The organism is Streptomyces sp. NRRL S-350, from assembly GCF_000719705.1.
Classification (GTDB): domain Bacteria; phylum Actinomycetota; class Actinomycetes; order Streptomycetales; family Streptomycetaceae; genus Kitasatospora.
Window position 1 is genome coordinate 1 of the sequence record NZ_JOHO01000055.1, and the last position, 46,845, is coordinate 46,845.

Below are 46,845 nucleotides of genomic sequence, written 5' to 3' on the forward strand. Positions count from 1 at the left end.
GATGACCGTCACGGGCCACCCCCGTCCGGCGCCCGCCGAAAGGCGATCCAGCTCACATCGCGGTGACTTTCCGTAACGATCGATGGCGCCGACGACGGGCCCGGCCCTGACGCTCGGACTCCCTGATCGAGGCCACGCCCTCCGGGCCCCGGGCGCCGGCGTCCGCACACCGTCGCTGCTGCGCCCCGACCGGATCGGCAGGCGCCCAGGGGTGCGGCCGGGTGCGGAGCCGAGCGCTCCGCGCGGTCGCCGAAAGGAACCCCGGGGCGGCGGGTGGGGCGCCGCGTGGGCGCGGGGGCGCCGGGCGGAGCCCTCGGCTCAGACGACCAGGACCCGGCGCCCCCGGGTGTGGCCGGCCCGGCTGTCGGCGTGCGCCGCCGCGGCCTCGGTGAGCGGGTACGACTTCTCGACGGGGATGTGGAGCCCGCCGCGGGAGATGAGGTCGACGGCCTCGGCGAGCGCGTCCGGCACGCTCCCGGCCACGCCGGAGAACCGGACGCCCAGCTGCGGTGCGGTGAGGTCGGCGATGGAGACGACCTTGCGCGGATCCCCGGTCAGCTCGACGAGCTCGCGGATCACGCCCGAGCCGGCCAGGTCGAGGGCCGCGTCGGCCCGGCCGAGTCGCCGCACCCGCCCGGCCCAGCCCGGGCCGTAGGTCGTGGCGAGGGCGCCCAGGCTGCGCAGGTAGTCCTGGTTCGCGGCCCCGGCCGTGCCGATCACCGTGATGCCGCGGTCGCGGGCGATCTGCAGCACCGCCGACCCGACTCCGCCGGACGCGCCGCTGACCAGCAGCGTCTGCCCCGGCTGCACGCCGACCTCGCGGATGATGCGCAGCGCGGTCTCCACCACGGAGGGGTATCCGGCCGCCTCCTCGAAGGTCAGGCCCTCGGGCATGCGGGCCCAGGCCGACAGCACGGCGAGTTCGGCGTACGTGTCGGTGCCTTCGCCGAACACGCGGTCGCCGACCTCGACCCCCTCGACGCCCTCGCCGACCTCGTCCACCACCCCGGCGGCGTCCAGCCCCACTCCGGAGGGCAGCTCGACCGGATGGGCTCCCAGGACCTGGCCCTCCCGGAGCCGCCAGTCGACGGGGTTCACGCCCGCCGCCCGTACGGCGATGCGTATCCGGCCGGGGCCCGCGTGGGGCTCCTCGGCTTCCACCAGGTGCAGGACCTCGGGACCGCCGAACTCGGCGAAGCTCACTTTCCTCATGCGGCCGAAGATAACAACAACCGTTAGTGTTTCACAACGGTTATGGATCCGTACCTGATAGTGTCCGGGCATGACCGAGCCGCCCGGACGCCGGGAACGCAAGAAGGCCGCGACCCGTCAGAAGATCGCCGACACCGCGCTGCGGCTCTTCCTGGAGCGCGGATACGACGCCGTGGGCATCCGGGACGTGGCGGCCGAGGCCGACGTCGCCGTCACCACGGTCTTCTCCCACTTCGCCTCGAAAGAAGCCCTGGTGTTCGAGCGCGACCACGACTTCGAGCAGCGCCTCACGCGGGCGGTCACCGACCGGCAACCGCACGAGCCGCTCATCCCGGCGCTGCGCCGTCAGGTCCAGGCCCTGGTGCGGCACTGCACGGCGGAGGGCAGCGCCCCCGTCCGGCGCATGATCGAGGGATCGCCCGCCCTGCGGGAGTACGAGGAGTCGATGAGCCTGCGTCACGCGCAGGCGCTGGCAGCGGCGCTGGCCGCCGACCCCCACCTGTCCCGAAGCGCGACGGCCTGCCGGGCGACCGCCCGGTTCGCCATCGACGCCTACGCGCTGGCCTGCAAGGCGGACGATCCCGACGCCACGGTGGACGAGGTCTTCCGGATGATCGAGGCGGCCTGGGAAGCCACCGCGCCCTGAGGGCTGGTGCGCGGCGGGTGGACGGCACGACCGCCGCGACCGACGGCTCACGGACCCGCACCGGCCGGCGCTGCCGGACGCCCCGGTGCCTCCGGGAGGCGGCGCACCGCGGCCGACGGGCACCCCGCACCCCGGTCGGCGGGCACCCCGCACCCCGGTCGACGGGCGTCCACGCCTCGGTCGGACCGGCCGGAGGGCTTGATCACGAAGGGCGGTCCGGGCCAGGATCTCCTCCGGTTGGATCACAACGGGGGGAGCCGTGATGTCCGAGGACCGGTCGGTCAGTCGTGGGCTGAGACAGCGACACATCGCCATGATCGCGCTGGGCGGTGCGATCGGAGCCGGGCTGTTCGTCGGCTCCGGCGTCGGCATCGCCGCGGCGGGGCCCGGGATCGTGGTGTCGTACGTGGTGGCCGGGGTGCTCACGGTGCTGGTCATGCGGATGCTCGGCGAGATGTCCGCCGCCCGCCCCGGCTCCGGGTCGTTCGCCGCGCACGCCACCCGCGCTTGGGGGCCGTGGGCCGGGCTGCTGGCCGGCTGGATGTACTGGGCGCTGCTGGTGGTGAGCGTGGCCGCGGAGGCGATCGGGGCGTCCCGGATCGTGGCGGGCTGGCTGCCCCAGGTGCCGGCCTGGGTGTGGGTGGCGGCGTTCATGGCGCTGTTCACCGCGACGAACCTGGCGGGCGTGCGGCACTTCGGCGAGCTGGAGTTCTGGTTCGCCGGGGTGAAGGCGGCCTCGATCTGCGCGTTCATCCTGCTCGGCGCCGCCGCCGTGCTCACCGGCCGGACACCGGCCGCGGAGAATCTGACCACGCACGGCGGGCTGCTCCCGCACGGCTGGCACGGGGTCGCGGTGGGCACCATCGCGGCGGTGTTCGCGTACGGCGGGCTGGAGACGGTGACCATCGCCGCCGCCGAGTGCGAGGACCCGGTGGCCGCGGTGCGCCGGGCGGTGCGCACGGTGCTGTGGCGGGTGGCGCTGTTCTACGTCGGCTCGATGGCGGTGATCGTCGCCGTGGTGCCGTGGGACGACCCCGCGGTCGCCGGCGGCCCGTACGCGGCGGCGATCGGCCGGATCGGGGTGCCGGGCGCGGCGCAGCTGATGAACGCCGTCGTGCTGGTGGCCCTGCTGTCCGCGATGAACGCCAACATCTACGGCTCCTCGCGGATGCTGCACGCCCTCGCCGCCCGCGGCGACGCCCCGCGCCTGCTGACCCGCCGCGGCCGGCCGACCGACCGCGGCCACGGCGGCCCGAACGGTGTGGACGGCGCGAACGGCGCGAACGGCGCCAACGGTGTGGACGGCGCCTCCGCTGCCCCGACCGGCACCGGCCGTGCCGTGCTCGCCTCGGCCGCGTTCGGCTTCGCGTCGGTGGTGCTCAGCCTGGTGTGGCCGCGGACCGTCTTCCCGTTCCTGCTGAACTCGATCGGGACGGCGATCCTGGTGGTCTGGATCCTGATCGCCGCCTCCCACCTGCGGCTGCACGGCCGGCGGCAGCGCGCGCACGGGCCGGAGCGGCAGCCCGGGCCGCAGCGGGAGCGCGGGCCGCAGCAGGCGCCCCCGATGTGGGGCTTCCCGTACCTGGGCTACCTGGCGCTGGCGGCGATGGCCGGGGTGCTGGTGTTCATGCTGGCGGACCCGGGCAGCCGCAGCCAGGTGCTCTGCACCGGCGCGTGGACGGCGGCGCTGCTGCTGGTGGCGGGGCTGCGGCGGCGCCGTCGCGGGCCGGACGCCGATCCGGCCGCGGCACCGACCGCTCCGACGGCCGCGACGCCGACCGCTCCGACGGCCGCGACGGCGTCGGCGGCTGCTGCTGCGGCCGTGACGGCTGCGCCGGACGCCGGGTTCGCCGCCGCCGCGGTCACTGCTGCCGCGCGTACCGCGCCAGGAACAGGTCGACCCCGGAGCTGATCATCCGGCGCATTCCGGCCTCGTCCAGTTCGGCCTCCGGGCGGAACGTCCGCACCAGCTGCGGTACGCCCACCGTGCAGGCGACCAGCTGCTGCACGGCCAGCGCCGGGTCCTCCACGGCGAGCACGCCGCGGCGGTCCAGTTCGGCGAAGGCCTCGATCAGCGGGCCGTTGTTCATGTCGTAGCTGACCCGGTACCAGAGCTGGCCGAGCTGCGGGAAGCGGTCGATCTCGCCGATCACCAGCCGGCGCAGCGACATGATGTCGGGTCGCAGCAGGATGCGGGTCCAGTCGAGGGTGAGCGTGATCAGCGCGGAGCGCAGGTCGTCGGCCTCGGCGATGGTGGAGTTCCACGGCTTGAGGTCCTCGTAGGTGGTGGGCAGGACGCCTCCGATCACCGCGAGGAAGAGCCGTTCCTTGTTCCCGAAGTGCTTGTAGATGGTGGCCTTGGAGACGCCGGAGCGCGCCGTGATGGCGTCCATCGAGGCGGCGGAGTAGCCCTCCTTCAGGAACTCGACCAGGGCCGCGTCGATGATCGCCTGCCGCTTGCGCTGGGCGGCGTCGACCGGGCTCGGGATGATCGGGATGCCGAACTCGTCGATCGGCCCGGGGTTGTCGGCGGCCATCGGGGTTCTCCTCGGAGTGTTCGGGGGGAGACGGTACGGGCCAGTATAGGGAACTGAACGGTTCGGTCAGCGCCGCCTGGCGCCGGGCACGCGAGCGTGCCGGACACCCCGGCGACGCTCTGCGATGCGCCCGGTCGGTGCGCCGGGGGGCGGTGCGCCGGCGGGGCGGTGCGCCGGCGGGTCAGCGCGCCAGCGAGGCGAGATGCGGGCCCAGCCCGGCGATCCGCGCGCCGGACGTCGCCAGGAGCGGGGCGAGCGCCGCCAGCTGGGGGCCGAGCGCCGCGCCGAGCAGGAACACCAGGTTGAACAGCCCGATCGCCTCCGGCCGCCGCGGCGGCGCCACGGCCTCGGCGGCGGCGCCGGTCAGGACGCCCTGGCCGCCCGCGTTGACGCAGGCGCTGGCCCCGGCGCCCAGCAGCACCAGCGGGGCCCAGGGGGCGAACGCGGCGAGCGCGAGCGCGGCGAAGGAGACGCCGAGCAGCAGGCCGGCGGTCCGCCGCAGGCCCAGCCGGGGCGCGGCGCGCACCAGCGACCAGGAGAGCAGCGCCCCGGTCAGGGTGGCGAGCGAGCCGACGGCGCCGGTCTGGACGGTGCTCCAGCCGGTCAGCGCGACGGCCCGCCGCGGCGCGCCGTACACCAGGCCGAAGTTGACGGTCGCCAGGACCAGCATCACCGCCGCGACGGCCCGGAAGCGCGGCACTGCCAGGGCGTCCAGGCCGAGGAACGAGCGGCGTGCCGCCTCCCCGTCCGCGCCGGCCTCCCCGTCCGCGCCGGCCTCAGCATCCGCATTCGCGCCCGGCGCCGGCTCCGGTCCGGCGCATCCGCGCAGTGCGACCGGCAGCACCGCCAGGGTCAGCACCGGCAGCACCAGGCAGGCACGCCAGCCCAGGCCGGCCGCCACCGCCGCGCCGATGAACAGCCCGGCGGTGCCGCCCGCCGCGCTGCCGATCGCGACGACCCCGGAGGCGCGTCCGTCCGGTTGGCGCGCGGCCAGCTGGAAGGCGGCCACGTTGAACCCGGCCGCACCGACGGCCAGCAGGGCGCGCCCGGCGACCAGCGGGCCGAGGGCCGTCCCGGCGGCGAGCGTGACCAGCACGCCGAGCAGCAGCGCCCCCGCGGAGGCGAGCAGCAGCGCCCGCGGGCCGCGCCGCCCGGCGGTGCCGGTGAGCAGCGGGGTGCCGAGCATCATGCCGAGCCCGTAGCCGCTCATCAGCCAGGCGGCGGAGTCGAGGCCGGTGTGCAGCTCCCGCGCGATGGCGGGCAGGACGAGGCTCGGACTGGAGAGCCCGGCCGCCCCGGGTGCGGCGACCGCCGCGAGCAGCAGGCCGGTGCGGAGCGACCCCCGTACGCCCCGGCCGGCGCTGTCGGCCGACGGCTCCGCCGGGTGCGCGCCCGCCCCGGCCGCCGGGTTCAGCACTCCCGGGCTCATTCCGGGATCCTCCCGAACTTTCCGTTCGAGAAGTCGAGTTGGGCCTGCCGGAGTTCGGCCGCGGTGTTCATCACGAACGGGCCGCCGCGGGCCACCGGCTCGCCGATCGGCTCGCCGGCCAGGACCAGCACCTCGGCCGGGCCGTCCGGCGCGGCGACGGCGATCCGCTCGCCGTCGTGCGCCAGCACCGCGAGCCGGCCGTCCGCCAGCGCCGCGTCGGGCAGTTCGACGGCGCCGGAGAGCACGTAGACGGCGGCGTTGTGGCCGACCGGCACGGTGAACTCGGCCCGCCCGCCGGCGGCCAGCACGGCGTGGGCGAGCAGGACCGGCACGTGCGTCTCGAAGGGTCCGGCCACGCCGTGGCTGCGGCCCGCGATCACCTTGATCCGGCTGCCGTCCTCGGTGTGCACCACCGGGATGGTGTCGGGCCCCTGGTTCTGGCTGCGGGCCGGGAGGTCCTTCAGCCGGGCGGGCAGGTTCACCCAGATCTGGAGCATGTGCTGGCGGCCGCCGTGGGCGAGCAGTTCGGCGGTCGGCTCGTTGGAGTGGACGATGCCGGCGCCGGCGGTGAGCCACTCGACCTCGCCGGCGACGCTGGTGCCGCGCCGGCCGGTGGAGTCGGCCCAGTCCATCGAGCCCTCGATGAGGTAGGAGACGGCCTCGAAGCCGCGGTGCGGGTGGGCGGGGGCGCCCTTGGCCTCGCCGGGGGCGAGCAGCAGCGGACCGGTCTGGTCGACCATCAGGAACGGGTCGAGCATCGGGAGTTCGGCCACCGGGAACGGGCGGCGGACGGGGAAGCCGGCGCCCTCGAAGGTGTGCACGGGATCGATGACGGTGGTGGTCGAGCGGAGGGCGGCGGCCTGGGCCGCGGCGAGCTGGGTCGTCGTCATGCCGAGAACTGAACTACACGATTCAGTTCAGAGTCAAGACTGAACCGTCTCGTTGACGCATTGAACTGAACCGTTTAGGTTCTTGGGGGTACTCCCGAGGCCGAGGTCACGGACGGCGAGCCCCGCGGGCCTGCCGGGGGAGGAGGCAGGGCCGCGGGGCTCGTGCGGACGGTCACGGGCTCACCGGGCGCTCGCCGGCAACTGCTCGGCTTCCTCGGGCAGCACGCTCGGGCCCGTCCGCAGGGCCCAGCTCGTGGTCGGTACGGCCGCGAGGCCGGCGGCGAGGATCAGGGCGCCGAGCAGGACCCATCCGGCGAAGCCGACGTCGAGGCAGAGCAGCGTCGCCAAGGACTGCGAGACCACCCGCCCCACTCCCGATCCCATCGAGAACACGCCCTGGTAGCGGCCCTGCGACTCGGCCGGGGCCAGGGCGAAGCTCAGCTCGAAGCTCGCCGCGGAGTACCGGATCTCGCCGAAGGTGTGGACCACCATGGCGAGCAGGACCGTGCCGTGGCGTGCGGCTGGCTGGCTGACCGACCGCACGTCGAGAGCGCCTGGTCAACGCCAATGGCCGAGAAAGTAATGGTTCTTGATGGCATATCGGGCCGAAATCGGGGGAGGAAGCCGGCACCGGTCCGCCGCCGGTGCCGGAATGCGCCCCGTGTGCGGGACTACATTCGGCCGGTCGAATTCGCGAGAATCCACTCGGCGCGGGCGAGGCTCGCGGCGCGCACCCGGGGGGCGGCGTCGCTGACCGCCAGGCCCCATGCGGCCACCGCGAGGGTGCGTGCCGTGACGAGCAGGTCCAGCAGCGGATCCCGGGGGTCGGCTCCGTAGGCGCGCACCGCCGCGTCGGCCCAGTCGGCGCCGTAGCCGCGTTCGCCGGTGCCGAGCGCGCGGGCCCGGGCGGCGAGGCAGGCGAGGTCCCACAGCGGCGGGCCGGACGCCACGTCCTCGAAGTCCGTCCAGACCAGCCCGCGCGGAGTCGACATGATGTTGGCCGCGTGGGCGTCGCCGTGCAGCGGTTGGGAGGCGAAGGAGGCGTCGGTGATGGCCGCGCGGACCTCGTCGTAGCGGTCGGAGAGCCGTCGGAGCTGACCGTCCGTCAGGCCGCACCCGGCGGTCAGCCCGCGCAGCCAGCCGCGTCCCTCCTCGACCAGGCCGAGCACCGGCAGCGGCACCGGCAGGTCGCGGAGGTTGGCGTGCAGCCGGCGCAGGGACCGGCCCACCTCGCCGGGGTCGAGCGTCGCCGCCGGATCCGGGTGCTCGAGTGCCGCGAAGGTGAGGACGAGTCCGTCCCGGTGGTGCGGTCCGGGCGGCAGCGGCGGGGGGCAGGGACGCGTCGCATCGCGGCCGTCCAGGTGCGCGAGGACGGCGACGTCGCGTGCGAGCCACTGCCCGGTCCCGTCGCGCAGGGCGGCCATCAGCCCGCCGACACGGGCGACGACGGGCAGCGGGTCGAGCCGCACGAGGACGTTGCTGGCGTCACGCAGCACGACGGGCCGCGTGACGCCGAGGCCGTGCTCGGCCGCGACGGCCACTGCCGCGCGGGTGGCCCGGTCGGCCTGGTTCTCGGTCACCGGTTGATCCTCTCGTTCGGCGCGGGGCCGTTGGGACGCGTGTCGGGGCGGTCCGCCCCGACCCTCCACCCTGTCACGGCAGCCGGGGCGGACGGCCCCGGGCCGGGCCGGGGGACGGGCACCTGCCGTCGCAGCGGTCTCACACCCAAATGGAAACGCGTCCCAATACGCAGGTCAGCGCCGTGGGACGCACCCCGGAGGCCGATGTGACGTCTGGGCACCTCCCGGACGGACGGCGCAGTGAGGCACAGTTCTGCCACCACTCAGTGATCACCAGCCGACACCCGAGACCGCTCCCTGGGAGGGACACTCCGTGAGCCTCAACTCCCGTACCGCCAAAGCCGCCACCGCCACCGACGTCGCCGGCGCCGCCCTCCTCACCCTGGTCGGGCCCGCCGCCGCCGGCCCCGGCGCCCCGGCCCTCGGCGACGGCTACGACGCCTACTGCCGGCAGTACATCGCCACCACCTACGGCCCCTGATCACCCCTCACCCCGGGAGCGGGACATGACCACGAAGACCCTCGGCCGCGCCATGGTGGCCATGGCCGTGTGCGGCGCCGCGCTGCTGGGCCCGGCGGGCTCCGCCGGCGCGTCCGACACCGCCGGCTACATCGGCGACAACCAGCCCGACAACCCCCACGGCGTCTGGTGCGTCCAGCACCTGATCAACGACGTCGCCCGGCAGAACAACCGGGCGACCGTCGACGAGGACAGCACCTGGGGCCCGCGGACCAAGGACCAGGTCCTGTGGTTCCAGAACTTCGTCCACGTGCAGCCGGACGGCATCGTCGGCCCCTTCACCGGCGACAACATCCTCTACCGCGGTGACAAGACCTACGGCGGGACGACCGGCTACTGCTTCGCCTACGTGCCCAGCGACTCGGGACTGTTCGAGTAGCACCCGCACGTCGAGCGCATCGAGCACGTCGAGCACACGCCGAGCGCATCGAGCACGTCGAGCACGTCGAGCACACGCCGAGCGCATCGAGCGCGCATCGAGCACGTCGAGCGCCAGGGGCAGGGCGAAGCACCGTCCTCTCCCGTCCCCCTGGCGAATCATCACGGATCCGGAGACCCTCCTGTGAACACCCTCTTCCCCGCCCGACGCCGGTTGTCGCTGGGCCTGGCCCTGGCCGCCGTGCTGACCGGCGTCGGCGCGTACACCGCCGCGGCCGCGGCCGCCGCGACCGCGCCGACCCCGGTACCCCTCACCTCCGCGGCCTGCCCGGCCGTCCTCCAGCAGGGCGAGGCCGACGGCTGCGTCACCCAGCTCCAACTGGAGCTCAACCGCACCGGCGCGACCCTCACCGTGGACGGGCAGTTCGGGCCCGCCACCGGCACCGCCGTGCGCACCTTCCAGGCCTCGCACGCGCTGAGCGTCGACGGCATCGTCGGCCCGGCCACCAAGTCGGCGCTCGACGCGGCCGCGGCCTCCGGCACCGGCACCGGCACCGGCACCGTGGACCTGCGCACCCAGTGCGGCACCCTGCAGACCGGCGCGAGCGGCCCGTGCGTCACGACCCTGCAGACCATGCTGAACACCTTCAACGCCGGGCGCCTCACCGTGGACGGGCAGTTCGGGCCCGCCACCGGCACCGCCGTGCGCAACTTCCAGGCCGCCCACGCCCTGACCATCGACGGCATCGTCGGCACCGCCGTCAAGAACGCCCTCTACGCCGACACCCCCACCCCGCTGCCCAGCGGCCCGGTCGACCCCGCCAAGGTCCTGAACGCGGCGAAGTCCTACCTGGGCGTCCCGTACGTGTGGGGCGGCGGCCACTCGCTGCGCGGCGAGGGCGCCGGCCCGTCGCTGGGCACCTGCGACGGCTACACCGGCTCCATCCAGCCCTGCCCCGCCGACACCACCGCCGGCCTGGACTGCTCCGGCCTGGTGCGGGCGGCCTTCTGGTTCGGCGCCGGCATCGACCTCGCCAACGGCGGCGACACCACCGACCAGACCCTCGACAAGCACCTCACCCCGATCACCGAGGCCCAGCGCCGGCCCGGCGACGTCGAGTACTTCGGCACGGACGCACACACCACCGTCCACGTCGTGCTCTACGCCGGCACCGACCCCGCCACCGGCACGGACATGATGTACGAGGCCAAGGAGACCGGCACCGACGTCCACTACGTTGGCCTGCGGACCGGCGGTTACTGGTACCACGTCACGGCCTGACCACCCCACGCCCGGTCGCGGGCCGGATCCGGGTCGGAACCAGGTGGGAGTTCCCGGTCGCACCCGGAACCCACCAGGTGCGCGTCTCCTGGTGGGCCGGGATCGGCAGCGCCCCGCTGGTCCTCGACGTGGAGCCCGGCATCTGCCACCTGCTGCTGGTCCGGAGCGCCGGCCTCCGGGAGGCGCGCTGGCGGTTGGGCCGTTCGATCAGTCTCACCGAGCTCTCCTCGTTCGAGGCCTGACGGACGACGCAGCCGGTCCGCGAGACCTCCTGACCACCCCGGGTGCGGACCGGACGGCCCCCCGGACAGCCCGGGCCCGGGTTCCGGCAAGGGCTGGATCCGGCCAACCTGCCTGACCAGGGCGTGTGTTGTCCGGCCGGGGGCCGCATACTGATCGGTACTGGCAGCAGCGGCCTTCGACCCGCAGACGCAGAAGGCGCCGACGCAGAAGGTGCGGAAGGCGCGCCGGCGCGAGGAATCCGCCGGTGCGGACCGTGGGCCGCTCCTCAACGATGGAGTGAGCGCGCGTGCGTGAGGAAAAGAAAGCCGACCGCGGCGGTGCCGTCGCCGAGCGGCAGCAGGCCCGCAGGCCGTCCCCGGCCGCGGCCGGAGCCGCGGCCGGCCTGCTCGGCCTCCAGGCCTCGGTGGGCAACGCGGCGGTGGTCCAGATGCTCCGCCGCGAGGGCGCGCACACCGGGCACGCGCACCGGGACGAGGAGCCCGCCGTCCAGCGCTCCGCCGTGCACCAGGTGCTGCGCGGCACCGGACGGCCCCTGGACCAGGCGTCCCGCGCGGACATGGAGGCCCGGCTGGGCGCCGACTTCAGCGACGTCCGGGTGCACACCGGCCCCGCCGCGCGGGCGTCCGCCGCCGAGATCGGCGCCCGCGCCTACACCAGCGGCAACCACGTGGTGCTCGGCGAGGGCGGCCTCGACCGGCACACCCTCGCCCATGAACTCACCCACGTCGTCCAGCAGCGCCGGGGCCCCGTCGCGGGCACGGACAACGGCAGCGGCCTGCGGGTCTCCGACCCGTCGGACCGGTTCGAACGCGAGGCGGAGGCCAACGCCACCCGGGTGCTGCGCGGCCCCGCCCCCGCCCCGCAGACGCACGAGGCCGAGGACACCGGGGCCGCGTCCGGGCCGGCCGCCGTGCAGCGCACCACCATCGGGCAGGCGATGCCGGGCCGCGTCGTCCCGGCGGAACGGATGCAGGCCTTCCAGGACCTGGCCCGGCAGGTCTGGCAGGGAGCGGACCGGGACCTGGTCCAGGAGACCTGGCGGGGATTCTTCCGGAGCCTCGGCTCGGAGCAGGCCGTCCAGGAGTTCTGCGAGCAGAACCGCACCGCCTTCCAGCCCCCGCTGCCCGACGCGCTGCCCGCCGCGGGGCAGCTGATCGACCTCGCCGTCAACTCCCTGCCGGCCAACGCGCCGTTCCCGCACCGGGACGGGGCCGACGCCCTCTACTGGTACCTGCTGGACATGGTCCTCGACCCGGCGTACGGCTTCGAGGACACCATGGACCTCGCCGCCGAGATCGGGCCCGACCTGCTGCGCCGCGACATCCTCGACCCGGTCAACTTCGCCTCCTGCTACCCGACGGCCGAGCACCTGTTCCCGATCCTGTCCGGTGTCACATCCCAGCAGGGCGAGAGCCGCGAGGCGCTCTCGCGCCGCGCGGCGAACGAGGCCGCGGCCCAGGGCCCGGGCAACGACCGGGACATCACCGAGAACGCCGCCGCCTTCCGCACCGCCGTCGCCGGGCTCACCAACGCGATCCGCTCGGCCGCGGGCCAGGGCGGCGAAGCCGTCTTCCGGATCGAGTTCGCCGGGCACGGCTTCACCCTGGTGCTACGGCGCCCCGACCCGGCCCAGCCGGCCCTGCACATCGAACTGATCGAGAGCCTCGCGCACGCCGCCTCCCTGGACTCCTCCCTCAAGCGCCCGGGCATGCCGGTGGAGGCCGTCTGCCAGGCCCTGACGCAGATGGCCGACGACGACTGGCAGGTCCGCCAGCAGGGCGCGGGTACGCTCGGCTGGAACTCCCACGCCCTGTTCCTGCACGACGCGGGCCAGCCGGGCGCCCCCGACTACCCGCGGTCCTCCTACCCCAGGCAGGCCAACGCGACCGAGGGCGAGTACTTCCCGCGGACGAAGATGAAGTGGTGGGCGAACCCCCTGCACCCCGACGGCGTGGAGAACTGGGCGGCCCAGGGCCGTGACCGCCTCGGCCGACTGGAGCAGGCAGGCCTGTGACACGCCGGGCAGGGCCCGCACGGCAGCGGGCCCTGCCCGCCGATGACACCGGAGGCGCGGCAGGGGACCGGGGTGAGGGGCATGATCGGCTTCCGTCCGGCCCCGCCCGCCCGCCGACGGCCCGGCCCGCGCCCGCCGACGGCCCGGCCCGGCCCGGTGAGGGCCCGGCCCGCGCCCGGTGAGGGGCACGTCCTGGCCGACAACGCCGCCGGCCCTCTCAAAAGGACCGGAAGACACCGGCGGGGTCGGCCCGGGCGGCCTCGACGACGTCTCCGAAGCCCAGATTGGCGATCATCAGGTTCGCGTGGATGTGGCCGATGCCGGCGGGGACGGTCCGGACCGATCCGCTGTCGGCCTCGAACTCCTCGTCGGTCTCGCACTCCTCCCTGGTGAGCACGGCCACCGCCAGCAGCGCGTGGTCGTGATCGGCCATGGTGACGCGGTCGGCCAGGTAGACGACGCCCGGTTCCCCGTCCCCGGAGAGCGCGGCGATCACGGCGTCGGCCGTTGCCCCCGCCCAGGCCGGATCATCGACGACGTGGAGGTAGGGATCGACCTCGTCATCGTCGAAGTCCCACGGCTTCGCCAACTCCGCCAGCACGGCCTGCCAAGCCTCCTCGTCGCCGAAGTCGGTTCTGATGACCAGCGCAGCGGACTCATCGCGGTCGGCAAGGGCGGGCAGCATCCTCGGGCTCCAGTCTCCACAGCGGTCTGTGTACCGCGCCCACGATGCCGGCCCCCGCCGACAGCCGGTCAAGCCCCGCTGCGCCGCGGGTCTGCCCGTCGGGTGGTGTGAGTGCCGGGGGCGGCCGTCAGGCGTCCCGGAGGTTCGGCTCCAGGAGTCGTCCGGGGACGGGTCGGTGCGGTCTGGTGCTGTCGCGTTCCGGTGCTCAGGGGGAGGGAACGAAGGTCGCGCTGCAGATGACGTTCGCGCCCGAGCAGGGATCGGAGAAGGGCCGAACGGGCGACGGGCGGAGGTTCGGCGGGGGCGCGGGCGACGGAGTCTCGGTCCCGTGGTCGAGGAAGAACGTCAGCGCGGCGCCACCGGCCACCAGCACCACCCACATGATCGCCGCACGGCGCTGCCACTGCTTCACGTCGGTCCCCTCCGCGCCCCACCCGGCCGCGCACACTGTATCCGGCCGGCAGGCAGGCAGGCAGGCAGCGACAGCGGAGCAGCGGCCCGTGCCGCCCGTCGACGGACAACTCTGCGGCCCGGGCCGTTTCCGGGCAGCTTGGCGCCCTGCCGCGCCTGCTGTCGCGGCCGGGCCGCCACCGCGGTCGCCGTTTCAGGTCGGCCGACAGGCTAGTCCACGCGACGCAGCCAGCTGGCCGCGATGTGGCCCAGGAACAGATAGACAACGGCGGGAATGCCGTAGTTGAGCAGGGTCCGCAGCCATCCCTGGGAGGGCGTGAACAGGTCGTGGGCCCACGTGGACAGCCAGTCGGCCGCCTCGTGGACCCAATGGGCCAGGTCATTGGAAGGGTTGGCGTTCAGCACGTACAGGACGACCCACAGTCCCAGGATGCCTGCGACGATGTCGGTGAGGACCACGACCGCGCGGGCCGTGTCCGCCCCTCGGTATCTGCCTTTCATGCCTGACGTGTAGCCGGTATCGGCGCGGGCAAACCGGCGAGGACATCAACCGCGTTGTACGGCAACGGAGTTGATCAAAGCGTGTCGGCTCCGAGTCGCCGTGCGTCCCGCTGCGCCCCCGGAGCGGTTGGCCGCCCGTTGGGTGTGGGCGGCTTCCGGCGGCGAGTTGCGTAGGTGGGCAAGCCGGTTCGCCCCTGCGGCCGCCGGTACGGCTGACTGCTGGTCATCCGGCTCATCCGTGTGCACCGCCAAGGACGGTGCCGGCCTCCACGCGCTGACCGGCGGCGACCACCAGGCGGTTCGCGATCTCACCCGCGACCTCACCCGCGACCTCGTACCGCCGTGGTGCGCCGGGTCGTGAGCCGGCCGGCGCGTACCCGCGCGGCCCTCGCTTGACGGGGACGCGTCCCGGGTCAAGATCCGCTCGGTCACGGGTCTGTCCCAGCGGGCGACGGCCGTGCCGGGGCAGTGGGAGAACAGTGAGAACCGGTGTGCCGCCTGGGCTCGGGGCCGTTTGGCGGGGATAAGGAGCCCGTCGTACCCGCTCCTTCGTGTAACAGCACTGTCCTGGCGTCAGGTTGGGCGGAACGGTTCCCCCGGCGGGGTTGTCCTGCTCACCAGAAACCCGGCAACTGCCACCCCGAACCCGAGGAAGAAACGATGCGCGTTCAGAAGCTGACCCTCGCCACCCTGGTCGTTGCCGCCGGTCTTTCCCTCACGGCCTGTCAGAACGACGACCTCGACAGCCCGACGGCGGCGAGCACGCCGACCGCCACCACCGCGCCCACCAAGGCCGCCCCGGGCGGTAACTCGGCGCCGGCCCCGGCGAGCCCGGCCGGCGGCGGGAAGGCCACGACCGGCGGGACCGGCTCCACCGACGCCGGCAAGGGCGGCAAGTGCCGGACCGACGACCTCACGATCACGGCCGCCGACCACACCATCGACGGCGACGCCCAGCGCACGGTCGTGGTCGAGCTGAAGAACCACAGCGGCCACGACTGCTCGATCAGCGGGTACGCCGGTGTCGACCTGAAGACCAACGCGGGCTCGATGTCGGCGCAGCGCTCCGGCGAGCCGGTCGTCCCGGGCGTCCTCAAGAACGGGAAGTCGACCTTCTTCGGCATCAGCTACCCGGCCAACAACACGGGCGGCACCGGCCTGCGCCTCACCGGCCTCGTCGTGACCCCGCCGGACGAGACCAAGTCCGTCACCCTCCAGTGGCCGGGCGCCGGCTCACTGCCCGCCACCGACACCCCCGGCAACCCGGTGAAGGTCGGCCCGATCGGCAGCGCCGGCCAGGGCGGCCAGTGACCGGCGCGCGCCGCGCCGCCCGGCCCGCCGACCCGCCGCCGGCGTGGGGAAACCTGGTCGTGGAGGGCAGGCGGTCCGGGCCAGGCGGCGGGAGCGGGGCGCCCGGCCGGTGGCGGCCGCGGCTCACCCGTCCCGGGTAATTCTCCGCCGCGTCCGGCGGCCGGTCGCGGCCGGGCGGGCCGGGGTGTGGCAGGCAGGAGGGCGGTGGGCGCCCGGCCCGCCGCCGCACGCCGATCGAACGGAGTCCCCGATGCGCCGACGCTGTGGCGTCCTGCTGACCGCCGCCCTCCTGGCCCAGCTCGCCGCCGGGCCGTCCCACGCGGCGTCGGGCGCGGCGTGGGAGCGGGAGCCGGCCGGGCAGTGCGGGGTGGTGCGCAGTGGTGACACGCCGCTCGGCGGGGCGCTGGTGACGCTGTACCAGGCCGGGGACGGCCCGGGGGCCCGGCCGCGGGTCCTGGCCACGGCGCGCAGCGCGCAGGACGGGCGGTTCGCCTTGGACTACCGGCCGCCGCAGGACCCGCGTGCCGTGCTGTACGTGCTGGCCGATCTCGCGGGCTCGCAGGCGGGTCCGGGCGACCGGCCCCGGCCGGAGGGGCCCGTGACGCTCGCGGCGGTGGTCAGCGGAGCGGAGGCGCCGCCCGAACTCGTCGTCAACGAGCGGACCACGGTCGCCGCGGCTTACGCGCTGGCCCGCTTCACGGGCCCGGAGGGTGTCGCCGGCACCTCCCCCGGGCTGCAGAACGCCGCCACCGTCGCGCACAACCTGGCCGACACCGGCACCGGCGGGATCGCCGCCCTGCTGGCCGCGCCGCCGAACGGTGCCCTCACCTCGACGATGGCCGAGTTCAACACCCTGGCCAACCTGCTCGCCGCGTGCGTCACCGGCGACGCCTGCGACCAGCTGTTCGACCTGGCCCGCAGCCCGGGGCGGGAGCGGCCGCGCACCACCTGGCAGGCCGCCGTGGACATCGCCCACGACCCCGGCCACAACGCAGCCGCCCTGTTCGCGCTCGCCGACACCACCCGCCGCTACCGGCCCGCGCTGCCGGCCGCCCCCGACGCCTGGACGGTGGCCCTGCGCTACGAGGGCAACGGCCATGAGCTGGACGGCCCCGGCAACCTCGCCTTCGACGCCGACGGCAACGCCTGGGTGACCAACAACTACCGGTACGGCGCCGACCCGACCGTGCCGGTCTGCGGCGGCCGTAGCGTGCTCAAATTCACCCCGGCCGGCCGCGACGCCCCGGGAGCGCCCTACCGCGGCGGCGGCGTGTACGGTGCCGGATTCGGCATCACCGTCGATGCCGGAGGCAGCGCTTGGGTGGGCAACTTCGGCTTCCAGGGCCGCGGTTGCCCGATCGACCCGGCCCCGTTGGAGCGCAGCGTCTCCCAGTTCGCGCCGGACGGCACCGCACTGTCCCCGGCCGAGGGCTGGCGTGGCGGCGGCATCGTGCAGCCGCAGGGCATGGCCGCCGACCGGGCCGGCACCGTGTGGGTGGCCGACTGCGGCGGGGACGCCGTGACACGGATCCCGGACGGCGACGCCACCCGCGCCCGGGAGGTCGCCACGCCCGCGCTGCACAAGCCGTTCGGTGCCGCCGTCGACCCGGCCGGCCGGCTGTGGGTCAGCGGAAACGGCAGCGACAGCGTCCAGGCCCTGGGGCCCGACGGGGCCCTCGGGCCGTCGGTCTCGGGCGGGGGCCTGCGCCGGCCCCTCGGCGTGGCCACCGACAGCCGGGGCAACGTGTGGGTGGGCAACAGCGGCGTCCTGCCGGTGCCGTGCGGCAACGACGGCACGGGCGACCCGGCGGGTGACTTCGCGGCCGCCGTCGGCAACGGGGACGACGACGCGACCGGTCCGCGGCCGGGCGCCTCGGTGACGCTGATCGGGCCCGACGGGACACCGGCGCCCGAACCGCTCACGGGCGGCGGCCTGTTCCTGCCCTGGGGCGTGGCCGTCGACGGGGACGACACGGTGTGGGTCGCCAATTTCGGGGGCCACCGCGTCGCCCGGTTGTGCGGGGTCGACCTCGCCGCCTGCCCGCCCGGTTTCCGCACCGGGCAGCCGATCTCCCCGCCCGACACCGGCTATTCGAGCGACGCCCTGGAGCGCAACACCGGCGTCCAGATCGATCCCTCGGGCAACGTCTGGCTGGTCAACAACTGGCGGACCGTCCCGGTGCAGACGAACCCGGGCGGGCACGAGCTGGTGGTGCTGGTGGGCGCGGCGGCGCCGGTGGCGGCGCCGCGCCTCGGCGGGGGCGGCCACCCGTGACGCACCGAGCCCGCCCGGCCGGTCGTGTGCCGCCGGTCGTGTGCCGCCGGCCCTGACACGCCGTGCGGCGCCGGTGACGAGGTGACCGGCGCCGCCGGGCGTGCAGCGGCTGTCTTCGCGGCGGCGTCCGCCGGGCCTGCGGCTCACGCCTGCATGCCGCCGTCAACCGGGAGCACCGCCCCGGTCACATAGGAGGCGCGGTCGCTCAGGAGCCAGGCCGCAGCCTGGGCGATCTCGTCGGGGTCGGCCGCACGGCGCAGCGGGGTGCGCGCGTTGAGCTGGTCGACGACGCCGGGTGACAGGTCGTTCCATGCCCGCACCATGTCGGTCAGTGTGGTGCCGGGAGCGATGGCGTTGACGCGGATACCCTCCGGGCCGTAGGTGATGGCGGCCGACTCGGTGAGGCTGTTGACCGCCCGCTTCATCGCCCCGTAGGCGGGCAGCACGGGATTGCCCGCCAGGCTGCCGACGGACGAGTTGTTGACGATCGCCCCCGTGCCGGCGGTGGCCCTGATGGCGCTGACCTCGGCGGTCATGGCCAGCCACGCACCCCTGAGGTTCACGGCGTAGACGTGGTCGAAATCCGCCTCGGGCACGTGGTCCATCGGGGCCGGCGGCACGCTGGTCGCCGCGTTGTTGAAGGCGACGTCGAGCCGGCCGTACAGGTCGACGGCGCGGCCGACGGCGGCACGGACACTGGCTCCGTCGGCCAGGTCGCACACTGCGTACCCGGCGGTGCCGCCGGCCGCCCGGACTTCCTCGGCCACCGCCTCGAGCTGGTCCTGCGTGCGGGCCGCGAGGAACACCCGGGCGCCCTCCCGGGCGAACAGGCGCGCCGCGGCGGCGCCGATACCGCGACCGGCACCGGTGACGAAGGCGACCTTGCCGGCCAGCAGGCCCGTGGCGGCCGGGTCGGAGGTGACGGCGGTCTGTGCGTTCTCGTTCATGGCAGCGAGCCTGCGTCCGGCCGCGGGGCCGATCCAGGCACCAGCGGTACCTGGATCGGCCCCGCGGCACCCGCGCACACTGGGGGCGTGGACAGACGAGAACTGGCGGGCTTCCTGCGCAGCAGGCGTGAGCGCATCACCCCTACCGACGTGGGTCTGCCCGCCGGGCCGCGGCGCCGTACCCCGGGGCTGCGCCGCGAGGAGGTGGCGCACCTGGCGTTCATCTCGACCGAGTACTACACCCGGCTGGAGCAGGCGCGGGGCCCGCGCCCCTCACGCGAGGTCATCGCCGGCCTGGCCCGGGCGCTGCGCCTGTCGGACGCCGAGGGCGATCACCTGCACCATCTCGCCGGCGCCCCGCCCGGCCCGCCGGCCGGGCCCTCACGTGACGTGCGGCAGAGCATCCTCGACCTGCTGCGGCGGCTGCCGCACGCCGCCGCGATCGTGCTGTCCGCGACCTACGAGGTGATCGCCTGGAACGACCTGGCGGCAGCTCTCCTGGAGGACTTCTCCGCGCTGCCCCGGCGCGAGCGCAACCTCGTGCGCCGTGCCTTTCTCGTACCGCCACCGGGGGAGCGGCCGCCGTACGACCCGTCCGAGGCGGAGGCGTTCGCCCGTGCCGCGGCCCGACACCTGCGTGCCACCGCCGCCCGCTACCCGGACGATCCCGAGGTGACGACGCTGGTGGACGACCTCCTCGCAGGCAGCGCGGAGTTCGCCCGGCTGTGGGCCGCCCACGACGTCAGCGCCCAGCCCGCCCTGCGCAAGACCGTCCACCACCCGCTGATCGGCCCCGTCACCGTCAACTGCGATGTCCTCGACATCACCGACCGGGACCAACACGTCGTGATCTACACGGCCGAGCCCGGCTCTCCCGCCGAGGAGGCGCTACGGCTGCTGTCGGTGATCGGCACGCAGCGCATGGACGTCCCGGGCTGAGCCGAGCCGGGGGCGCTCCCGCAGTCGGGCGCCGGGCCGCGAGAGGGAAGGGCAGGACGGGGAGCAGGGCCGCGCCCACGTCAGGCGTGTGAGCAGGCCGGCGGCGAAGGCTCCGAGCAGGGTGTCGAGGCCGGACGCGACGGACAGTCCGAGCATGGCGGCGAGCCGCAGCATGACCAGGCGGACCGCGAACTGTCCGCTGGTGTGCAGCGTGGTGGCGACGATGCGGGCGAACCACGGCGGGCGTGGACGCATCGCCCGGTAGACGGCGCCGGCGGTCACCGCGGCGAAGGCGGCTCGGCTCGGTCCGGACCGACCGCGGCGGCGGGTGGACGGCATGACCTGACTGTCGATGACCGGGCGAGGGCCACTAGGCTGCGGGGCCCCGGAATGATCACCGTTCCCGCACAGAAGTGGACCCCGATGCCCACCACCGACGGTCCGTCCACCGCCGACAAGCGTCTGGACCCGCAGGAGATGGTCGTCCTGCACCGTGTCTTCCGCCGCGAGATACCGCTCCTGGCCGACCTGGTCGAAACCGCCGTCCCGGGGGACCGGCGGCGTACCGCCGTGCTCGCCGACCACCTCGACCTGGTGCTCGGCGCCCTGGGCGAACACCACGAGGGCGAGGACGACCTTCTGTGGCCCAAGCTGCGTGAGCGTGCGGCCCCCGGTGACAGCGTCGTGGCGCGGATGGCCGACCAGCACGAGGCCATCGCCGCCGCGCTCGCCGCAGCCACCGACCTGTCGCACCGCTGGCGCGGCCGGGCCGACCGCGACACCGCCCTGCGCCTTGCCGAAGCCCTGCGCGCACTCGACCGGCATGCCGTCGCCCACATGGACGACGAGGAGGCGCACCTCCTGCCCCTGATGGCCGACCACATCACCGCCCGGGAGTGGTCCGAGGTCGGCGAACGCGGACGCCGCAGCGTCCCCAAGTCCAAACTCCTGGTCTTCCTCGGCGCGATCCTCGAGGACGCGACCGCACAGGAACGGCAGCTGTTCCTCTCGCACATGCCCGCCCCCGCCCGCCTCCTGTGGCGCACGCTCGGCATCCGCCTCTACCGGCGCACCACCACCCGCGTCCGCCGAACCGACGCCGTGGTCCCCCCGGCCGCCTAGGACTCCTGCGGTCGACTTCCTGCGCGGGTGCGGGGCGGGTGGCCGCAGTCCCGGGTGGCCGCAGTCCCGGGTGGGTGCACCACACCCACGCCCCGACCCCTGAGGCGGGTCTAGCGTGGCGGCCATGGAAAGCGACAACGGGCTCGGTGCGTACCTGCGTGCTCGCCGTGCGATCATCACGCCGCGGGACGTCGGGCTGCTCGACGGCGGGGACCGGCGGGTGCCGGGACTGCGGCGGGACGAGGTGGCGCTGCTGGCCGGGGTGAGCACGGACTACTACATCCGTCTGGAGCAGGGCCGTGAGCGCAACCCGTCCGAGCAGGTGCTCCGGGCGATCGCCGCGGCACTGCGGCTGGACGGCGCCGCGGCGGGGCACCTGTTCCGGCTCGGCCTGCCCGTCTTCGCCGCGGCGGCCGCGGCACCAGCCGTCGCCCCGGAGTTGGTGCGTCTGATGCACGGCATGCGCGACGTGCCGGCCTTCGTGGTCGGCGCGGCGCAGGACGTGCTGGCCGCCAACGCGATGGCGTGCGAGCTGTACCGCGGGTTCGCCCGGTACGACAACCTGCTGCGAATGATCTTCCTCGACCCGTTCGCGCGGGAGTTCTACGTCGACTGGGACAAGGCCGCGCACACCGCGGTGGGCAACCTGCGGGCGTCCTCCTCGCAGTTCCCCCAGGACGAGCGGATCGAGCGGATCGTCGGCGAACTCGGCGTGCGCAGCCCCGCTTTCGCCGGCCTGTGGGCCCGTTACGAGGTCCGCCCCCGCGTGCAGGAGGACAAGCACTTCCGGCACCCCCGGGTGGGCGAGGTGCGGCTGCACTTCGAGGCACTGGCCGTCACCAGCGCCCCGGGCCAGCACCTGTCCGTCTACAGCGCGGAACCCGGCAGCGCCAGTGCCGACGCCCTGGCCCTGCTCCGCCGACCGGCCGAGCAGGGACCGGCCCCCACCGTTCAGGAAGCCTGACCGGCCCCAGCTCCCGTCGACGTCCTGGACCACCACGCCCGCCCCCGGCCTCGGCCCGTCCCCCGGGCGCCGGTGGCTGCGGCCGCTTCCCTGCGCACCGGCCGGCCCGCCCCACCCACTCACCCGCCCACTCACCGAAGAAGGCACTTCACGCCATGCTGCTTCCCTCCACCGAGGCAGGCCGGGGACGGCCCGTCGTCCTGCTGCACGCCCGCCCCACCGACCGCACCATGTGGGACGCCCACCTCCCGCTGCTCGCCGAGGCGGGCCTGCGGGCCATCGCCCTGGACCTGCCCGGCCACGGCGACGCGACCGTGCCCGACCGCCGCGAGGCGGCCCCCTGGTCCGACGTGCTCGACACGCTCGACCACCTCGGGGCCGACCGCTTCGTGCTCGCCGGGAACTCGCTGGGCGCCCTGGTGGCACTCCAGGCCGCCGTCACGGCACCCGAGCGGGTGGAGGGCCTGGTCCTGGTCGGATACCGGCCCCACGACCAGCCCGCCTCCCCACGTCTGGACGCCGCCTGGCAGGCCGAACGGACGGCGCTGGCCGCCGGCGACCTGGACGCCGCGGTGCAGGCCGGCGTCCAGGCCTGGACCTGGGCCGGGGCCGCCGAGGAGGTACACGCGCACGCCGCCCGCATGCTCCACCGCCGGCTGGCCGAACAGCCCACCCACGGCGAACCGCCGCAAGCGGCGGATCCCCTCGGCACGGGCCCGGCGGCGCTGCGCACGCTCAGGGAGGTGCCCGCTCTGGTCGGCGTCGGCGAGTACGACATGCCCGACTTCCACGAGGGCGGCGAGGCTCTGGCCCGCGACCTCGATGCGGGGCGGACCACCGTCATCCCCGACGCCGGCCATCTCGCGCCGCTGGAACAGCCCGTGGCGTTCTGCGCCCTGCTCCTGGACTTCGTCCGCCGCCTCCCGCAGCGGTCGTTGCCCGCGCACCGGTACGCGTAGGCCTTCCGCCACCCGCGTCTCTCGCGGCCCGTACCGGCCATGGCGCGAGGGCGCCCCCGGGCGGGACGCGAGGGCGCCCCCGGGCGGGACGCGAGGGCGTCCCCGGACGCCGCTTCCCCGCCCCGGGGTTGATGCGGATCCGCCCGCGTACGTCACGTCGGTGACGGCGCCCACCCGAGCTGCCTCACCGCGCCGCGAGGCGGGCCGCGACCTCCTCGGCGGGACGGCCGGCGTGGAGGCCGAGCACGTCGGCGATCAACGCGTCGAGCGGCGGCCAGGGCAGCTCGCCGTGGTCGTTGTAGAGCACGACCAGGCCGTGCAGTGCCGTCCAGAGCAGCAGCCCGTCCTGCCACTGCCGGGCAGGGGCGGGCTGCTCGCCGCCGTGCTGCCGGACGGCGGCGAGGGAGGCGATGACGGAGCCCAGCAGGGCCTCGCCGGCGTCGCCGGCGCCGTGGTCCTGGGGGAGGGCGAGGTCGGCGGGCATCCGGCCGCCGAAGAGCGTGCGGTACTCGCCGGGGTGCTCGACCCCCCAGCGCACGTAGGCGGCGCAGCGGCCGGCCAGGTCGTCGAGGGGGTCGGCGGCCGGTGCGGCGGCCTCGTCCATCAGGCGGGCGAGTTCGGCGTAGCGCAGGCGCAGCACGTGCCGGACCAGCGAGCCGAGGTCGGGGAAGTGGCTGTAGATGCTGGCGGGCGCGACCCCGACCTCGCGGGCGACCTGCCGCAGGGTCAGCGTCTCCGGCTGGTCGAGGGTGGCCAGCAGGTGGGCCGCGGCCGCGACCAGCTCGGCCCTGAGCACCTGCCCCTGCCCGCGGGGGTTGCGTCGGCGGCGCGGGGCCTCCTCACCGCCCATTCCCGGATCCTCCCCTGTCGGCGACGGAAGATCACTTTACCGTTCGGCGTCGCGCGGCCGCCCCGGTCGTGCGCGGTGGACCTCGGTCCGGCGCGGCGCAGGGCCGGGGATCGCCCGGGCCGGCCTTGACACCCGTAACCAACACCTGTTCACTCAACTAACCAACACCTGTTCAGTTACGGAGTCGTCATGCGCATCGCAGTCCTCGGCGCGACCGGGCGGGTCGGCCGCCTGGTGGTGGAACAAGCGCTCGACCGGGGCCACCGGGTCGTCGCCCTCGTCCGCAGTCCGCAGCAGTACGACCCGCCCGCGCGGGGCCGGGTCGAGGTCCGGCGGGCGGACGTGACCCGGCCGCAGGAGTTCCCGGAGCTGGGCGACGTGGACGTGCTCGTCTCCGCGCTCGGCATCAGCAAGGGCGACGGCCCGGGCACCCTGCTCGCCGGCGCGCGACTGCTGGCGGCCCTGCCGGTCCGCACGCTCTGGCTCGGGGCACTCGGCTCGGGCGCCTCCACCGGCGCCGGCGGCCGGATCTACCAGAGCGTGATGAGGATGTTCGTCGGCAAGGAGCTGGCGGAGAAGGGCGCGGCCGACACGATCGTGCTGGCCGGCGGCGCCACCGTCTTCCACGCACCCGACCTGTGGGTCGGCGAGCCCCGCGCGGCCCGCCGCAACGTGCCCCTGGCGCAGTACCCCAAACCGCTGCTGCCGCCGCACGCCTCCCGCGCCACCGTCGCCGCGCTCATGCTGGACGAGGCCGAACTGCCCACGGCCGGAGCCGGCATCCTCGTCCCGACGGCGGGCGCGTGATGGCGGGCTACATCGCGATCGAGGAGGCCATCGCGATCCCGGGCCTCGCCGAGCGCCGCCCCCCGTTCCCCGTGCCGGACGGCCTGGACCCCGCCTTCGTCGCCGACGTGACCCGGCGGCTGCCTGACGTCACCGGCCTGAGACTGCCGGACATGGACGCCCACGGCATCGCCGTCCAGGTGCTGTCGCTGACCGTCCCCGGCATCGAGGCGGACCCGGACCCGGCACGCGCGGTGGCCAACGCCGGCTACGTCAACGACTCGCTGGCCGCGATCGTCGCCGCGCACCCCGACCGGTTCGCCGCCTTCGCCGCCCTCCCGCTGCAGGACCCGGCCGCCGCGGTCGCCGAACTCCGGCGCGCGGTCGGCGAACTCGGCTTCAAGGGCGCCCTGGTCAACGACCACGTCCAGGGCAGGTACCTCGACGACCCCGCCTTCGACGCCGTCTGGGCCGCCCTGGTCGAGCTCGGCGTCCCGCTCTACCTGCACCCGGGCATGCCGCCCGCCGACTCCTGGCACGTGCTGTCCGGGCACCCGGAGATGAACGGCGCCCTGTGGAGCTGGCAGGCGACGACAGGCGGGCACGCCCTGCGGATCGTGCTCTCCGGGGTCTTCGACCGCCACCCCCAGGCCCGGATGATCCTCGGCCACGCGGGGGAGTTCCTGCCGTTCCAGCTGTCCCGGTTCGACTCCCGGTACGCCACGCTGAGCGTCCCCACGCCGCTGCTGCGCAGCCCGTCGCAGTACTTCGGCAGCAACGTGCTGGCCACCACCAGCGGCGTGCACTCGCCGGCCGCGGTCGAGGCGCTGGTGCACGTACTCGGCCCGGAGGCGGTGCTCTTCGCCGTCGACTACCCCTACGAGAAGACCGGCGCCGCGGTCGCCGCCCTGGAGCGGACCGCCCTCCCGCCGGAGGTCAAGCACCGCATCGGCTCGGCGAACGCCCGCGCCCTGCTGCGCCTCTGACCGCCCGCCGGACCGCGACGCCGCGGCCCCGGCCGCACCTCCGGCCCGGTGCCGCAGTTGCGCTCCTTCGGGGGGCCGCGAGGCTGCTGCGCCGCCTCCGGGAAGTCGTCGAGTTCCTGGAGCGCGTGCTCGCCAACGCCCCCACGCCGGTCGCCGGGGCGCTGCGCGGCATCCCGATCGGCCGCCGCGACGAACACCGCCTGCCCGCCACGGTCGACGAGGTGCCCGCGACCGGAGCGACGAGGCGGCGCCGCGCATCCCCGGCTTGCACATCACGGCAGGGCCCGTCCGCACCGACGCCCTGCTCTGAGCGTCCCGGGGCGGAATCACGCCGACACCGAACCGCAGCCCGTGGATTGCGCGACGGGGGGGCGTCAGGAGGCGGTCGGTGGTGCGAACAGTGCCTGGACGGTTTCGGTGGCCAGGTCTCGCAGCCAGGCGTGGGCGCGGTCGTCGTCGTAGCGTTGGTGCCACAGCAGGTACAGGGGGACCTCGGGCAGCGGGAGCGGCAGCGGCAGTGTGGCCAGGCCGAGTTGTTCCCGGGCCGCGCGGGTGACCGCGTCGGGGAGGGTGACGACCAGGTCGGTGTGGCGGGCGAGTCGGAGGGCGAAGGCGGCGGTGGGTCCGGCGGCGACGACGTGCCGTTGGAGGCCGTGGGTGGCCAGGGCGTCGTCGATCGGGTCGCGCAGGCTTCCGCGTCGCGAGACGGTGAGGTGTTCGGCGGCCGCGTAGCGCTCGGTGCTCAGCCGGCCTTCGGTCAGGGGGTGGTCCGGCCGGACGGCGACGACCAGCCGGTCGCTGCCGACGAGGCGGTGGCGGATGTCGGGGAGCGTCGAAGCGCTGGAGCCCGATTCGAGGTCGACCTCGCCCCGGCGCAGCTCGGCGTCGTCCGTGCCGGGTTCGGCCGACAGGCGCAGTCGGACGCCGGGGGCCTGGCGGTGGACGGCGGTGGTCAGGGCGGTGCCGCAGGCGGTGGTCAGGGCGTCGTGCCAGCGCACGGTGAACACCCGGTCCAGGGCTGCCAGGTCGAGTTCCTCCTGCGGGGACAGGAGGTGGTGGGCCTGCTGGACGAGGGCGTGGACCTGGGCGCGCATGGTCAGGGCGCGGGTGGTGGGGACCATGCTGCGGCCGGTGCGCACCAGGATCTGGTCGCCGGTGACCTTGCGGAGGCGGCCCAGGGAGCGGCTCATCGCCGGGGCGGTGACGTGGAGGCGTGCTGCGGCGCCGGCGACGCTGCCCTCTTCCAGCAGGGCGTCCAGGGCGGTGAGCAGGTTCAGATCCAGTTGCATGGCAGTAACTCTACAAGTGAACAGCATGCACTTGTTGTTAATGGTTGGTGGGGCCTACCGTCGACGTGCCGGAGCGGGACGAGCCGCCCGCACCCATCGCACCCAGGGAGTCCGCCATGAGCACCGCCATGCCTTTCGCCGCCGAGACGACGCTGCTGGCCGAGGTGACCGCCGCGGTGAGGACCGCGGGCCGCACCCTGCGCGAGCGCCACACCCCGCACGCCCGGGGCGTGAGTCTGGACGAGGTCGTCGCCGAGATCCACGCCAACGACGACGCCGTGCTGGACGTGCTGCGCGAGCCGCTGCTGCAGGCCCGGCCGGGGTCGCAGTGGGCCGAGGACGAGCTGGCCGGCGGTGCGCTGCCGCCGGGGGAGTGGTGGGTCGTCGACCCCGCCGAGGGCAACATCAATCACGTCCACGGCATGGAGGACTGGGCCGTGACCGCCACCCTGGTCCGCGACAACCGGCCGGTGCTCACCGTCGTCCACCTGCCGCTGAGCGGCGACACCTACACCGCGGTCGCCGGCGGCGGTGCCCGCCTCAACGGCCGGCCCCTGCAGGCGTCCGCCAAGACCGATCTGGGCGCCGCGCTCGTCGGCACCGGTCAGGCCAGGCCCGGCGAGGACGAGCGCACCTTCCGGCGGATCGGCGACTCCGTCACCGCCATGCTCGTCAACGGCCTGGTCGTGCGCGTGTCCGTTCCCGCCACCATGCAGCTCATCCACGTCGCGGCCGGACGCACGGACGCCTTCTGGCAGTTCTCCGACGTCCGCTCCGGCCTGGTCGCCGGTGCGCTGCTGGTCTCCGAGGCCGGAGGCACCGTCACCGACCTGACGGGCGCGCCCTGGAACACGGGCAGCCGCGACTTCCTGGCCGCCGCCCCCGGCATCCACACCGCCGCCCTCACGGTCCTGTCGCCGATCGCCTGACCGCGCACCCGCACCCCACCCCCCTCACACCGCCCCCCGCACCCCGCACCCCGCACACCGCACACCGCCCCCCTCACCCCTCAAGGAGCACCACCCCATGACCAGCATCGGCATCCTGGGCGCCGGCCGGGTCGGCGCCAACCTCGCAGGCAGGCTCTCCGCCGCCGGACACCACGTCACCCTCGGCGTCCGGAACCCGGAAGGGAGCGCGGCCCCCGCCGCCGGCCCCGCCCCGCGGATCGCCTTCGCCGACCAGCGCACCACCGCCCGCACCGCGGACGTCGTCATCAACGCGACGCCCGGCGACACCTCCCTGGACCGCCTGGCCCGCCTGCGCACCGAGCTCGCCGGAAAACTCCTCGTCGATGTCTCCAACGCCACCCGCGACGCCGATGACGGCCTGCCCGGTGACCTGTGCTACCCCGGCAGCAGCCTCGCCGAGAAGCTCCAGGCCGCCCTCCCCGACACCCGCGTGGTCAAGACCCTCAACACCATGCTGTTCATGGTCATGACCGCTCCCGAAACCCTGGCCACCCCACCGACCGCCTACCTCTCCGGCGACGACCAGGACGCGAAGAAGACCGTCACCGGCCTGCTCGGCGACCTGGGCTGGCCGCCCGCATGGATCGAGGACCTCGGCGGCATCACCACGGCCCGCGCCACCGAGGCCATGGTCCTCGTGGTCCCCCACCTCCTGCGCCGACACGGCTTCGAGCCCTTCGCCGTCTCCCTCGCCCGCTGACCACGAACGACTCCGTTCCCGTGGACGGGAGCCGGTCTCGGGTCTCCACCATGCCGTCCCGGCCGGGCGCGGCCGCTCAGGTGTGCTCGCTGCTGCGGAAGGCCGCGCGGTAGCGGTGCGGGCTGGTGCCGGCCACCCGCTTGAAGCGCTCGCGGAAGGCGGCCGAGGAACCGAACCCGACCTGGCCGGCTATGCGCTCGACGGTGTGGTCGGTGTTCTCCAGGAGGAACTGCGCCCGTCGGATCCGGGCCCGCAGCAGCCACTGCAGCGGCGTGGTGCCGGTCTGCTCGCGGAACCGTCGGCTGAAGGTGCGCCCGCTCATGCCGCTGTGCCGGGCCATGAGGTCGAGCGTCAACGCGTCACCGAGGTGCTCCTCCAACCAGACGAGCACCGGTTCGAGGGTGGCGCCCTGCGGGACGGGCGGCTGCGGATGGACGATGAACTGGGCCTGGCCCCCTTCGCGTTCCAGCGGGGTGACGGCCAGCCGGGCCGCCTGGGCGGCGACCGCGGAGCCGAAGTCGCGGCGGATCATGTGCAGGCACAGGTCGAGCCCCGCGGAGGCGCCCGCGGAGGTGAGCAGTCGCCCGTTGTCGACGTAGAGGACGTCGGGGCGCACCTCGACCGCGGGGAAGCAGCGGGCCAGAGCGGGGGCGGCGGCCCAGTGCGTGGTCGCCGCCAGCCCGTCGAGCAGGCCGGTCAGGGCGAGGTCGAAGGCGCCGGCGCAGATCGAGGCGACCCGGGCGCCCCGGGCCGCCGCCTGGCGCAACGCCTCCAGCACCTCCGCGCCCGGCGGGGGCGCGCCCTCCGCACGGCCGGGGACGATCACGGTGTCGGCGTCGGCCAGCGCCTCCAGGCCCCAGGGGATGGTGATCACGAATCCGGCCGCCGGTACCTGCGCACCGGGGCCGCACACCCGCACCTGATAGGGCCGGCGCCCGTCCGGCAGCCGGACCCGGGTGAACACCTCCAAGGGAGTGGCGAGGTCGAACGGGATGACCCGGTCGAGGGCCAGGACCGCGACGGTGTGCACCGACGTCTCCTCAACTTCGGACGGGCCAGGACGACTTTCTTCGTGCCCTACGGTTTCACGACGGCGCAGGCGGAAGGAGCGGCGGGTCTGCCGGCCGCCCCGCCGGTACCGGAGCGCCCCCTTCGATGCCCCGGCCGATCGCTCGGCGGTACGGGCCCGGTGGCGAGAACCAGAGGGTTCCGGTCGGTTTCCCCGCTGTTCGCCGCGCCGGCCCGGTTCGTAGCCTCCCCGTATCGACCCCCGACGACAGGAAGGCTCATCACGTGAGCGACCAGAACGACGAGGCGCGCGCCGCCACCCGCCGCACGGTGCTGCGGCGCGGCGCCGGAATCGCCGTCGGCGCGGCGTCCGCCCTCTCCACCACAGCGTTCACCGCGCCCACTGCCGTGCAAGGCCCCCGGCCGACGCCCGGCCGCGCCTCGACCCCCCGCAGCGGCGGCCTGCCCGCGAGCGTGGCCGGGATCCGCATACCCGACACCCGACTGGCCCGCGAGACCGTGGCGTTCGCACGCGGTACGTGCCCCGAAACGCTCTTCAACCACGTCATGCGGACGTTCCTCTTCGGCGCCCTGCTCTTCGAACAGCGCGGAGCCCGGTACGACCACGAACTCGTGTTCGTCGCCGCGCTCCTCCACGACCTGGGACTGGTCGAAGCGTTCCGGACGCCCACCGAGCGTTTCGAGGTCGACGGCGCCGACGCGGCGCAGCGGTTCCTGGAACAGCGGAAGGTGACCCCTCCGCGCGTGGCGCTGGTCTGGGACGCCATCGCCCTGCACACCACCGTGGGCATCGCCGCCCGGAAGAGGCCGGAGATCGCCCTGATCTCCGTCGGCTCCGGACTCGACTTCACCGGGAACGGCCTGGAGAAGATCCCCGCCGACGCCCGCGCCGACGTGCTGTCCGCCTTCCCCCGCGCGGGATTCAAGCAGGCGGCACTCGACCACATCCTGTCGCTGTGCCGGACGAAGCCGATGGCGGAGGTCATGCACCCGTTCGCCGAGGTCGGCCGGCGCCACCTCCCGCACTTTCCCGCACCCACCGTGGAGGACCTGCTGCTCGCCTCGCCGTTCGAGGAGTGACACGGCCGGTCGGCGGCAGGCATGCGCTTCGCGGCCCGGGCCGCGAACCGCCGTCCGGGGCACAGGACCGCCATGACACGGCGGTACCCGCAGAGCGAGATCGCCCGGCTCGCCGCCGCCGTCGGCACGCCCGCGACCGCGACGCGGCGTCAAGGTCGAGCCCCGATCAGGATCGTTCCGTCCCGCCGGACGAGTGAATGCGACCCGCGAGGTGCGCGGCGCCCGCCGGGCCCGTCCCGGGCCGTCGAATACTCGCGCGGTGGGGCGGACGGCCGCCCCCGCCCGGACGAGGGAGGACCCAGATGCACCGCCACGGCGCAGCCCGCCGCACCGCGACCCGGCCCCGGCCGCACTGCGCCGCGCCCCTGCTGGCCGGCCTGCTGCTCGCCGGGTGCACCTCCGCCGCCGCCACCGACCCGGCCGCCGCTCCCACCGGCCCCACCTCCGGCTCCACCTCCGCCCCCGCCACCGCACCGCCGGCCCCGTCACCCCAACTGACCGACCAGCAGGTGAACTCCGCCGTCGACCGGATCGACGCCTACGTCCAGGACGCCATGCGCAAGACCGGCGTGCCCGGACTCGCCCTCGCCGTCGTCCACAAGGACAAGGTCGTCCACGCCAAGGGCTTCGGCGTGCGCGAACTCGGCAAACCGGACGCCGTCACCCCCGACACCGTCTTCCAACTCGCCTCCGTCTCCAAGCCGATCGCCTCCACCGTCGTCGCCGGAGCCGTCGGCGGGAAGACCGTGAAATGGGACGACCCCATCGCCGCCCACGACCCCGGCTTCACCCTCGCCGACCCCTGGGTCGGCGACCACGTGACGATCGCCGACCTCTTCTCCCACCGCAGCGGCCTGCCCGACCACGCCGGCGACCTCCTCGAAGACCTCGGCTACCCGCGCGACTACATCCTCCAGCACCTGCGCGACCAGCCCCTCGCCCCCTTCCGCGCCAGCTACGCCTACACCAACTACGGCCTGACCGAGGCCGCCGTCGCCGTCGCCAAGGCCAAGGGCGTCGCCTGGGAGGACCTCGCCGCCGACACCCTCTACAAACCGCTCGGCATGAACTCCACGAGTTCGCTGCGCTCCGCCTACGACACCGCCGCCAACAAGGCCGTGCCCCACGTCCACAACGGCAACGGCAACGCAAGCAGCGGCAGCACCGGCTGGCAGGTCAGCGCCACCCACAACCCCGACCCGCAGTCCCCGGCCGGCGGCGTCAGCTCCACCGTCCAGGACCTCGCCCGCTGGATGCGCCTGCAGCTCGCCGAGGGCACCTACGAGGGCCGGCAGGTCATCGACCGGGCGGCCCTGAGCGAGACCTGGCTGCCCCACAGCCTCTCCAACCCGCCCGCCGCACCCGCCGGCAACCCGGGCCAGTACGGCCTCGGCTGGAACGTCAGCCGCGACAACGGCGGCCGGCTGCGCCTCAACCACTCCGGCGCCTTCGAACTGGGCGCATCCACCGTCGTCACCCTGCTGCCCGCCGAGCAGCTCGGCATCGTCGTGCTCACCAACGGCCAGCCGACCGGCCTGCCGGAGGCGGTGGCCGAGGAGTTCTTCGACCTCGCCGAGGCGGGCCACGAAACCGTCGACTGGCTCACCTTCCTCGGCAAGGTCGTCCCCGCCGCCGCCCTCACCGGCGTCTCGCCCACCGACTACACCAAACCCCCGGCCGGCGCCGCCCCCGCCAAACCCGACGCCGCCTACGTCGGCACCTACGCCAACGGCCACTACGGCCCGCTGACGGTGAGCACCGGCAACGCGGGAGGCCTGACGATGAGCCTGGGCCCGAACGACCTGCAGTTCCCGCTCCAGCACTACGCCGGCGACGTCTTCAGCTTCCAGACCCGCGGCGAGAACGCGGTCGGCCTCTCCGGCGTCACGTTCACCGTGGGCGCGGACGGGCGCGCCACGAAGGTCACGGTCGAACAGCTCGACCACGACGGCCTGGGCACCTTCACCCGCAGCTAACACCTGTCTGCTGACCGCGCGCTTCGCCCAGCCCACAGGCCGGGTCACGGACGGGACATCCGTCCTCGTCCCGGACCACGGCGCAGCCCGTGACCTCGTGCTCGCCGGGCCGGCACGCCATGCCCCTTTCGCCCGGCGTCCGGGTTCGCCACACTGGCCGCCGTGTCTCGAACAGCCATCGCCAGGACTCCCGCACAGGTCCGCCGGCTCACCACGGCCGCCTTCTTCGGGCCGCCGCTGATCGTCGCGTCCTCACTGCTGATCGCCAACCCCGACTGGGAGGCGTACGGGATCGTCGGCGGGACGCTGGCCCTGATCGCGACGCTGACGCTGGTGGCGATCGCCGCACCCGGCGCCTGGCTGACGGCCGGCGGGGCCGTGCTGGGGACCGCGGCCCTGGTGGCGCCCGGGTTCGTGCTGCACGGGGAGGTGCTGGCACACCAGGGGCAGAAGGTGGACGTGCGGGTCACCTCGGTCACCGTGGGGCACGGCAGGAACGGGCAGCCCGCGGACACCTGCCACCTGGCCCGGGTGGACGGCAAGCCGCTGAAGCACGCCTGGATGGACGGCGACTTCTGCGACGGCCCCGGCACGGTCGGGGAGACCGAGCAGGTCCTGGTCGACCCGTACGGGTGGTCCTCGCCGCAGCCGGCCGACACGGACTACGGCGGGATCGACGTCGCCGCCGGGGCGGCTGCGGCGGTGCCGCTCCTGCTCGGACTGGTGATCCGACGCGCCCGGCGCAACGGCCTGCGCCGGACCGCCGCCGCCGGCTGACCGAGGGCACCACCCGCCACCACCCGCCGTCGCGTCGAGCCCAGCCGTGACCGCTCCCTGCCGTAAGGCCGTCGCACACCGTGACGGACCGAACGCAACCGGGATCCGTCCTCGACGTCCCGGCCGTCCTCGACGTCCGGTCGGCCTCGACCCGGCCGCCGAGGACGCCCGGCTTGGCCCGTCGCCCGCCGGTGCGCCCCGCTCGGCCCCGCCCCCGACGAGGCGAAGGTGCCGGGCCCTAACGGTTCGGCGGCCGAATTCGGTTCACGAATTCAGGAAATTTCCCCATCATTTCTCGGGAAGGCGGGGCGAACCGGACATCCGGCGGGTCGCGGGACTTCTACCCGAACAGCCCGTTGACAGCAGCGCCGAAGGGGAGATTTACTGGCGCCCAGCGCACTGAATTTCCGAATTCAGGCATTCGTTTCATGGAGGTGACACGCATGAAGATTCTGTTTGCGATCCGCAACACGCTGAGCGGTCAGGAAAGCCTCAAGAAGAAGGCCTGGTACTTCTGGTACTAAGCCGAGGAATTCGTCCCCGCCCCCCGGGCGGGGACGAACCCGGCATCCTTCCCTTCCGACCGACGACCCGTCAGCCCTGCCGGCCCCGGAGACCGCCATGCCGCTCACCGCCAGCTCGCGCACCCGCACCACGGTGTTCGCGCCGCGCCTCGCTGCCCTGATCCGGGACCACCTGGGCCGGGACGTGTTCCGCCTGGAGCCCGACACCATCGGAGTGGCCGGCCCCGAGGCCATGGACCGCATCCTGGCCGCCCGCCGCGCCACCGAGACCGAGCGGCCCACCTTCAAGCCGCTGCACGGCCGCTCGATAGGCCGCCCCGAGGCCGCCGAGATCATGCGGACCATCGGCGCCGACGTGCGCGCGGCCCTGAAGAACCCCATTCCGGAGAATACCGACCTGAGCGGCCCGTGGCCGATCACCGGCCATTTCTTCCTGCGCGACCTCATTCTCGGGAATGACCCGTACCGGCTCCGGCTGCTGATGAGCCGCTATCTCGAATTGACGCCGAAACTCACCTGGTCGGTCATCGCGGCCGGCGCCGCACTGCCCCGGCGCCCCCGACGGGACGACCGGCTGACGGCCCTGGCCGGCCTCTTCACCGACGCCGCCGACTACCAGGACCGCCGCTATGCGATGGGGATGTACCGGCGCGCCGCCGCCCCCGTCTGCTTCACCGTCTCCACCCTGGTCGCCAACGCGCTCTGGCTCGGTGCGCCGTTCGACGAGGACGTCTCCAACCGCAACCTCATCCACGAGTCGGCCCGACTGCTGCCGCCGTCCTGGAACATCCTGCGCTACGCCTCCCCGGAGTACCCCGCCATCGACCAGCGGATCGGGCCGGCCGACGACGTGCTGGTCCTCCCGCTGCTCTCGCACCGCGACCCCGCCCTGTGGGACGCCCCGGACACGTTCATCCCCGAGCGCTGGGACTCGATCGACCCGGACACCGCCCCCGGCTACCTGCCGTTCGGCCACAACTCCGAACGCTGCTGGGGCCGCCACATGGTGATGCCGCTGGCCGAACTCCTGCTCGACCTGATCCGGCGCCAGGGCCTGACCGTCGACCCGCAGCAGCAGCGGGCCAAGGTGCCGCTGGTCGGACTGCTCGGCGTGGAGGAGGTCCGACTGGTCGGGGGCCGGCATGGCCGCCGCTGAGCCGACCGCCCCGTCGCCCGGGTCCGCCGCCGCAGCCGCCGCTGAGCCACCCGTCACCGAACCGGCGCCGATCGGCGCGGAGTTCTTCGCCCACCAGCACCAGGAGTACCGGCGCTGGCGCGAACAGGGCGTCGTGCGCCGGGTCCGGTTCGGCGAGCCGGTGCCCATCGAGGGCTGGCTGGTCACCGGCCACGCCGCCTGCCGCGCCGCGCTGGCCGATCCCCGGCTGAGCAAGGAGGGCGCCGCCGAGCGGTACGGCGCGCTGCTCGGCAACACCGAGGGCCCCGGCGCCGGCCTGATGCACCACATGCTCAACACCGACCCTCCCCACCACACCCGGCTGCGCAGACTGGTCCAACAGGCCTTCACCACCCGCCGGGTGGCCGAGCTGCGCCCCCTGGTCGAAGCCCGGGTCGACCGCCTGCTGGACGCCCTGGCGGGCCGCGCCGAGGCCGACCTGATCGCGGACTTCGCACTGCCGCTGCCCCTCGGGGTGATATCCGACCTGATCGGCGCACCTGCGGACGGCCGCACCGCCCTGCAGGTGCGAGGCAACGCCGAGGCCGAGGGCGACGGCGAAGTCTCGGTGCCCACCGCCGAGTCGATGCTGCGGCACATCCAGGAGCTGCTGGACCACAAGCGCGAGCACCCGGCCGACGACCTGCTCAGCGGCCTGTTGGCGGCCCGCGACGGCGACGACCGGCTGACCGGTGCGGAGATCACCTCGATGTGCTTCCTGCTGGTGCTGGCCGGCCACCAGACCACCGTCAACCTGATCGCCAACGGCTTGCTCACCCTGCTCGACCACCCGGAGGAGCTCGCCGCACTGCGCGCCGACCCGGGCCTGATGGCCGGTGCCATCGACGAAATGCTGCGCTACGAGAGCCCGTTCGCGATCGCCTCGCTGCGCTACACCACCGAGCCGGTAATCATCGCCGGCACCCGGATCCCGGCGGGGGAGTTCGTGCAGCTCGGCCTGCTGGCCGCCAACCGCGACCCGGCCGCCTTTCCGGACCCCGATCGGTTCGACATCACCCGGGACGGTACCGGGCACCTGGCGTTCGGCCACGGCATCCACCACTGCCTGGGCGCGCCGCTGGCCCGGCTGCAGGCCGAGGTGGCGTTCGGCCGGATCCTCCGCCGCTGGCCCGCCCTGCGGCTGGCCGAGCGGCCGGTGTGGCAGGAGAACCCGAGGCACCACGGACTGCTGCGCCTGCCGGTGCTGCTTGGCTAGTGCCCGGAAGGAACCGCCCGATCCCGATCCCGATCCCGATCCCGATCCCGATCCCGATCCCGAGCCCGAGCGCGATGCCGAGCCGGCCCGCAGCGGGCACGTGTTCACGGGTTTCGATGCCACCGGGGTGCTCGCCGTCGAAACCTGACGGCGCGCACCTGCCCCGCCCCTTCGAATTCCCGACCGAAACGTCTTGCGTTGGAGCGCACTTCACGTCCTAGGTTCGGAAGCATGCGATACGTCAAACTCGGAGCGACCGGACTGGAAGTCTCCGCCCTCACCCTCGGCTGCATGAGCTTCGGCGAGCCGGACCGGGGCGGCGAGCCCTGGTCGCTGGGCGCGGACGCCAGCCGGGACATCATCAGGCAGGCCCTCGAGGGCGGCGTCAACTTCCTCGACACGGCCAATGGGTACAGCGCCGGAAGCAGCGAGGAGATCGTCGGCCAGGCGGTCAAGGACTTCACCCGGCGCGAGGAGGTCGTTCTCTCCACCAAGGTCTGGATGCGGATGCGCCCCGGCCCGAACGGCGCCGGGCTGTCCCGCAAGGCGATCTTCGCCGAACTCGACGCCTCCCTGGAGCGACTGGGGACCGACTACATCGACCTGTACCAGATCCACCGCTGGGACTACGACACCCCGATCGAGGAAACCCTCGAGGCGCTGCACGACGCGGTCAGGTCCGGGAAGGTGCGCTACATCGGGGCCTCTTCCATGTACGCCTGGCAGTTCGCCAAGGCCCTGTACCTGGCCGACCTGAACGGCTGGACCCGGTTCGTGTCGATGCAGGACCACTACAACCTCATCCACCGGGAAGCGGAGCGGGAGATGCTCCCGCTCTGCGCCGACCAGGGCATCGGCGTGATCCCGTGGAGCCCGCTGGCGCGGGGCAGACTGACGCGGCCCCGGGACGCCGCCACGGCGCGCGCCGAGACCGACGAGGGCGGCACGATCCTCTACCGCGACGAGGACCAGGCAGTGGCCGAGCGCGTCCACGAGATCGCGGGCAAGCGGGGTCTGTCCGCGGCCCAGGTCGCCCTGGCCTGGGTCATGCGCAACCCGGTGGTGACCTCGCCCATCGTCGGGGTCACCACGCCGGCCCAGCTGGCCGACGCGCTCGCCGCGGTGGACGTCGAACTCGACGACGAGGAGGCCGCCTACCTGGAGGAGCCCTACCAGCCGCACGAGGCCGCCTACCTGGAGGAGTCCTTCTACAAGCCGCGCCCCGTGGCGGGCTCCCGGTAGTCCGGGCCGGCGCTCGTACGGTCGCCGCTCGTCGCCACGCGCTCGCAGGCCCTGGCCGTGCTCCCCGGCCGCCAAGGCTGATCCCGCCTACCCCGTGGCCGCCGCCTCGGCCGCGTGGACAGGGTCCTGCCCCACGGCGGCTCGCTCCCACGACGGGCCACGGCCGGGGGACCAGTGCCGCTGGGACCGGGCCGGCGCCCCCCTGGCACCGCCCCGGACCAATCCGGGCGGCATCGCGGCGCCCGCCCGCGGACACTGGAGGGGCCGGTCCGCGTCCGAACCCCCGAGCGGGCAGCGGACCGGCCCCCGGAGCCGGCGTCAGCGCCGGGTCACCCCGGCGTGCCGCCCGGCGACGTCCGCCGCCGGGCCTCCAGGCCGGCGCCCGCCCCGAGTCCGACTCGAGGTCAGCAGGAGTCGCCCACATCGATGCGCAGGCCCGTGATGGTCGGCGAGCCGATCGTGGACGAGTACATCTGAGCGTTGGGGCTCACGCAGGTAGTGAACGAGTTGCCGTTGGCCGTGTACTGGATCTCGACGCTGTCCTGATTGCGGGTGTTGATGACGCTGAACGGGGTCCTGGGGCTCACGTACTGGAAGTAGCCGGTCTGGTCCTTGTACGCCGCCGCCGGGCTCCCGCTGGTGGTGTTGTTGCTGTAGATGCACACGTACGGGTAGGGGCACGAACCGTAGCTGGTGGCACTCGCCGACTGCGCCGCACCGATCACGGCCAACGGTGCCAGGAGTACGCCCGCGACAACCGCCCCGACTGCCCGCTTGTTCACGTTCTTCATCGTTACCTCCCTGGAGCGCGGCCGACCTCGGCCCGCGCATGATGATCTTGATGTCTTGCGTATCCGTAGCCTGCGCCGGGGCCCGCTACGTGGTCCTGGAACAATCCCTCCGCCCCCGACGGCCGGAAGATCCTGCGCCGGCGCAACGCCGACGCCCGCCCACCCCGGCGTCCCGGCCGCCCAATGACGCGAACGCGCCCCCGCCCGCAGCGAGCAGGTCATCCGCCGGGGGCAGGCCCCTCCCCGCTGCCGGATCATCACCCTAGGACGGCCCGGGGCCCCCACCGCACGCCACAGGCCGTCCCACCGGGCGCCGGTCCCGTCCCACGCCGCTGACCTGCGCAGTGGGACGCTGGTCGGGCGAAATCGGAGACGCCCGGGGATCCCAGCGGAGCCGCGTACTACGAGCTGCCCTGGGCGCGGCCGGCCCCGGACCGAGCGACCGCACCCGCAAGGGACACTGTTCGACGGCCTCGACCTCCCGGGCCACCACCGGAGAGACCGGGAGGAGCACGCCCAGCCGCGCCGCCCCCGCGCGGTCGACGACCACGCGGGCCGCCAGGTCGAGCCGCTGTCGGTGCAACCTGGCAGTGTCACCGGCCACGAACGCCGAATCGCCGCCCGCCCGCTCCTGGCTCCGGGACTTCCATGGCGGTCACCTGCTCGAGGGCTACACCCTGACCTTGGTCCGCGGACTGTCGCCGCGCGAGTACCTCGGCCGCATCGGCGCAGAGGAACGGGGAGACATCGACGGCTTCGACGCCTTCATTGCCCGGGACCGGGAGTTCCAGGACGGCGAGGCCGAATGGGGCGACAACATGTTCGTCGGCACCACCCTCGTCCACGGCGAAGACGCCGACTGGGTTCTGGCAGTGGAGATCAACGGCGGCATCGAGATACAGACCGACGCCATGGAACACGCCACCCTCGGCACCCGGGGCGTTTCCCACTTCCGCAGCCCCAACGCCATGTCCCTCTTCTCCTGGTGGGAGGACGGTGAGTTGCGCACCCGCTTCGAGGGCCCCCTCCACCGGGAGGGCAGGACACCCGACGACCTCCTCGACCTCATGCACCACGCCGGGTTCGACTTCGCAAGCGGCGGCCATGACCTCGAGCACTACGTCGCACTCGCCACGATGCTCACCGGCGTCCACCTGACCCCGAGCACGCTCGAAACCAGCGCCTACTCCACCGGCATCGTCGAGATCCCCGCCCAGGACTGATCCCGCCCAGGACTGATCCCGCGGCACGGGGCGCCACCGGGACCCCACGGACCCGGCCGTCCGCCTCGGACCCGCAGTCGCCGACAGGCCTCAGGGGCCCGCGGTGGCCGTCCGGTTGAGCGTGGTGTGCAGCCGACGCACCGCGCGTTCGGCGTCGGCGAGTTCCTCCGGGGTCGGCACGACAGTGCCGAACGACCGCGGCGGGTCCGCGGGCAGGGCCCGCCAGTGCAGGACGGGCGTGAACACCGTGCTGGCCCGGGAGAGGAACCAGGCCAGCTGGCCGTGGGTGCGGGCGGTGCCGATGGCCAGGACGGCAAGCACCTCGCGAAGACGCTCCAGACGGTCGATGACCGCCAGCCGCTCCTGCTCGGCGGCCGGACCCACCTGCTCCGCGAGACCCTCCGCGGTCTTCCTGGCCAGCGTGGTCTCCGGAGGCGCGAGCTCCCACAGGCCACCGCGGACCTGCTGTTCGGCCTCCGCGGCGAGGACCGCCACCTGGCTGCACAGGGAAAGACGCGGCGGCGGGGAGCCGGCCGGCTGAGCTGGATACGGGGTCATGGCGGCCCTCCCGGAGCGCACGGCACCCCGGGACGGGTGCTCCCTCCACCCTCGTCCACCCCGGCACCCGCCCACAGCTGCGGGAGCGAAGCATCGACCCCCGCCGAGCCGCCAGAACGAAACCCGGGAGTTTCCCGTCAGACGACGGTGCGACGTAACGTCGGCAGACCAGGACAGGGACACCGGACACTGCGCCGAGGGGCCGACGGAAGGGTGGGTGTGGTGGTCGAATCGTTGTCGTTCGACAGTGCGAGCATGGAGGCCACGGAGGAATTCCTCTCCACCGCCTACACCCCGATGCGCATCGGGAAATCGGTGGCGGACGCCAGGGCGCGGATCAGCCGCCAGGCGGCGGGCCCGCTCAGCGCAGACCGGCTCTCCTTCGGGTTCGACATGGCCTACGACGCCGAGAGCCTCGGCCGGGTGTGCCTGATCAGCCTGCACGCGGGCACGCTCGTGGACCGCACGGGAGGCGAGGAGACGGTGTTCGGGCCCGGGGAGACCTTTCTGATCGCCCCGCCGGACGCACCGTACCGGGGGGAGGTCCGCAGCGCCCGGTACACCATCGCCATGTTCGACAGCAGCCTGCTCGACGCGGCCGGGGCCCGCGAGGTCGACACCCGGGGAAGGGCGCCGCTGCGCCTGACCGGGCTCCGCACCGTCGACGAGGCGGCCAACCGGCAGCTGGGCGCGGCGGTCGCCTACGTGCGCGACCACGTCCTCGACAACCCGGCCGCCTGCGAGCACGACCTGCTCCTCACCACGGCGGCCCAGCATCTCGCGGCCGTGACCCTGGCCACCCTGCCGCACACCGCCCGCACGGGCCCGGCCCCGGCCGACCGCACCGACGCCACCCCGGTCACGCTGCGCAAGGCCATCGGCTTCATCGAGACCAACGCCGAGCGGGACATCTCGCTCGCGGACATCGCCGCCGCCGCCTTCGTCACGCCGAGGGCGCTGCAGTACGCCTTCCGCCGCCACCTCGACACCACACCGCTGGCCTACCTGCGCCGGGTGCGCCTGGACGCCGCCCACCGGGCGTTGCTGGCCGCCGACCCCAGCACCACCACGGTGACCGAGATCGCCATGCGCTGGGGCTTCGCCCACCCGGGGCACTTCGCGGGCCTCTACCGCGACGCCTACGCGCGGACACCGGGCGAGGCGCTGCGCCTGCAGGCCTGAGCCACCCGGAGCCCGCACCGACCGCCCGGATCCCGGCTACGCCGTCCCGCGCTCACGGCCCTGCCGAGGCGGCTACTGCGGACCGGCGAGCAGCTCCTTCATCACGTCACCGGCGGTGGCGGCCACGGCGTCGTCCCGCAAGCTCGGGTCGTGCGGGATGTACACCCGCAGGACCCGGTCGGCGGTGACGGTGGCCAGACGGTAGTCCCGTGCGGACAGAGCGCTGTCGTCCTTCGTCGACTGGAAGGCCTTCTCGCCGAGCGCGACGGGAGGCTTGGACACCGTCCCGGTGTCGTTCTTCTGCCAGTCCGCGTAGAACTGCTGGGCCCGCTCGGGGGTTCCGAAGGTCAAGGTGTCGAAGCTGACGGGGGTGTCGGCCCTGGCGCCACCGGCGAACCAGAGGGTGCACGACTGCGAGGAGAACGTGTCCGCGGAACCGGCGTTGTACTGCTTCGCCTCCCCCTCGGGCGCCCGCGACTGCCTGCCGAAGAGCTGCGCCAGCTTTCCGCTGTCGATGTCCTTGCACTCGGCGGGCACGGGCCAGCCGGACGTCGAGGCGGCGCTCGAGGCGGTGCGTGCGGCGGCGCTCGGGCCGGCGGGAGCGGCCGTGGGGACGGGGGAGGTGTTCCGCGGGACGTCCTGCCCCGAAGCGCTCTTCCCCGCCCCGGGGGACAGCACCACGGCCGCCGTGGCCACCGCTGCGGCCACCACGACCGCCGCCCCGGCGACCAGCGCGTTGGTGCGCCTGCCCGGCGCCGGTGCGAGCGCCGGGTCCTGCGGCAGCATCGTCGGCTCCGGCACCGTCGGCTCCGGCACCGTCGGCTGCGCCACCGTGGGGGCCGGCGCCGAGGGCTGCGCCGGCACGGTCGGGGGCGGCACGGTCGCAGGGGGTGCGGGCGGCGCCGGGTCCTCCGTGCGCTCCGGTGCCGCGTCCAGGTTGAGCAGCTCCACCGTCCGCCGGCTGATCTGCGCCATCAGCGGTGCGGGGAGCCAGCCGGCCGCGACCAGTTCGGCGGCCCCGCCGGGGGCGAGCCGGGCCGCGACCTCCTGCGGGGTCGGCCGGGCGGCCGGGTCCTTGGCCAGGCAGGCCTGCGCCACCGCGCGCAACTCGCCGTGCAGGCCGCCCAGTTCCGGTTCACCGTGGGCCACCTTGTAGAGCAGCGCGGCCGCGCTGTCCGCACCGAACGGCGACCGTCCGGTGGCCGCGAACGCCAGCACCGCGCCGAGCTGGAACACGTCCGAGGCCGGACCGAGCGGTCGGTCCTGCACCTGCTCCGGCGACATGTAGCCCGGTGAGCCCACCACCACCCCGGTACCGGTGAGCGAGGACGTGGCGAGGCTGTCCATCGCCCGCGCGATCCCGAAGTCGATCAGCACCGGACCGTCCGGCGACAGCATCACGTTCGACGGCTTGAGGTCGCGGTGGATCAACCCCAGCCCATGGACGGCCGCCAACGCCTCCGCGAGACCGGCCACCAGCGCCCGCCCCCCGTGCCCGGGCAGCGGCCCGAACTGCGCCACCGCCTCGGCCAGCGAGGGCCCGGCGACGTAGCCCGTGGCCACCCAGGGCTCGGGCGATTCGGTGTCCGAATCGAGCACCGGCGCCGTCCACGCGCCCCCGACCTGCCGCGCCGCGTCCACCTCGCGCCGGAACCGGGCCCGGAAGCCGGCGTCCGCCGCCAGCTCCGGCCGCACCACCTTCACCGCGACGGTGCGGCCCCCCACCGTCCGCCCCAGGTAGACGCAGCCCATCCCGCCCGCGCCCAGCCGCCCGAGCAGCCGGTACGACCCGATGACCGACGGATCCTCGGCCAGCAACGGCTGCATCGCCGCGCACCCCCCGATAAGCCTTCGCCTCCCGGCCACGGCACCCCGAAGCCGCCCAGAGCCTAGCGGTATCCCCCGGGGGCTCCTACGGCCCGCTCGACCTCGGCCCTCCTTCGAACGGGCGGCAGCGCGAGGACCGGCTGCGCGTCGGCAGGACCGGGCCGGTAACGGCCGGCGGGCCGCCGGCGGCCGGGGGGTCGACCGCCGAATCCGGGCGGGGGGTTACCCCCCGTGAAGACGGCGGCCCGCCCCAGCGCGCGGCGGGCTGCGCCCAGGTGAAGATCGACTCACCGAACGCCGCGGGCCGCGGTGTTGCGTCGAGTCGAGGAGTGATCACAACGATGGCAGGCACCAAGGGGATCGGGCGGCGCGGACTGCTGACGGCGGTGGTGGCCGCCGCGGCCGCACTGGTCCCGGTGGCGGCGGTCGCCGCGCCGGTGACGCCCGGGGCGGCCACCGCAGCCGCGGACCCGGCCGCGTCGCAGCGTTCCGCCGTGGTGCGCGCACTGGACGGCGTCGCCCAGCCGTTGCGGACCACCGAACCGGGCGGCCGCACCACCGACCTGCGCGCCCTGGGCGCGATGATCGGCGACGCCAAGGTGGTCGGCCTGGGCGAGGCCACCCACGGTTCGCACGAGTTCTTCGCGATGAAGCAGCGGCTGTTCCGCTACCTCGTCGAGGAGAAGGGCTTCACCGCCTTCGCCCTGGAGACGAGCTGGAGCAGCGGCCTGCAGATCGACGAGTACGTCCAGGGCGGGCCCGGCGACGCGCGGCAGATCGTCAAGGACGCCCTGGGCAAAAGCCCCTGGGACCGCGAGGAGTTCGCCGATCTGATCGCCTGGATGCGCGAGTACAACCGGAGCCACCCGCAGAACCCGGTCCACTTCGTGGGCGACGACCTCGGCCTGCCGAGGCTCGGCGACCGGATCTTCGACCAGGTCACCTCGTACGTGCGCGGGGCCCGCCCCGACGTCCTCCCGCAGCTCGACGGCCTCTACGCGGGCCTGCGGCCGCTCGACGACGTCATCGCCTACCTGAAGAAGCCGCTCGCCGAGCGCCGGGAGAACGCCGCCAAGGCGCAGCAGGCGCTCGACCTGGTCACCGCGAGCGGCGCCGGCGCCTCCGACGACGCCCACGCGTGGGCGGTGCAGCACGCCCGGAACATCGCCGAGACCTTCGCCTTCGCGACCCTGGACATGTCCGACCGGGACTCGGTCTCCGCCGCGGAGCAGCTGCGCGACCGGGCGATGGCGGACAACACCGCGTGGTGGCAGCGCCACACCGGCGGCAAGGTCCTGCTGTCCGCGCACAACGGGCACGTCGGCTACCTGGCCACCGACACCTTCCTGTACCCCGAGCCGCAGGGCGCACGGCTGCGCGACACCTACGGCCGCGACTACACGGCGATCGGCTTCACCTTCGACAGCGGCTCCTTCCTGACCAACGACGCCGTCCTGACGGACGATTGGAAGACCGTCACGGTGCCGGCGGCCACACCGGACATGAACGAGTACACCCTCGACCGGGTCCGCTACCGGGACTACTACGTCGACCTGCGCACCGCACCCCGGGCGGCCCGCGACTGGCTGGACACCTCCCGCCCCACCTACGAGGCGGGCTCGGTCTACATCAGCGACCCGAAGCCGCAACTCGCACTCGGCCGGGCCTACGACGTCCTGATCCACCTGCACCAGGTCACCCAGGCAGAGAAGTTCTGACCCCGCGGACCACCCGGGGCGTCCGTCCGGTGCTGCCCCAGCCCCCGCCGGGGCACGCACCGGACGGACGCCCCGGACGGCGGCCACGAGACCGCCCGCACCACCGCGGCCGACCGGCTCGCCGAATGACAGCGCGCACCCGGCCACACCGCCGAGACCGGGGCCGAGCGCGACGACCCCGACCGCGGCCGAGGCCAAGCGGCGCCGGCCTGGATGCCGCCGCCCCCGCCGAGACGATCGCCGGCGAGGCGTTCCTCGAATTCGCGGACTGCCGGGACGTCGTCCTGCGGTGTCCGGTGAGCGTTCCGCTTGGCCGCTCCGAGCACCACGGGTCGCTGCCCCGCCGTGCCGGGATGAATGCTGGCGCGCCGGTCGCCGACCGGGGTCCGGCTCGCAGGGCAGGCGCGCCTCGGTGCCGCGCGCTCACGGGTTGTACACGGTGATGGGTGTGCGTGGGGGTCGGCGTCAGGCCTTCGGACCCTGGGATGCCTTCGGACCCTGGGATGGTGTGACCTCGCAGGATCGATGGCCACCGAGGACCCCGGATCATTTCTCCAAGGCTGCCGCGATGAGGTCGAGGTCGGTGAGCAGCGCGGCCATCCGCTGGGGCGGGATCGCCTCCACCATGCGCCCTTCGACGGCGTAGACGGCGGCTTGGACCGCGGCCAGGCGCCTGTGGCCTTCCTCGGTGAGGTGGGCGGGCCGGACTCGGCCGTGGTCGGCGGTGGTGGGGCGAGTGATCAGTCCCGCTTCCTGCAGGCCCCGCAGGACGACGTTTCCGGACTGCCGGGTGACGAAGGTCGCGCGGGCGAGGTCGGAGTTGGACATGCCGGGGTGCAAGGCCAGGAGTTCGAGAGTGGCGTACTGCGGCACGGTCAGTCCGTGCTCGCGCAGGACCTTGTCCATGGCGCTGCGCAGGGCGGCCTGAGCGCGTTTGAGCAGGTAGCCCACATGGTGGGTGACGTCCTTGGCGGGGTGGGGCGGCTCGGCCCACGGGCTCTCCATCATGTCAGCATTTTGACATGTGGTTCTCGGGATCCTAGTCTCCAGTATGTCAAAGTCCTGACATCAAGGATCGAGGAGCACCCATGCCTGCCACCATCGACGGCCCCGACTTCGTCGCCCTGCAAGTACGCGACGTGCAAGCGGCAGCAGCCTTCTGCGAACAGCACCTGGGCCTGCGCCGGGCCGCCGTCTCGCCGCCCCACGCGGTCGTGTTCGACACCAGGCCGACCCCGTGCGCCGTCCGCGAACTCCTCCCGGGCGTCGACCTCGCCGACACCGCACACCCCGGCCTGGGCGTGGCGCTCTGGTTCCGAACCACGGACGCCCACCGGCTCCACGACCAGCTCACCACCGCCGGGGTCAGGATCCTGACCCCCATGACGGACAGCCCGTTCGGGCCGATGTTCTCCTTCGAGGGCCCCGAAGGCTACACACTCACCGCCCACGGAGACTGACCTGGACTGGACCTCCCCCTCCCTCACCCCCGCCGGGGCCCCACACAGCGGACACCCCCTCCCGCCTCGGCCCGCAGCACCAGGAAGTCGGCTACGTCTCCGCTCTCTCTCCCAATCTGCGCGCCCCAGCGGAGCGCGGCACATCGACTGAGGCCGCACCGGCCAAGCCCCCGCGACACCGACAATCCGCGGCTTCCACGGACTTCTGGCCCTCTACCGCGCACAGCCCCAAGTGGCCAGCTCCGTAAGGCGATTGCCCCTGGGCCCCTTCTGGAGGTTGCTACTCAGGGCTGCACCAGGCGGTGCCCCACGAAGCGGTGTCCACACAGCCCAGCGCCCCTCGGTCCACAGATCGACGGGTGCCGACCACCTCTCCCCGGACCCCTGGCGGTGCCAGGTGAAGTCCAGACGGGCGGCGATGCCTACAAACCCGCCCGTTCGCCCGCACCTGAACGGAGCAACGGGCGGCGCTCACCTGCCGCCGCCCCAAACCATGCGCCAAGCCAGCGCTCGGCCTTCACCCCAGCTCTGCGCCGGGACCCTGGCCAACCGGCAGCAGGCCGTCGCGGAGCTGTCCGCCGACTGCTGGTGCGGCCGGTGGTGCCGGGAGGTCCGCGACGACAACGACGACGGGTGGCGCG

47 protein-coding genes and 1 pseudogene are annotated in these 46,845 nt (G+C 74.1%); 30 read left to right on the plus strand and 18 right to left on the minus strand.

Annotation, left to right across the window (positions count from 1 at the left end; all coding sequences use genetic code 11):
* Positions 1–318: 318 nt before the first annotated feature.
* Entirely contained in the window at positions 319–1,212 is an 894-nt protein-coding gene (locus IF30_RS0132275) for an NADP-dependent oxidoreductase (RefSeq protein ID WP_030245087.1), read from the minus strand.
* Positions 1,213–1,282: 70 nt separating this feature from the next.
* On the opposite strand from IF30_RS0132275, the gene IF30_RS0132280 reads away from it, so the two are divergent.
* Positions 1,283–1,858, plus strand: coding sequence for a TetR/AcrR family transcriptional regulator (locus IF30_RS0132280; protein WP_030245089.1), 576 nt, complete (start codon positions 1,283–1,285; stop codon positions 1,856–1,858).
* A gap of 262 nt (positions 1,859–2,120) precedes the next feature.
* Complete coding sequence (locus IF30_RS45825; protein WP_078891877.1) at positions 2,121–3,770, plus strand: amino acid permease; 1,650 nt, start codon at positions 2,121–2,123, stop codon at positions 3,768–3,770.
* Here IF30_RS45825 and IF30_RS0132290 read toward each other — a convergent pair.
* The 5 genes from IF30_RS0132290 to IF30_RS0132310 form a co-directional block, all read right to left on the minus strand.
* Positions 3,721–4,395: a TetR/AcrR family transcriptional regulator gene (locus IF30_RS0132290; RefSeq protein ID WP_030245093.1), complete on the minus strand. Its 675-nt coding sequence runs from the start codon at positions 4,393–4,395 to the stop codon at positions 3,721–3,723. The two genes, IF30_RS45825 and IF30_RS0132290, sit on opposite strands and share 50 nt — an antisense overlap.
* A gap of 181 nt (positions 4,396–4,576) precedes the next feature.
* Positions 4,577–5,824: an MFS transporter gene (locus IF30_RS0132295; protein ID WP_030245096.1), complete on the minus strand. Its 1,248-nt coding sequence runs from the start codon at positions 5,822–5,824 to the stop codon at positions 4,577–4,579.
* Positions 5,821–6,714 carry a pirin family protein gene (locus IF30_RS0132300; RefSeq protein ID WP_051711693.1) on the minus strand — a complete coding sequence of 298 codons (894 nt, stop codon included), beginning with the start codon at positions 6,712–6,714 and terminating at the stop codon, positions 5,821–5,823. The genes IF30_RS0132295 and IF30_RS0132300 overlap by 4 nt, the downstream gene beginning before the upstream one ends.
* A 180-nt stretch (positions 6,715–6,894) precedes the next feature.
* Positions 6,895–7,257 (minus strand): hypothetical protein, encoded by a 363-nt coding sequence (locus IF30_RS0132305; protein WP_030245099.1) that lies wholly within the window; start codon positions 7,255–7,257, stop codon positions 6,895–6,897.
* 128 nt (positions 7,258–7,385) lie between these two features.
* Positions 7,386–8,294 carry a phosphotransferase gene (locus tag IF30_RS0132310; RefSeq protein WP_051711694.1) on the minus strand — a complete coding sequence of 303 codons (909 nt, stop codon included), beginning with the start codon at positions 8,292–8,294 and terminating at the stop codon, positions 7,386–7,388.
* Between the two features lie 313 nt (positions 8,295–8,607).
* Between IF30_RS0132310 and IF30_RS48185 the strand changes: the two genes are divergently transcribed.
* The 5 genes from IF30_RS48185 (at position 8,608) to IF30_RS49830 (ending at position 12,731) form a co-directional block, all read left to right on the plus strand.
* Positions 8,608–8,775, plus strand: a complete 168-nt coding sequence (locus IF30_RS48185) for a hypothetical protein (RefSeq protein WP_158835637.1) — start codon at positions 8,608–8,610, stop codon at positions 8,773–8,775.
* Positions 8,776–8,800: 25 nt separating this feature from the next.
* Positions 8,801–9,193 (plus strand): peptidoglycan-binding protein, encoded by a 393-nt coding sequence (locus tag IF30_RS0132320; RefSeq protein ID WP_030245102.1) that lies wholly within the window; start codon positions 8,801–8,803, stop codon positions 9,191–9,193.
* Positions 9,194–9,376: 183 nt separating this feature from the next.
* Positions 9,377–10,474 carry a peptidoglycan-binding protein gene (locus IF30_RS0132325; protein ID WP_030245104.1) on the plus strand — a complete coding sequence of 366 codons (1,098 nt, stop codon included), beginning with the start codon at positions 9,377–9,379 and terminating at the stop codon, positions 10,472–10,474.
* A 77-nt stretch (positions 10,475–10,551) separates the two neighbouring features.
* Positions 10,552–10,716 carry a hypothetical protein gene (locus tag IF30_RS48190; RefSeq protein ID WP_158835640.1) on the plus strand — a complete coding sequence of 55 codons (165 nt, stop codon included), beginning with the start codon at positions 10,552–10,554 and terminating at the stop codon, positions 10,714–10,716.
* Between the two features lie 287 nt (positions 10,717–11,003).
* Entirely contained in the window at positions 11,004–12,731 is a 1,728-nt protein-coding gene (locus IF30_RS49830) for a DUF4157 domain-containing protein (RefSeq protein WP_420791172.1), read from the plus strand.
* A 217-nt stretch (positions 12,732–12,948) separates the two neighbouring features.
* On the opposite strand, the gene IF30_RS0132340 is transcribed toward IF30_RS49830, so the two are convergent.
* The 3 genes from IF30_RS0132340 to IF30_RS0132350 all read right to left on the minus strand — a co-directional run bounded on the left by IF30_RS0132340 (position 12,949) and on the right by IF30_RS0132350 (position 14,328).
* A complete protein-coding gene (locus IF30_RS0132340; protein ID WP_051711695.1) occupies positions 12,949–13,416 on the minus strand; it encodes a DUF6924 domain-containing protein in 468 nt (155 codons plus the stop codon).
* Positions 13,417–13,621: 205 nt separating this feature from the next.
* Positions 13,622–13,828, minus strand: coding sequence for a hypothetical protein (locus tag IF30_RS0132345; protein WP_158835643.1), 207 nt, complete (start codon positions 13,826–13,828; stop codon positions 13,622–13,624).
* 209 nt (positions 13,829–14,037) lie between these two features.
* Positions 14,038–14,328, minus strand: coding sequence for a hypothetical protein (locus IF30_RS0132350; RefSeq protein WP_030245108.1), 291 nt, complete (start codon positions 14,326–14,328; stop codon positions 14,038–14,040).
* Between the two features lie 238 nt (positions 14,329–14,566).
* Here IF30_RS0132350 and IF30_RS50420 point away from each other — a divergent pair, with 238 nt between their 5' ends.
* From IF30_RS50420 to IF30_RS0132365, 3 genes are all read left to right on the plus strand, one after another.
* Positions 14,567–14,689 carry a hypothetical protein gene (locus IF30_RS50420; RefSeq protein ID WP_267884580.1) on the plus strand — a complete coding sequence of 41 codons (123 nt, stop codon included), beginning with the start codon at positions 14,567–14,569 and terminating at the stop codon, positions 14,687–14,689.
* Between the two features lie 299 nt (positions 14,690–14,988).
* Complete coding sequence (locus IF30_RS0132360) at positions 14,989–15,639, plus strand: DUF4232 domain-containing protein (protein ID WP_030245111.1); 651 nt, start codon at positions 14,989–14,991, stop codon at positions 15,637–15,639.
* Between the two features lie 250 nt (positions 15,640–15,889).
* Positions 15,890–17,914: an NHL repeat-containing protein gene (locus IF30_RS0132365; RefSeq protein WP_030245112.1), complete on the plus strand. Its 2,025-nt coding sequence runs from the start codon at positions 15,890–15,892 to the stop codon at positions 17,912–17,914.
* Between the two features lie 143 nt (positions 17,915–18,057).
* Here IF30_RS0132365 and IF30_RS0132370 read toward each other — a convergent pair whose 3' ends face one another.
* Positions 18,058–18,861 (minus strand): SDR family NAD(P)-dependent oxidoreductase, encoded by an 804-nt coding sequence (locus tag IF30_RS0132370; RefSeq protein ID WP_030245113.1) that lies wholly within the window; start codon positions 18,859–18,861, stop codon positions 18,058–18,060.
* An 87-nt stretch (positions 18,862–18,948) separates the two neighbouring features.
* On the opposite strand from IF30_RS0132370, the gene IF30_RS0132375 reads away from it, so the two are divergent.
* A complete protein-coding gene (locus IF30_RS0132375; protein ID WP_030245114.1) occupies positions 18,949–19,800 on the plus strand; it encodes a helix-turn-helix transcriptional regulator in 852 nt (283 codons plus the stop codon).
* An 81-nt stretch (positions 19,801–19,881) separates the two neighbouring features.
* Here the strand turns inward: IF30_RS0132375 and IF30_RS45830 are convergent.
* Positions 19,882–20,097 (minus strand): annotated as a pseudogene (locus tag IF30_RS45830) (cation:proton antiporter); the annotation flags it as partial.
* 126 nt (positions 20,098–20,223) lie between these two features.
* Here IF30_RS45830 and IF30_RS0132385 point away from each other — a divergent pair.
* The 3 genes from IF30_RS0132385 (at position 20,224) to IF30_RS0132395 (ending at position 22,845) form a co-directional block, all read left to right on the plus strand.
* Positions 20,224–20,922, plus strand: coding sequence for a hemerythrin domain-containing protein (locus tag IF30_RS0132385; protein ID WP_063752884.1), 699 nt, complete (start codon positions 20,224–20,226; stop codon positions 20,920–20,922).
* A 124-nt stretch (positions 20,923–21,046) separates the two neighbouring features.
* Complete coding sequence (locus IF30_RS0132390) at positions 21,047–21,886, plus strand: helix-turn-helix domain-containing protein (RefSeq protein ID WP_030245123.1); 840 nt, start codon at positions 21,047–21,049, stop codon at positions 21,884–21,886.
* Between the two features lie 155 nt (positions 21,887–22,041).
* Positions 22,042–22,845 carry an alpha/beta fold hydrolase gene (locus IF30_RS0132395; protein ID WP_030245124.1) on the plus strand — a complete coding sequence of 268 codons (804 nt, stop codon included), beginning with the start codon at positions 22,042–22,044 and terminating at the stop codon, positions 22,843–22,845.
* Between the two features lie 184 nt (positions 22,846–23,029).
* Here the strand turns inward: IF30_RS0132395 and IF30_RS0132400 are convergent, their stop codons facing one another.
* Positions 23,030–23,695, minus strand: a complete 666-nt coding sequence (locus IF30_RS0132400; RefSeq protein WP_051711697.1) for a TetR-like C-terminal domain-containing protein — start codon at positions 23,693–23,695, stop codon at positions 23,030–23,032.
* 189 nt (positions 23,696–23,884) lie between these two features.
* On the opposite strand from IF30_RS0132400, the gene IF30_RS0132405 reads away from it, so the two are divergent.
* Together IF30_RS0132405 and IF30_RS0132410 are read left to right on the plus strand one after the other, a co-directional pair.
* A complete protein-coding gene (locus tag IF30_RS0132405) occupies positions 23,885–24,502 on the plus strand; it encodes an NAD(P)-dependent oxidoreductase (RefSeq protein ID WP_030245126.1) in 618 nt (205 codons plus the stop codon).
* Positions 24,502–25,467, plus strand: a complete 966-nt coding sequence (locus IF30_RS0132410) for an amidohydrolase family protein (RefSeq protein WP_030245128.1) — start codon at positions 24,502–24,504, stop codon at positions 25,465–25,467. The genes IF30_RS0132405 and IF30_RS0132410 overlap by 1 nt, the downstream gene beginning before the upstream one ends.
* Positions 25,468–25,841: 374 nt before the next feature.
* Here the strand turns inward: IF30_RS0132410 and IF30_RS0132415 are convergent, their stop codons facing one another.
* Positions 25,842–26,756, minus strand: a complete 915-nt coding sequence (locus IF30_RS0132415; RefSeq protein WP_030245132.1) for a LysR family transcriptional regulator — start codon at positions 26,754–26,756, stop codon at positions 25,842–25,844.
* A gap of 116 nt (positions 26,757–26,872) precedes the next feature.
* On the opposite strand from IF30_RS0132415, the gene IF30_RS0132420 reads away from it, so the two are divergent.
* Positions 26,873–27,685, plus strand: a complete 813-nt coding sequence (locus IF30_RS0132420) for an inositol monophosphatase family protein (protein ID WP_030245133.1) — start codon at positions 26,873–26,875, stop codon at positions 27,683–27,685.
* 97 nt (positions 27,686–27,782) lie between these two features.
* A complete protein-coding gene (locus tag IF30_RS0132425; protein WP_030245136.1) occupies positions 27,783–28,427 on the plus strand; it encodes an NADPH-dependent F420 reductase in 645 nt (214 codons plus the stop codon).
* Positions 28,428–28,503: 76 nt separating this feature from the next.
* Here IF30_RS0132425 and IF30_RS0132430 read toward each other — a convergent pair whose 3' ends face one another.
* Positions 28,504–29,457, minus strand: a complete 954-nt coding sequence (locus IF30_RS0132430) for a GlxA family transcriptional regulator (RefSeq protein WP_030245138.1) — start codon at positions 29,455–29,457, stop codon at positions 28,504–28,506.
* Positions 29,458–29,720: 263 nt separating this feature from the next.
* On the opposite strand from IF30_RS0132430, the gene IF30_RS0132435 reads away from it, so the two are divergent.
* From IF30_RS0132435 to IF30_RS0132465, 8 genes are all read left to right on the plus strand, one after another.
* The gene (locus IF30_RS0132435) at positions 29,721–30,536 is read left to right on the plus strand and encodes an HD domain-containing protein (protein WP_051711698.1); all 816 of its coding nucleotides are present in this window, start codon (positions 29,721–29,723) and stop codon (positions 30,534–30,536) included.
* Between the two features lie 302 nt (positions 30,537–30,838).
* Entirely contained in the window at positions 30,839–32,512 is a 1,674-nt protein-coding gene (locus tag IF30_RS0132440; RefSeq protein ID WP_051711699.1) for a serine hydrolase, read from the plus strand.
* A gap of 162 nt (positions 32,513–32,674) precedes the next feature.
* Entirely contained in the window at positions 32,675–33,289 is a 615-nt protein-coding gene (locus IF30_RS0132445; RefSeq protein WP_030245148.1) for a hypothetical protein, read from the plus strand.
* A 443-nt stretch (positions 33,290–33,732) separates the two neighbouring features.
* Positions 33,733–33,813: a tryptorubin family RiPP precursor gene (locus IF30_RS50855; protein WP_355676402.1), complete on the plus strand. Its 81-nt coding sequence runs from the start codon at positions 33,733–33,735 to the stop codon at positions 33,811–33,813.
* Positions 33,814–33,910: 97 nt separating this feature from the next.
* Positions 33,911–34,969 (plus strand): cytochrome P450, encoded by a 1,059-nt coding sequence (locus IF30_RS0132455; protein ID WP_030245149.1) that lies wholly within the window; start codon positions 33,911–33,913, stop codon positions 34,967–34,969.
* Positions 34,956–36,203 (plus strand): cytochrome P450 family protein, encoded by a 1,248-nt coding sequence (locus IF30_RS0132460; RefSeq protein WP_078891878.1) that lies wholly within the window; start codon positions 34,956–34,958, stop codon positions 36,201–36,203. The genes IF30_RS0132455 and IF30_RS0132460 overlap by 14 nt, the downstream gene beginning before the upstream one ends.
* Positions 36,196–36,351, plus strand: a complete 156-nt coding sequence (locus tag IF30_RS48200; protein WP_158835646.1) for a hypothetical protein — start codon at positions 36,196–36,198, stop codon at positions 36,349–36,351. Before IF30_RS0132460 ends, IF30_RS48200 begins: the two co-directional genes overlap by 8 nt.
* 83 nt (positions 36,352–36,434) lie before the next feature.
* Positions 36,435–37,445: an aldo/keto reductase gene (locus tag IF30_RS0132465; protein ID WP_030245154.1), complete on the plus strand. Its 1,011-nt coding sequence runs from the start codon at positions 36,435–36,437 to the stop codon at positions 37,443–37,445.
* Positions 37,446–37,849: 404 nt separating this feature from the next.
* Here IF30_RS0132465 and IF30_RS0132470 read toward each other — a convergent pair whose 3' ends face one another.
* Positions 37,850–38,236 carry a hypothetical protein gene (locus IF30_RS0132470; RefSeq protein ID WP_030245156.1) on the minus strand — a complete coding sequence of 129 codons (387 nt, stop codon included), beginning with the start codon at positions 38,234–38,236 and terminating at the stop codon, positions 37,850–37,852.
* A gap of 590 nt (positions 38,237–38,826) precedes the next feature.
* Between IF30_RS0132470 and IF30_RS0132475 the strand changes: the two genes are divergently transcribed.
* A complete protein-coding gene (locus IF30_RS0132475; protein WP_051711700.1) occupies positions 38,827–39,459 on the plus strand; it encodes a DUF6461 domain-containing protein in 633 nt (210 codons plus the stop codon).
* Positions 39,460–39,549: 90 nt separating this feature from the next.
* On the opposite strand, the gene IF30_RS0132480 is transcribed toward IF30_RS0132475, so the two are convergent.
* A complete protein-coding gene (locus IF30_RS0132480) occupies positions 39,550–40,017 on the minus strand; it encodes a hypothetical protein (protein ID WP_234322929.1) in 468 nt (155 codons plus the stop codon).
* A gap of 255 nt (positions 40,018–40,272) precedes the next feature.
* On the opposite strand from IF30_RS0132480, the gene IF30_RS50425 reads away from it, so the two are divergent.
* Positions 40,273–41,199 (plus strand): helix-turn-helix transcriptional regulator, encoded by a 927-nt coding sequence (locus IF30_RS50425; RefSeq protein ID WP_030245160.1) that lies wholly within the window; start codon positions 40,273–40,275, stop codon positions 41,197–41,199.
* 72 nt (positions 41,200–41,271) lie between these two features.
* On the opposite strand, the gene IF30_RS42325 is transcribed toward IF30_RS50425, so the two are convergent.
* Positions 41,272–43,026: a serine/threonine-protein kinase gene (locus IF30_RS42325; RefSeq protein ID WP_107054571.1), complete on the minus strand. Its 1,755-nt coding sequence runs from the start codon at positions 43,024–43,026 to the stop codon at positions 41,272–41,274.
* Between the two features lie 341 nt (positions 43,027–43,367).
* Here IF30_RS42325 and IF30_RS0132495 point away from each other — a divergent pair, with 341 nt between their 5' ends.
* On the plus strand, positions 43,368–44,744 hold the full coding sequence (locus tag IF30_RS0132495; RefSeq protein WP_030245164.1) for an erythromycin esterase family protein: 1,377 nt from the start codon (positions 43,368–43,370) through the stop codon (positions 44,742–44,744).
* A 546-nt stretch (positions 44,745–45,290) separates the two neighbouring features.
* Here the strand turns inward: IF30_RS0132495 and IF30_RS0132500 are convergent.
* Positions 45,291–45,752, minus strand: a complete 462-nt coding sequence (locus IF30_RS0132500; RefSeq protein WP_030245165.1) for a MarR family transcriptional regulator — start codon at positions 45,750–45,752, stop codon at positions 45,291–45,293.
* A gap of 80 nt (positions 45,753–45,832) precedes the next feature.
* Here IF30_RS0132500 and IF30_RS0132505 point away from each other — a divergent pair, with 80 nt between their 5' ends.
* Positions 45,833–46,204: a VOC family protein gene (locus IF30_RS0132505; protein ID WP_030245167.1), complete on the plus strand. Its 372-nt coding sequence runs from the start codon at positions 45,833–45,835 to the stop codon at positions 46,202–46,204.
* Positions 46,205–46,845: the final 641 nt, after the last annotated feature.

Excerpts from the sequence above, each read along its gene's own strand:
- IF30_RS0132275 (WP_030245087.1), bottom strand. The coding sequence starts at position 1,212 with ATGAGGAAAGTGAGCTTCGCCGAGTTCGGCGGTCCCGAGGTCCTGCAC.
- IF30_RS0132280 (WP_030245089.1), top strand. The coding sequence starts at position 1,283 with ATGACCGAGCCGCCCGGACGCCGGGAACGCAAGAAGGCCGCGACCCGT.
- IF30_RS45825 (WP_078891877.1), top strand. The coding sequence starts at position 2,121 with ATGTCCGAGGACCGGTCGGTCAGTCGTGGGCTGAGACAGCGACACATC.
- IF30_RS0132290 (WP_030245093.1), bottom strand. The coding sequence starts at position 4,395 with ATGGCCGCCGACAACCCCGGGCCGATCGACGAGTTCGGCATCCCGATC.
- IF30_RS0132295 (WP_030245096.1), bottom strand. The coding sequence starts at position 5,824 with ATGAGCCCGGGAGTGCTGAACCCGGCGGCCGGGGCGGGCGCGCACCCG.
- IF30_RS0132300 (WP_051711693.1), bottom strand. The coding sequence starts at position 6,714 with ATGACGACGACCCAGCTCGCCGCGGCCCAGGCCGCCGCCCTCCGCTCG.
- IF30_RS0132320 (WP_030245102.1), top strand. The coding sequence starts at position 8,801 with ATGACCACGAAGACCCTCGGCCGCGCCATGGTGGCCATGGCCGTGTGC.
- IF30_RS0132340 (WP_051711695.1), bottom strand. The coding sequence starts at position 13,416 with ATGCTGCCCGCCCTTGCCGACCGCGATGAGTCCGCTGCGCTGGTCATC.
- IF30_RS0132350 (WP_030245108.1), bottom strand. The coding sequence starts at position 14,328 with ATGAAAGGCAGATACCGAGGGGCGGACACGGCCCGCGCGGTCGTGGTC.
- IF30_RS0132360 (WP_030245111.1), top strand. The coding sequence starts at position 14,989 with ATGCGCGTTCAGAAGCTGACCCTCGCCACCCTGGTCGTTGCCGCCGGT.
- IF30_RS0132365 (WP_030245112.1), top strand. The coding sequence starts at position 15,890 with ATGCGCCGACGCTGTGGCGTCCTGCTGACCGCCGCCCTCCTGGCCCAG.
- IF30_RS0132370 (WP_030245113.1), bottom strand. The coding sequence starts at position 18,861 with ATGAACGAGAACGCACAGACCGCCGTCACCTCCGACCCGGCCGCCACG.
- IF30_RS0132385 (WP_063752884.1), top strand. The coding sequence starts at position 20,224 with ATGCCCACCACCGACGGTCCGTCCACCGCCGACAAGCGTCTGGACCCG.
- IF30_RS0132390 (WP_030245123.1), top strand. The coding sequence starts at position 21,047 with ATGGAAAGCGACAACGGGCTCGGTGCGTACCTGCGTGCTCGCCGTGCG.
- IF30_RS0132395 (WP_030245124.1), top strand. The coding sequence starts at position 22,042 with ATGCTGCTTCCCTCCACCGAGGCAGGCCGGGGACGGCCCGTCGTCCTG.
- IF30_RS0132400 (WP_051711697.1), bottom strand. The coding sequence starts at position 23,695 with ATGGGCGGTGAGGAGGCCCCGCGCCGCCGACGCAACCCCCGCGGGCAG.
- IF30_RS0132405 (WP_030245126.1), top strand. The coding sequence starts at position 23,885 with ATGCGCATCGCAGTCCTCGGCGCGACCGGGCGGGTCGGCCGCCTGGTG.
- IF30_RS0132410 (WP_030245128.1), top strand. The coding sequence starts at position 24,502 with ATGGCGGGCTACATCGCGATCGAGGAGGCCATCGCGATCCCGGGCCTC.
- IF30_RS0132415 (WP_030245132.1), bottom strand. The coding sequence starts at position 26,756 with ATGCAACTGGATCTGAACCTGCTCACCGCCCTGGACGCCCTGCTGGAA.
- IF30_RS0132420 (WP_030245133.1), top strand. The coding sequence starts at position 26,873 with ATGAGCACCGCCATGCCTTTCGCCGCCGAGACGACGCTGCTGGCCGAG.
- IF30_RS0132425 (WP_030245136.1), top strand. The coding sequence starts at position 27,783 with ATGACCAGCATCGGCATCCTGGGCGCCGGCCGGGTCGGCGCCAACCTC.
- IF30_RS0132440 (WP_051711699.1), top strand. The coding sequence starts at position 30,839 with ATGCACCGCCACGGCGCAGCCCGCCGCACCGCGACCCGGCCCCGGCCG.
- IF30_RS50855 (WP_355676402.1), top strand. The coding sequence starts at position 33,733 with ATGAAGATTCTGTTTGCGATCCGCAACACGCTGAGCGGTCAGGAAAGC.
- IF30_RS0132455 (WP_030245149.1), top strand. The coding sequence starts at position 33,911 with ATGCCGCTCACCGCCAGCTCGCGCACCCGCACCACGGTGTTCGCGCCG.
- IF30_RS0132460 (WP_078891878.1), top strand. The coding sequence starts at position 34,956 with ATGGCCGCCGCTGAGCCGACCGCCCCGTCGCCCGGGTCCGCCGCCGCA.
- IF30_RS0132465 (WP_030245154.1), top strand. The coding sequence starts at position 36,435 with ATGCGATACGTCAAACTCGGAGCGACCGGACTGGAAGTCTCCGCCCTC.
- IF30_RS0132470 (WP_030245156.1), bottom strand. The coding sequence starts at position 38,236 with ATGAAGAACGTGAACAAGCGGGCAGTCGGGGCGGTTGTCGCGGGCGTA.
- IF30_RS0132480 (WP_234322929.1), bottom strand. The coding sequence starts at position 40,017 with ATGACCCCGTATCCAGCTCAGCCGGCCGGCTCCCCGCCGCCGCGTCTT.
- IF30_RS50425 (WP_030245160.1), top strand. The coding sequence starts at position 40,273 with ATGGAGGCCACGGAGGAATTCCTCTCCACCGCCTACACCCCGATGCGC.
- IF30_RS42325 (WP_107054571.1), bottom strand. The coding sequence starts at position 43,026 with ATGCAGCCGTTGCTGGCCGAGGATCCGTCGGTCATCGGGTCGTACCGG.
- IF30_RS0132495 (WP_030245164.1), top strand. The coding sequence starts at position 43,368 with ATGGCAGGCACCAAGGGGATCGGGCGGCGCGGACTGCTGACGGCGGTG.
- IF30_RS0132500 (WP_030245165.1), bottom strand. The coding sequence starts at position 45,752 with ATGATGGAGAGCCCGTGGGCCGAGCCGCCCCACCCCGCCAAGGACGTC.
- IF30_RS0132505 (WP_030245167.1), top strand. The coding sequence starts at position 45,833 with ATGCCTGCCACCATCGACGGCCCCGACTTCGTCGCCCTGCAAGTACGC.